Annotated in this window: 49 protein-coding genes (1 of these 49 running past the window's edge); 38 read left to right on the forward strand and 11 right to left on the reverse strand. The window is 59.3% G+C overall.

Annotated features, from left to right (window positions below; translation table 11 throughout):
- Nucleotides 1–114 precede the first annotated feature (114 nt).
- Both MKZ87_RS19900 and MKZ87_RS19905 read right to left on the reverse strand, forming a co-directional pair.
- Nucleotides 115–1,014: a D-hexose-6-phosphate mutarotase gene (locus MKZ87_RS19900; protein ID WP_085702295.1), complete on the reverse strand. Its 900-nt coding sequence runs from the start codon at nt 1,012–1,014 to the stop codon at nt 115–117.
- A 57-nt stretch (nt 1,015–1,071) separates the two neighbouring features.
- On the reverse strand, nt 1,072–1,476 hold the full coding sequence (locus MKZ87_RS19905; RefSeq protein WP_085696748.1) for an acyl-CoA thioesterase: 405 nt from the start codon (nt 1,474–1,476) through the stop codon (nt 1,072–1,074).
- Between the two features lie 378 nt (nt 1,477–1,854).
- Between MKZ87_RS19905 and MKZ87_RS19910 the strand changes: the two genes are divergently transcribed.
- The 8 genes from MKZ87_RS19910 to MKZ87_RS19945 all read left to right on the forward strand — a co-directional run bounded on the left by MKZ87_RS19910 (nt 1,855) and on the right by MKZ87_RS19945 (nt 12,568).
- Nucleotides 1,855–3,153 carry an MFS transporter gene (locus MKZ87_RS19910; protein WP_085702296.1) on the forward strand — a complete coding sequence of 433 codons (1,299 nt, stop codon included), beginning with the start codon at nt 1,855–1,857 and terminating at the stop codon, nt 3,151–3,153.
- A 238-nt stretch (nt 3,154–3,391) separates the two neighbouring features.
- Nucleotides 3,392–4,393: a phosphate ABC transporter substrate-binding protein PstS gene (locus MKZ87_RS19915; RefSeq protein ID WP_085696751.1), complete on the forward strand. Its 1,002-nt coding sequence runs from the start codon at nt 3,392–3,394 to the stop codon at nt 4,391–4,393.
- Between the two features lie 424 nt (nt 4,394–4,817).
- Nucleotides 4,818–6,851 carry an ABC transporter permease subunit gene (locus MKZ87_RS19920; RefSeq protein ID WP_170929696.1) on the forward strand — a complete coding sequence of 678 codons (2,034 nt, stop codon included), beginning with the start codon at nt 4,818–4,820 and terminating at the stop codon, nt 6,849–6,851.
- A 15-nt stretch (nt 6,852–6,866) separates the two neighbouring features.
- Nucleotides 6,867–8,537: a phosphate ABC transporter permease PstA gene (gene pstA, locus MKZ87_RS19925; RefSeq protein ID WP_085696755.1), complete on the forward strand. Its 1,671-nt coding sequence runs from the start codon at nt 6,867–6,869 to the stop codon at nt 8,535–8,537.
- Between the two features lie 143 nt (nt 8,538–8,680).
- Nucleotides 8,681–9,514, forward strand: coding sequence for a phosphate ABC transporter ATP-binding protein PstB (gene pstB, locus MKZ87_RS19930; RefSeq protein WP_085696757.1), 834 nt, complete (start codon nt 8,681–8,683; stop codon nt 9,512–9,514).
- Nucleotides 9,515–9,579: 65 nt separating this feature from the next.
- Complete coding sequence (gene phoU / locus MKZ87_RS19935) at nt 9,580–10,341, forward strand: phosphate signaling complex protein PhoU (RefSeq protein ID WP_085696759.1); 762 nt, start codon at nt 9,580–9,582, stop codon at nt 10,339–10,341.
- Between the two features lie 189 nt (nt 10,342–10,530).
- Complete coding sequence (locus MKZ87_RS19940; protein ID WP_085702297.1) at nt 10,531–11,487, forward strand: response regulator; 957 nt, start codon at nt 10,531–10,533, stop codon at nt 11,485–11,487.
- A 184-nt stretch (nt 11,488–11,671) separates the two neighbouring features.
- Nucleotides 11,672–12,568: a peptidoglycan DD-metalloendopeptidase family protein gene (locus MKZ87_RS19945; protein ID WP_085696763.1), complete on the forward strand. Its 897-nt coding sequence runs from the start codon at nt 11,672–11,674 to the stop codon at nt 12,566–12,568.
- 6 nt (nt 12,569–12,574) lie between these two features.
- Here the strand turns inward: MKZ87_RS19945 and MKZ87_RS19950 are convergent, their stop codons facing one another.
- The 3 genes from MKZ87_RS19950 to phoB all read right to left on the reverse strand — a co-directional run bounded on the left by MKZ87_RS19950 (nt 12,575) and on the right by phoB (nt 16,077).
- Nucleotides 12,575–13,915, reverse strand: a complete 1,341-nt coding sequence (locus MKZ87_RS19950) for a hemolysin family protein (RefSeq protein ID WP_007954342.1) — start codon at nt 13,913–13,915, stop codon at nt 12,575–12,577.
- 111 nt (nt 13,916–14,026) lie between these two features.
- On the reverse strand, nt 14,027–15,313 hold the full coding sequence (gene phoR / locus MKZ87_RS19955; protein ID WP_234206561.1) for a phosphate regulon sensor histidine kinase PhoR: 1,287 nt from the start codon (nt 15,311–15,313) through the stop codon (nt 14,027–14,029).
- A gap of 74 nt (nt 15,314–15,387) precedes the next feature.
- The gene (phoB, locus tag MKZ87_RS19960; protein WP_003229608.1) at nt 15,388–16,077 is read right to left on the reverse strand and encodes a phosphate regulon transcriptional regulator PhoB; all 690 of its coding nucleotides are present in this window, start codon (nt 16,075–16,077) and stop codon (nt 15,388–15,390) included.
- Nucleotides 16,078–16,228: 151 nt separating this feature from the next.
- Here phoB and MKZ87_RS19965 point away from each other — a divergent pair, with 151 nt between their 5' ends.
- Complete coding sequence (locus tag MKZ87_RS19965; protein WP_085702298.1) at nt 16,229–16,612, forward strand: hypothetical protein; 384 nt, start codon at nt 16,229–16,231, stop codon at nt 16,610–16,612.
- Nucleotides 16,613–16,659: 47 nt separating this feature from the next.
- On the opposite strand, the gene ubiA is transcribed toward MKZ87_RS19965, so the two are convergent.
- Nucleotides 16,660–17,550, reverse strand: a complete 891-nt coding sequence (gene ubiA, locus MKZ87_RS19970; protein WP_085702299.1) for a 4-hydroxybenzoate octaprenyltransferase — start codon at nt 17,548–17,550, stop codon at nt 16,660–16,662.
- Nucleotides 17,550–18,101 carry a chorismate--pyruvate lyase family protein gene (locus tag MKZ87_RS19975; RefSeq protein ID WP_085696773.1) on the reverse strand — a complete coding sequence of 184 codons (552 nt, stop codon included), beginning with the start codon at nt 18,099–18,101 and terminating at the stop codon, nt 17,550–17,552. The genes ubiA and MKZ87_RS19975 overlap by 1 nt, the downstream gene beginning before the upstream one ends.
- Nucleotides 18,102–18,300: 199 nt before the next feature.
- Between MKZ87_RS19975 and MKZ87_RS19980 the strand changes: the two genes are divergently transcribed.
- From MKZ87_RS19980 to MKZ87_RS19990, 3 genes are all read left to right on the forward strand, one after another.
- The gene (locus MKZ87_RS19980) at nt 18,301–18,468 is read left to right on the forward strand and encodes a rubredoxin (protein ID WP_085696775.1); all 168 of its coding nucleotides are present in this window, start codon (nt 18,301–18,303) and stop codon (nt 18,466–18,468) included.
- Between the two features lie 21 nt (nt 18,469–18,489).
- Complete coding sequence (locus MKZ87_RS19985; RefSeq protein ID WP_085702300.1) at nt 18,490–19,638, forward strand: NAD(P)/FAD-dependent oxidoreductase; 1,149 nt, start codon at nt 18,490–18,492, stop codon at nt 19,636–19,638.
- 190 nt (nt 19,639–19,828) lie between these two features.
- Nucleotides 19,829–20,104, forward strand: coding sequence for an HU family DNA-binding protein (locus MKZ87_RS19990; protein ID WP_003213368.1), 276 nt, complete (start codon nt 19,829–19,831; stop codon nt 20,102–20,104).
- 130 nt (nt 20,105–20,234) lie between these two features.
- Here MKZ87_RS19990 and MKZ87_RS19995 read toward each other — a convergent pair whose 3' ends face one another.
- The 3 genes from MKZ87_RS19995 to tssI all read right to left on the reverse strand — a co-directional run bounded on the left by MKZ87_RS19995 (nt 20,235) and on the right by tssI (nt 24,738).
- The gene (locus MKZ87_RS19995; RefSeq protein ID WP_227233940.1) at nt 20,235–20,483 is read right to left on the reverse strand and encodes a hypothetical protein; all 249 of its coding nucleotides are present in this window, start codon (nt 20,481–20,483) and stop codon (nt 20,235–20,237) included.
- A gap of 234 nt (nt 20,484–20,717) precedes the next feature.
- Nucleotides 20,718–21,386 carry a DUF2931 family protein gene (locus MKZ87_RS20000; protein ID WP_085702301.1) on the reverse strand — a complete coding sequence of 223 codons (669 nt, stop codon included), beginning with the start codon at nt 21,384–21,386 and terminating at the stop codon, nt 20,718–20,720.
- On the reverse strand, nt 21,379–24,738 hold the full coding sequence (tssI, locus tag MKZ87_RS20005) for a type VI secretion system tip protein TssI/VgrG (protein ID WP_085702302.1): 3,360 nt from the start codon (nt 24,736–24,738) through the stop codon (nt 21,379–21,381). The genes MKZ87_RS20000 and tssI overlap by 8 nt, the downstream gene beginning before the upstream one ends.
- Before the next feature lie 715 nt (nt 24,739–25,453).
- On the opposite strand from tssI, the gene tssA reads away from it, so the two are divergent.
- The 25 genes from tssA (at nt 25,454) to MKZ87_RS20130 (ending at nt 55,866) form a co-directional block, all read left to right on the forward strand.
- Complete coding sequence (tssA, locus tag MKZ87_RS20010; protein WP_085696782.1) at nt 25,454–27,016, forward strand: type VI secretion system protein TssA; 1,563 nt, start codon at nt 25,454–25,456, stop codon at nt 27,014–27,016.
- Nucleotides 27,017–27,048: 32 nt separating this feature from the next.
- Nucleotides 27,049–27,552 (forward strand): type VI secretion system contractile sheath small subunit, encoded by a 504-nt coding sequence (gene tssB, locus MKZ87_RS20015; protein WP_003229587.1) that lies wholly within the window; start codon nt 27,049–27,051, stop codon nt 27,550–27,552.
- 28 nt (nt 27,553–27,580) lie between these two features.
- Nucleotides 27,581–29,056 carry a type VI secretion system contractile sheath large subunit gene (gene tssC, locus MKZ87_RS20020; RefSeq protein WP_065258217.1) on the forward strand — a complete coding sequence of 492 codons (1,476 nt, stop codon included), beginning with the start codon at nt 27,581–27,583 and terminating at the stop codon, nt 29,054–29,056.
- A 9-nt stretch (nt 29,057–29,065) separates the two neighbouring features.
- Entirely contained in the window at nt 29,066–29,473 is a 408-nt protein-coding gene (gene tssE, locus MKZ87_RS20025) for a type VI secretion system baseplate subunit TssE (protein ID WP_065258216.1), read from the forward strand.
- A gap of 11 nt (nt 29,474–29,484) precedes the next feature.
- Complete coding sequence (locus MKZ87_RS20030) at nt 29,485–29,991, forward strand: PAAR domain-containing protein (RefSeq protein WP_085702303.1); 507 nt, start codon at nt 29,485–29,487, stop codon at nt 29,989–29,991.
- Nucleotides 29,992–29,995: 4 nt separating this feature from the next.
- Nucleotides 29,996–30,847, forward strand: a complete 852-nt coding sequence (locus MKZ87_RS20035; RefSeq protein WP_085702304.1) for a hypothetical protein — start codon at nt 29,996–29,998, stop codon at nt 30,845–30,847.
- Complete coding sequence (locus tag MKZ87_RS20040) at nt 30,844–31,221, forward strand: hypothetical protein (protein WP_085702305.1); 378 nt, start codon at nt 30,844–30,846, stop codon at nt 31,219–31,221. The genes MKZ87_RS20035 and MKZ87_RS20040 overlap by 4 nt, the downstream gene beginning before the upstream one ends.
- An 80-nt stretch (nt 31,222–31,301) precedes the next feature.
- Nucleotides 31,302–33,089 (forward strand): type VI secretion system baseplate subunit TssF, encoded by a 1,788-nt coding sequence (tssF, locus tag MKZ87_RS20045; RefSeq protein WP_085702306.1) that lies wholly within the window; start codon nt 31,302–31,304, stop codon nt 33,087–33,089.
- Nucleotides 33,053–34,060: a type VI secretion system baseplate subunit TssG gene (tssG, locus tag MKZ87_RS20050; RefSeq protein ID WP_085696794.1), complete on the forward strand. Its 1,008-nt coding sequence runs from the start codon at nt 33,053–33,055 to the stop codon at nt 34,058–34,060. The genes tssF and tssG overlap by 37 nt, the downstream gene beginning before the upstream one ends.
- Nucleotides 34,061–34,071: 11 nt before the next feature.
- The gene (gene tssH / locus MKZ87_RS20055; protein WP_085702307.1) at nt 34,072–36,729 is read left to right on the forward strand and encodes a type VI secretion system ATPase TssH; all 2,658 of its coding nucleotides are present in this window, start codon (nt 34,072–34,074) and stop codon (nt 36,727–36,729) included.
- Between the two features lie 10 nt (nt 36,730–36,739).
- Nucleotides 36,740–38,266 carry a sigma-54 interaction domain-containing protein gene (locus MKZ87_RS20060; RefSeq protein ID WP_085696798.1) on the forward strand — a complete coding sequence of 509 codons (1,527 nt, stop codon included), beginning with the start codon at nt 36,740–36,742 and terminating at the stop codon, nt 38,264–38,266.
- Between the two features lie 93 nt (nt 38,267–38,359).
- The gene (locus MKZ87_RS20065) at nt 38,360–38,500 is read left to right on the forward strand and encodes a hypothetical protein (protein ID WP_003229566.1); all 141 of its coding nucleotides are present in this window, start codon (nt 38,360–38,362) and stop codon (nt 38,498–38,500) included.
- Between the two features lie 18 nt (nt 38,501–38,518).
- Nucleotides 38,519–39,712, forward strand: coding sequence for a type VI secretion system-associated FHA domain protein TagH (gene tagH / locus MKZ87_RS20070; RefSeq protein ID WP_085702308.1), 1,194 nt, complete (start codon nt 38,519–38,521; stop codon nt 39,710–39,712).
- 5 nt (nt 39,713–39,717) lie between these two features.
- Nucleotides 39,718–40,218 carry a type VI secretion system lipoprotein TssJ gene (gene tssJ / locus MKZ87_RS20075; protein ID WP_007954386.1) on the forward strand — a complete coding sequence of 167 codons (501 nt, stop codon included), beginning with the start codon at nt 39,718–39,720 and terminating at the stop codon, nt 40,216–40,218.
- A gap of 2 nt (nt 40,219–40,220) precedes the next feature.
- A complete protein-coding gene (gene tssK, locus MKZ87_RS20080; protein WP_085696800.1) occupies nt 40,221–41,552 on the forward strand; it encodes a type VI secretion system baseplate subunit TssK in 1,332 nt (443 codons plus the stop codon).
- A gap of 5 nt (nt 41,553–41,557) precedes the next feature.
- Nucleotides 41,558–42,433 (forward strand): type IVB secretion system protein IcmH/DotU, encoded by an 876-nt coding sequence (gene icmH, locus MKZ87_RS20085; RefSeq protein ID WP_085696801.1) that lies wholly within the window; start codon nt 41,558–41,560, stop codon nt 42,431–42,433.
- 13 nt (nt 42,434–42,446) lie between these two features.
- Nucleotides 42,447–45,986: a type VI secretion system membrane subunit TssM gene (gene tssM / locus MKZ87_RS20090; protein ID WP_085702309.1), complete on the forward strand. Its 3,540-nt coding sequence runs from the start codon at nt 42,447–42,449 to the stop codon at nt 45,984–45,986.
- Nucleotides 45,986–46,714 (forward strand): PP2C family protein-serine/threonine phosphatase, encoded by a 729-nt coding sequence (locus MKZ87_RS20095; protein ID WP_085696803.1) that lies wholly within the window; start codon nt 45,986–45,988, stop codon nt 46,712–46,714. Before tssM ends, MKZ87_RS20095 begins: the two co-directional genes overlap by 1 nt.
- Nucleotides 46,711–47,712, forward strand: coding sequence for a serine/threonine-protein kinase (locus MKZ87_RS20100; protein ID WP_085702310.1), 1,002 nt, complete (start codon nt 46,711–46,713; stop codon nt 47,710–47,712). The genes MKZ87_RS20095 and MKZ87_RS20100 overlap by 4 nt, the downstream gene beginning before the upstream one ends.
- A 28-nt stretch (nt 47,713–47,740) precedes the next feature.
- Nucleotides 47,741–49,777 carry a type VI secretion system tip protein VgrG gene (locus tag MKZ87_RS20105; protein WP_085702311.1) on the forward strand — a complete coding sequence of 679 codons (2,037 nt, stop codon included), beginning with the start codon at nt 47,741–47,743 and terminating at the stop codon, nt 49,775–49,777.
- A 5-nt stretch (nt 49,778–49,782) separates the two neighbouring features.
- The gene (locus tag MKZ87_RS20110) at nt 49,783–50,802 is read left to right on the forward strand and encodes a tetratricopeptide repeat protein (protein ID WP_266201891.1); all 1,020 of its coding nucleotides are present in this window, start codon (nt 49,783–49,785) and stop codon (nt 50,800–50,802) included.
- Between the two features lie 18 nt (nt 50,803–50,820).
- Nucleotides 50,821–53,958: an EF-hand domain-containing protein gene (locus tag MKZ87_RS20115; RefSeq protein WP_266201892.1), complete on the forward strand. Its 3,138-nt coding sequence runs from the start codon at nt 50,821–50,823 to the stop codon at nt 53,956–53,958.
- Nucleotides 53,948–54,856 carry a tetratricopeptide repeat protein gene (locus tag MKZ87_RS20120; protein ID WP_085702388.1) on the forward strand — a complete coding sequence of 303 codons (909 nt, stop codon included), beginning with the start codon at nt 53,948–53,950 and terminating at the stop codon, nt 54,854–54,856. The genes MKZ87_RS20115 and MKZ87_RS20120 overlap by 11 nt, the downstream gene beginning before the upstream one ends.
- 53 nt (nt 54,857–54,909) lie before the next feature.
- Complete coding sequence (locus MKZ87_RS20125; RefSeq protein WP_139834818.1) at nt 54,910–55,155, forward strand: hypothetical protein; 246 nt, start codon at nt 54,910–54,912, stop codon at nt 55,153–55,155.
- A gap of 111 nt (nt 55,156–55,266) precedes the next feature.
- Nucleotides 55,267–55,866, forward strand: a complete 600-nt coding sequence (locus MKZ87_RS20130) for a lysozyme inhibitor LprI family protein (RefSeq protein ID WP_085702313.1) — start codon at nt 55,267–55,269, stop codon at nt 55,864–55,866.
- Nucleotides 55,867–56,366: 500 nt separating this feature from the next.
- On the opposite strand, the gene MKZ87_RS20135 is transcribed toward MKZ87_RS20130, so the two are convergent.
- Complete coding sequence (locus MKZ87_RS20135) at nt 56,367–56,744, reverse strand: DUF6124 family protein (protein ID WP_085702314.1); 378 nt, start codon at nt 56,742–56,744, stop codon at nt 56,367–56,369.
- A gap of 587 nt (nt 56,745–57,331) precedes the next feature.
- Here MKZ87_RS20135 and MKZ87_RS20140 point away from each other — a divergent pair.
- Nucleotides 57,332–57,671 carry the 5' portion of an SCP2 sterol-binding domain-containing protein gene (locus tag MKZ87_RS20140; protein ID WP_085696809.1) on the forward strand. The gene runs 47 nt beyond the window's last position, so 340 of the gene's 387 nt are visible here — the first part of the coding sequence; its start codon is at nt 57,332–57,334; its stop codon lies off the right edge, out of view.

A 57,671-nucleotide genomic window follows, 5' to 3' on the forward strand; every position in this document is an offset into this window, starting at 1 on the left:
ATGTGTTTGCTCGCACGAACATCATCAATCAAATCGGCGTTCTTGTTTGTGTGTTTCCCGAGATTCCGTGAAGAACCAAAAAAAATCGCAGCCCCAGGGCTGCGATTTTTGTTTTCAGAGGGGCTGGCTGCCGACGCTCACACCCAGGGTGTGGCTGGCATCCGGCGCCAGGTTCATCACATCGTTCATCACGTTCGCCGTCTCGATGCACAGCATGCGTTGCCAGCCGTCGTTATCCATGTCGCTGAGCGCGGCGGCGCGGTCGATCCACGGGTTCCAGATCACCGCCGTGCGTGAGCCGGTGGTGTTCAGCACGATGCGTCGTTCCCAGGCTGGGTCGATGATGCTCAATTGCGGTGGGGCGTCGAGGTAGATGCGGTCGGTTTCTGCGGCGAAACGCAGATCGCCTTGCTGGGTGTGAGTCTTCCAGTCATCCAGGGTCTCGATGTAGTCCAGGCCATCCACGCCTTCGACGCGCACGTTGCGCACATCGCTGACCGCAAAATAGCTGTGCAGCGCCTGACTGATGCTGACGGTGTCGGTGCCACGGTTGTGGCTGGTCAGGCTGATGTGCAACTGATCGTCGAGGCGCAGGGTCAGGGTCAGGTCGACCTGATGCGGCCATTCCGCAAAACCGCCCTCGGGGTAAGGCAGCTTGAATTCCACTTTCAGGCTTTCGCCTTCGGCTTCGATGCCGCCCAGTTCCCAATCCATCGCCCGGACAAATCCGTGGGCCCCGGCCGGTTCTTCGCTCGTGCGCATCGCCTGCACGCTCTGCGGGTTGCGGGCGAAGATGCCGAACCACGGCCAGCACACCGGCACGCCGGCGCGGATGCTCTTGCCGGTCTTGAACACGGCCTTGTCGTTCAGCCAGATCAGTGGCGGCTGGCCGTCTACCTGATAACTGAGGATGTGCGCGCCTTGCTGGGCCACCAGCACTTCGGCCTGACCGTGGCGGATGCGCCAGCAGTTCAGTTCATCCAGTTTCACGGCTTCAACGTTGGGCGTGTTCATGGGGCAACTCTCGATCAGCAACTTGGACGACTATCGACCGTGAAACGGCCGCGAGGTTTAACAGGCGCGCGGCGGAACCGAACGGGTGCGACCGCTGCCATCGATGGCAACGAACACGAACACGGCTTCGGTCACTTTACGCCACTCGCTGGACAGCGGGTCGTCGCTCCACACCTCGACCATCATCTGGATCGAGCTGCGGCCGATTTCCAGGGTCTGGGTATAAAAGGACAATTGCGCGCCGACAGCCACCGGCACCAGAAAAGCCATGCGGTCGATGGCGACGGTTGCGACACGGCCACCGGCGACGCGGCTGGCCATGGCAGTGCCTGCCAGGTCCATCTGCGCCACCAGCCAGCCGCCGAAAATATCGCCGAAGCCGTTGGTTTCGCGGGGAAGTGCGGTGATTTGCAGGGCCAGGTCGCCTTGCGGGATCGGATCTTCTTGTTCGAGCTCTATCATGCCTGGGGTGCCTCTGACCCGTGACTCTTCGTTGGGTATTGCTGGTGGTAGCCGTCTTCGGGAAAAACGATTCAGCACCGAACATACTACGTTCGTCACGTTTTCCATCAGGCGCCTAAGGAGAAACTCTGCGAAACCGGCTAATCCCGAGCAAGGGTCGGGCCAACGGCGTTTTCGCACAGCAACCCCTTACAAACCGGAGCAAGGTTGCGAGTATATCGGTCGGTAGACTCCGCGACGACCGTCCGGTTCTCATTTCGACCGGCAAATACGCGTCTCTATGTGCTTTTTCGAACAATTTGCTATGGTGCCGAACCTGCCCGAGCCACAGCCAGCGTTGTTGTGGCGGCAGATCCGACTATAAGAGAAGACCTTGCCATGACCACAGCGCCCTCGAGCCTCGCGCAGCCCGACCAACCCGCACGACCGTTGACCCGCAATGACTACAAGACTCTGTCGCTATCGGCCCTGGGGGGCGCGCTGGAGTTTTACGATTTCATCATCTTTGTGTTCTTTGCCACCGTGGTCGGCAAATTGTTCTTCCCGGCCGACATGCCCGAGTGGCTGCGCCTGATGCAGACCTTCGGCATCTTCGCCGCCGGTTACCTCGCGCGGCCGCTGGGCGGGATCGTGATGGCGCACTTCGGCGACCTGCTGGGGCGCAAGAAGATGTTCACCCTGAGCATTTTCATGATGGCCGTGCCGACCCTGATCATGGGCCTGCTGCCGACCTACGCGCAGATCGGCCTGTGGGCGCCGATCCTGTTGCTGTTGATGCGGGTGATCCAGGGCGCTGCGATTGGCGGTGAGGTTCCGGGGGCGTGGGTCTTCGTTTCCGAACACGTACCCGGCAAGCACATCGGCTATGCCTGCGGCACCCTGACCAGCGGCCTGACCGCTGGCATCCTGCTCGGCTCGCTGGTCGCCACTGCGATCAACGGCATCTATACGCCAACGGAAGTTTCGGATTACGCCTGGCGGATCCCGTTCCTGTTGGGTGGCGTGTTCGGCCTGTTCTCGGTCTACCTGCGTCGCTGGCTGCATGAAACTCCGGTGTTCGCCGAACTGCAACAGCGCAAGGCGCTGGCCGAAGAAGTGCCGCTGCGTGCAGTGCTGCGTGACCATCGCGGGGCCATCGCCGTGTCGATGCTGCTGACCTGGCTGCTGTCCGCCGGGATCGTCGTGGTGATCCTGATGACCCCGACCGTGCTGCAAACGGTCTATCACTTTTCGCCGACCACCGCGCTGCAATCCAACAGCCTTGCCATCGTCTTCTTGAGCTTTGGCTGCATCATTTCCGGCGCACTGGCGGATCGCTTCGGTGCCGGACGCGTATTCGTGGTCGGTTGCACGGCGCTGCTGGCCAGCTCCTGGACCTTCTATCACAGCCTCGTCGATCACCCGGACTGGCTGTTCCCGCTGTATGCGCTGACCGGACTGCTGGTCGGCACCATCGGCGCGGTGCCGTATGTGATGGTGAAAGCGTTCCCGCCGGTCGTGCGCTTCAGTGGTCTGTCCTTTTCTTATAACGTCGCTTACGCGATCTTCGGCGGCCTGACCCCGATGGTCGTCAGCCTGCTGCTGAAAGAAAGCGCGATGGGGCCTGCCTACTATGTAGCGGTGCTGTGCGGGATGGGGATCCTGGTCGGCGCGTGGTTGTGGAGCAAAGGTCGCTAAATTCCCCTCACGCTGATCGTTCCCACGCTCTGCGTGGGAATGCATCCCGTGACGCTCCGCGTCACGTCTTGAAGCGGACGCGGAGCGTCCATGGCGGCGTTCCCACGCAGAGCGTGGGAACGATCTGTCACGACATGCTGGCCTTTCATCCAATTGTCATATTTCAGCCATAGAGTGTTCACACGGCCTGCTGATACTTGGCCCCGACTTAACACACCCTATCTGCTAGGAGTAAGGCATGAAACTGAAGCGTTTGATGGCGGCAATGACTTTTGTCGCTGCTGGCGTTGCGACTGCCAACGCGGTTGCCGCTGTTGACCCTGCTATCCCGAGCTACACCAAGACCACTGGTGTGTCGGGCAACCTGTCCAGCGTCGGCTCCGATACCCTGGCCAACCTCATGACCCTCTGGGCTGAGAACTACAAAAAAGAATACCCGAACGTAAACATCCAGATTCAGGCCGCAGGCTCCGCCACTGCGCCACCTGCGCTGACTGAAGGCACCTCCAACCTGGGCCCGATGAGCCGCAAGATGAAGGACACCGAACTGGCGGCCTTCGAGCAGAAATACGGCTACAAGCCAACCGCTATCCCGGTTGCCGTGGACGCCCTGGCTGTATTCGTGCACAAGGACAACCCGATCCAGCACCTGACCATGGAACAGGTTGACGCGATCTTCTCGTCCACCCGTCTGTGCGGCGCCAAGACCGACGTGAAAACCTGGGGTGACCTGGGCGTGACCGGCGACCTGGCCAACAAGCCGGTTCAACTGTTCGGTCGCAACTCGGTATCCGGCACTTACGGCTACTTCAAGGAAGAAGCCCTGTGCAAAGGCGACTACAAGCCTAACGTCAACGAACAGCCAGGCTCGGCTTCGGTTGTGCAGTCGATCAGCTCCTCGCTGAACGGCATCGGTTACTCGGGCATCGGCTACAAGACCGCCAGCGTGAAAACCGTTGCTCTGTCGAAGAAAGGCAGCACTGACTTCATCGAAGACAGCGAAGAAAACGCCCTGAACGGCAAGTACCCGCTGTCGCGTTTCCTGTACGTATACGTCAACAAAGCCCCGAACAAGCCTCTGGCCCCGCTGGAAGCCGAGTTCGTGAAACTGGTTCTGTCGAAACAGGGTCAGGAAGTGGTCGTGAAAGACGGCTACATCCCACTGCCAGCCAAAGTTGCTGCAAAAGCACTGGCTGACCTGGGTCTGAAGGAAGGCGGCGCTGAAGTCGCAAAAAAGTAACAAACTGAGTCAGGGGTGAACCCCGCCTGACTCATGTGTGGGGCCCGGCCCGCAAGCGGCCCGGCCCCCACACTCCCCGAATTCTTCTATCCACTGCCAGTGCCCTGCTGGCGGCGGATTTGGTGCGTCACTGCATTGTCATCTTTCTGTCATACAGGATCGCTAGGGTGTGCGCATGAATGATCTGGCCAATTCCAAAATGACTACGAACCCTCCCAAGCGCATTGACTTCAATACGCCTGAGTTGCAACGCAAGCGCCGCATTCGCGCGCTCAAGGATCGCTTCACTCGCTGGTACGTCCTCGTCGGCGGTCTGGCGGTGCTGGCAGCCATCACCCTGATCTTCTTCTTCCTCGCCTATGTGGTTGCGCCGTTGTTCAAAGGTGCTGACCTGACCGCGAAAGATGCAATCACCCCGGCCTGGATGCAGGACGCCGGCAAGCCGCTGATGATTTCGCTCGAAGAGCAGAATCAGGTGGCCATGCGCGTTTCCGACAAGGGCCAGGCGCTGTTCTTCGACATCGACAGTGGCGCTGAATTGAAGCGCGTCGATCTGCCTTTGCCGGCAGGCACCAGTGTGACCTCCATCGGCGAAGACCAGCCGGGCCATCCGCTGGTGGCCGTGGGCCTGTCCAACGGTCAGGCGCTGGTGTTCCGTCACACCTATAAAGTCAGCTACCCGGAAGGCAAGAAAACCATCACCCCGGCGATCGAGTTCCCGTACGGCGAAGCGCCGATTGCGCTGAACGAGAGCGGCGGTGCACTGGAGCACGTCAGCCTCAACGCCACCGACTCGACCCTGATGCTGGTCGGCTCCACCGGTTCGCAACTCAATGTGTTGTCGCTGACCAGCGAAGAAAACATGATGACCGGCGAAGTCACCAACGAGCAGAAGCGTATCGATCTGCCGCAGATGACCGAGCCTGTGAAAAACATCTTCGTCGACCCGCGCCAGCAGTGGCTGTACGTGGTCAACGGGCGTGCCCAGGCCGACGTGTTCAGCCTGCGCGACAAGAGCCTCAACGGTCGCTACAAATTGCTGGAAAACGGCGAAGCCGAAGTCACTGCCGCCACCCAGCTGGTGGGTGGCATCTCGCTGATCGTCGGCGATTCCAAGGGTGGCCTGGCCCAGTGGTTCATGGCTCGCGACACCGATGGCGAGCTGCGCCTGAAGCAGATCCGCACCTTCCAGATGGGCACCACGCCGATCGTTGAAATTACCGCTGAGGAGCGTCGCAAAGGCTTCCTGGCCCTGGACGCCAGCGGCAAGCTCGGCGTGTTCCACAGCACCGCGCATCGCACCCTGCTGGTCGATCAGGTGGTCGAAGGCCAGGGCCTGTTCGGTCTGTCGCCACGGGCCAACCGCGTGATCGTCGAAGCCGGCGGCAAGCTGCAACCGCTGCTGCTCGACAACCCGCACCCGGAAGTGTCGTGGAGCGCGCTGTGGAGCAAGGTCTGGTACGAGAACTACGACGAGCCTAAATACGTCTGGCAATCGACTGCGGCCAACACCGATTTCGAGCCGAAACTGAGCCTGTCGCCACTGACTTTCGGCACCCTGAAAGCCGCGTTCTACGCGATGCTGCTGGCTGCTCCGCTGGCCGTCGCCGCTGCGATCTACACCGCGTACTTCATGGCCCCGGGCATGCGCCGCAAGGTCAAGCCGGTGATTGAGCTGATGGAAGCGATGCCGACGGTGATCCTCGGCTTCTTCGCCGGTCTGTTCCTCGCACCGTATGTGGAAGGGCACCTGCCGGGCATCTTCAGCCTGCTGATGCTGCTGCCGATCGGCATTCTGCTCGCCGGGTTCACCTTCAGCCGCCTGCCTGAATCGATCCGCCTGAAAGTCCCGGACGGCTGGGAAAGTGCGCTGCTGATCCCGGTGATCCTGTTCGTGGGCTGGCTGTCGCTGTACATGAGCCCGTTCATGGAGAACTGGTTCTTCGGCGGTGACATGCGCCTGTGGATCTCCCACGACCTGGGCATCACCTACGACCAGCGCAACGCACTGGTGGTCGGTCTGGCCATGGGTTTCGCGGTGATCCCGAACATCTACTCGATCGCCGAAGACGCCGTGTTCAGCGTCCCGCGCGGCTTGACCCTGGGCTCGCTCGCCCTCGGTGCCACGCCGTGGCAGACCATGACTCGCGTGGTGATCCTGACCGCCAGCCCGGGCATCTTCTCGGCGCTGATGATCGGCATGGGCCGTGCGGTCGGCGAAACCATGATCGTGCTGATGGCCACCGGCAACACCCCGGTCATGGAAATGAACCTGTTCGAAGGCCTGCGCACCCTGGCCGCCAACGTGGCGGTGGAAATGCCGGAGTCGGAAGTCGGCGGCAGCCACTACCGCGTGCTGTTCCTCTCGGCGCTGGTGCTGCTGCTGTTCACCTTCATCATGAACACCCTCGCGGAACTGATTCGTCAGCGTCTGCGCAAGAAATACTCGTCGCTTTAAGAAAGGTAGAAGTCTGTGAAACAGAACTCCCTGAAAGGATGGTTCAAGAGCGGCGCCCCCGGCGTCTGGATCAGCGGTGGCGCGGTGTCCATCGCGGTCATCATGACCATTGGCCTGCTGGCGGTGATCGCCGTGCGCGGTCTGGGTCACTTCTGGCCGGCGGATCTGATCCACGCCAGCTATGACGTACCCGGCCAGGGCCAGCATCTGGTCGTGGGCGAAGTGGTGCAGAAAGAAGAAGTGCCGCGCGCCCGTCTGAAGAGCGCCGGCCTGCCGGTGCCTGACGAAGGTCCGGAATTCATGACCCGCGAGTTGATCAAGGTTGGCAACCGTGACCTGAACGGCAACGACTTCACCTGGATCGTCGGCGAGTGGCTGACCAACCAGACGAACCCGCCGGAGCTGATGGCGCTGGAGCGCCGTGAGTGGGGCAACTTCTACGGCTACCTGGTCAACGTCAAGCAGGACGGCAAGGTGATCGCCGAAGGTGAAGCGGCCTGGCCTGAGCTGCAAGCGCGGATCAACCGCGTGAATGGCCTCGCCGCGCAGCTCAAGTCGCTGGAAAAAACCGACATCGGCGCGATCAACGCCGGCCTCGAGCGCATCCGTCTGCACGGTCGCAAACTGGAACTGGAAGGTAAACTCGACGCCACCGCGCAAGCGGACATGGACGCCGAACGTGCCGAGCTGAACGCCCGCTATCAGGACGTCGAAGCCCGTCTGACCGATCTGCACGCACAGTTCAACCGCGACGCTTTGACCGCTCGCGATGCCAACGGCAAGGAAGTCGAAATCGGCCTGGGCAAAGTGGTTCACGCCTACCAGCCGAACGCCATGGGCACGATGACCAAGATCGGTTTCTACTTCAACAAGGTCTGGGAATTCCTCTCCGACGACCCCCGTGAAGCGAATACCGAAGGCGGGATTTTCCCGGCGATCTTCGGCACCGTGATGATGACTTTGATCATGGCGATGATCGTGACCCCGTTCGGCGTGCTGGCGGCGGTTTACCTGCGTGAATACGCCAAGCAGAACACCCTGACCCGGGTTATCCGGATTGCGGTGAACAACCTGGCGGGTGTTCCGGCGATTGTTTACGGCGTATTCGGTCTGGGCTTCTTCGTCTACGTGCTGGGCGGTTCGCTCGACCGTCTGTTCTTCCCGGAAGCGCTGCCGGCACCGACCTTCGGTACGCCGGGCCTGCTCTGGGCGTCGCTGACCCTGGCACTGCTGGCGGTGCCGGTGGTGATCGTGGCCACTGAAGAAGGTCTGGCGCGGATCCCGCGGACCGTGCGCGAGGGCTCGCTGGCTCTCGGCGCGACCAAGGCTGAAACCCTGTGGAAGATCGTTCTGCCAATGGCCAGCCCGGCCATGATGACCGGCATGATCCTCGCCGTGGCCCGTGCCGCGGGTGAAGTGGCGCCGCTGATGCTGGTGGGTGTGGTGAAACTGGCGCCGTCGCTGCCGGTGGACGGCAACTACCCGTACCTGCACCTGGACCAGAAGATCATGCACCTGGGCTTCCACATCTACGACGTCGGCTTCCAGAGCCCGAACGTCGAAGCCGCACGACCGCTGGTGTACGCCACCGCGTTGCTGCTGGTGCTGGTGATTGCCGTGCTCAACCTGTCGGCAGTGTGGATTCGTAACCACCTGCGCGAGAAGTACAAGGCGCTGGACAGCTGATTTGCAGCACTGATTTCTATGTGGGAGCGAGCTTGCTCGCGAAGGCATCACCGCGGATTCACAGAGACACCGCGTTGCCTGAATCGCCAGCAGGCTGGCTCCCACAAAAAACGAACCGAATTTGTTAGCACAGGGGATCTCCCATGCAGCACGAAACACATACCCACGGCATCAACATGTCTGCCCTGGGCCGCGACAAGCAGAGCCTGAACCTCGAGCAGGAAACCGTGGCCATCGAAGTGCCGGGCCTGAGCCTGTTCTACGGCGACAAACAAGCGCTGTATGACGTCAGCATGAACATCCCGAAACAGCGCGTGACCGCCTTCATCGGCCCGTCCGGCTGCGGCAAGTCCACGCTGCTGCGTACCTTCAACCGCATGAACGACCTGGTGGACGGCTGCCGCGTCGAAGGCGCGATCAACCTGTACGGCAACAACATTTACCGCAAGGGCGAAGACGTGGCCGAGCTGCGTCGCCGGGTCGGCATGGTGTTCCAGAAGCCGAACCCGTTCCCCAAGACCATCTACGAAAACGTGGTCTACGGTCTGCGCATCCAGGGCATCAACAAGAAGCGCATCCTCGATGAAGCCGTCGAGTGGGCACTCAAGGGCGCGGCCCTGTGGGACGAAGTGAAAGACCGTCTGCATGACTCGGCCCTCGGCCTGTCCGGTGGTCAGCAACAGCGTCTGGTGATCGCCCGTACCATCGCGGTGGAACCGGAAGTGCTGCTGCTCGACGAACCGTGCTCGGCACTCGACCCTATCTCGACCCTGAAAGTCGAAGAGCTGATCTACGAGCTCAAATCCAAGTTCACCATCGTCATCGTGACCCACAACATGCAACAGGCAGCGCGGGTGTCCGACTACACGGCATTCATGTACATGGGCAAACTGGTGGAATTCGGCGACACCGATACCCTGTTCACCAATCCGGCCAAGAAGCAGACCGAAGACTACATCACCGGTCGTTACGGCTAGCAGACACTGGTTGTCGCTCACTGAATTGACGCTCGCACCTTACCGGACGCTCCAAGGACGCCAACATGATTAGTAAAGAAGGCCTTACCCATCACATTTCCGCGCAGTTCAACGCCGAACTGGAAGAAGTGCGCAGCCACCTGCTGGCCATGGGCGGGCTGGTCGAGAAGCAGGTCAACGACGCGGTCACCGCGCTGATCGAGGCTGACTCGGGCCTGGCCCAGCAAGTGCGCGAGATCGACGACCAGATCAACCAGATGGAACGCAACATCGACGAAGAATGCCTGCGCATCCTGGCCCGTCGTCAGCCGGCGGCGTCCGACCTGCGTCTGATCATCAGCATCTCCAAGTCGGTGATCGACCTGGAGCGCATCGGCGACGAAGCGACCAAGATCGCCCGCCGCGCGATTCAGCTGTGCGAAGAGGGTGAAGCGCCACGCGGTTACGTCGAGGTGCGCCACATCGGCGACCAGGTGCGCAACATGGTGCGTGATGCGCTGGACGCCTTTGCCCGTTTCGACGCCGACTTGGCGTTGTCGGTGGCGCAGTACGACAAGATCATCGACCGCGAATACAAGACCGCCCTGCGCGAACTGGCGACCTACATGATGGAAGACCCGCGCTCTATCTCGCGGGTCTTGAGCATTATCTGGGTACTGCGTTCGCTGGAGCGGATCGGCGACCATGCGCGCAACATCTCGGAGCTGGTGATTTACCTGGTGCGCGGCACCGACGTGCGCCACATGGGCCTCAAGCGCATGAAGGAAGAAGTTGAAGGGACAAGTGGCGAAACCGCTAATGTTCCGGACGATGCTGACGATAAGTAAGATTGCCTGAGAAAAGCGCCCGGCCCTTTGGCCGGGCGTTTTTGTTTCTGCTTTCAGAAAGCGGATCCGAGTTGAAGAGCGAATTAAAAAGCAGCACCCGCGAACGAAAAGTCCCGGCGTGACTGAAGAGTTTTGGCAATGTGCCATCAGCCAGCGTTATGCTTGCCGGGATTTTAATAGGGGTGTTGGATGAGCAAGATCAGTGTGTTGGTCGTGGACGATGCATCGTTCATTCGTGACCTGGTGAAAAAGTGCCTGCGTAATTACTTCCCGGGGATCCGCGCCGAGGACGCCATCAACGGCAAGAAGGCTCAGGCCATGCTGGCCAAGGAAGCCTTCGACCTGGTGCTGTGCGACTGGGAAATGCCGGAAATGTCCGGCCTCGAACTGCTGACCTGGTGCCGTGAGCAGGACAACCTCAAGACCATGCCGTTCATCATGGTCACCAGCCGGGGCGACAAGGAAAACGTTGTGCAGGCGATCCAGGCCGGCGTCACCGGATACGTCAGCAAGCCGTTCACCAACGAGCAACTGCTGACCAAGGTCAAGCAGGCCCTGAACAAGGTCGGCAAGCTTGACACCCTGATGAACAGCGCTCCGACCAAGATGAACTCGGCATTCGGCAACGACTCCCTGAGCGCCTTGACCGGCGGCAAGGCTGCCGTAGCCGGTTCCGCACCGACTGCTGCTGCGGCCAACCCGTTTGCCAAGCCTGCCGCTGCGGCCCCGGCACCTGCCGCCGCGCCACAGCGCGGTCTGCTCAACAGCCCGCCAGTGAAAGCCCCGGCAGCCTCCAGCGCTCCGGCCGGTGGTCGCGGTCAGGGCCAACTGCGCCTGCCGAGCGGCACCCAGCAATGCGTGATCAAGGCCCTGAGCATCAAGGAAGCGCTGCTGGTGGTGAAACGCACCGACAACCTGCCTCAGGTCCTCGACAGCGCCGTGCTGGACCTTGAGCAGGGCGACAACGCCGAAATCGCCCGCCTCAACGGCTACCTGCACGCCGTCGTCGCCCACGAGCCGAAACCCGACAGCGACTGGTTGCAACTGACCTTCCGCTTCGTCGACCAGGACGCGCAGAAGCTCGACTACATCTCCCGCCTGATCGCCCGCGGCACGGCGCAGAAGCACTTCGTTCCAGGCGCGTAATCTTCGTCGCCTGACATTGATCGTTCCCACGCTCCGCGTGGGAATGCCTCAAGGGATGCTCCGCGTCCCCCCACGCAAAGCGTGGGGACGATCATTCACGCCAATTTGAAACATCTGTCGACTAGCCTGGTCTGCTTCAGCTGCTAGGCTCATTCCCAGGCCTTACTCGACAGAACTTTTGCCCATGCCCCTGCGCCTGCTGTTTTTCTGTGGTCTGTTCATGGCCTCCACCTCGACTGTGGCCATGACGATCTACAAGTCCACCGATGCCAACGGAGTGGTTTCGTACAGCGACCGTCCGAGCAAAGGCTCCCAGGTGTTCGTGTTTCAGGACCGGATGGTCGAGCGCCTTGAGCGCCAGGTCTATCTCGACATCAAGAAGCAGAAGGGCGCGGACGTGGTGTTCGTGCGCAACGACCTGTATGCGCCGGTCGAGGTTGCGCTGGCGTTTACCGGGTTGAGCAACGTGCGTGGCGCGCCGGCGCAAACGATCCGCCGGGTGCTGCCGGCGCGCAGCAATACGCGGCTGGCGCTGCTGACGGCGGTGTCCGGTGGCAAGCCGCTGGTGTACACGCCGATGTTCCAGTATTCCCTCGGTGACCCCGCTGGCGCGGCTCAGGGCTATCGCTATCCGTTTCCGTGGCGGGGCGGGCCGTTTCGTCTGAGTCAGGGCGCCAATGGCGACTACAGCCATTTCGGGCCGAAGAACAAATACGCGATGGACATCGCTATGCCGGTCGGCACGCCGATCATCGCCGCGCGAGCCGGGGTGGTGGTGAAGACCGAGAATTCCCAGAACGGGCGCGGCACCGATCCGTCCGGCAACTTCGTGCGGATATTGCACGACGACGGCACGATGGGCGTGTACCTGCATCTCAAGCAAGGATCGGTGAGTGTGCGGGAAGGTCAGCGGGTGACGGTGGGCAGTCCGCTGGCGCTGTCCGGCAACACCGGCAACAGCAGCGGTCCGCACCTGCACTTTGTGGTGCAGCGCAATACCGGGATGGGGCTGGTGTCGATTCCGTATCAGTTCAACCAGCCGCTGGGGGCGTTGCCCAACTTTGCGTTGGGCAAGCAGTAAACCCCGTCAGTCGAGCATCAGTACCTTGGCCAGAATGATCTTCGGACCTTTCATCTTCTTGATGATGATCCGCAGGCCTTCGACTTCCAGCACTTCTTCCTCTTCCGGCACCCGTTTCAGGGTTTCGTAGATCAGCCCGGCGAGGGTTTCGGCTTCGATGTGGTCCAGGTCGATCCCCAGCAGGCGCTCGACCTTGAACAACGGCGTATCGCCTCGTACCAGCAACTTGCCCGGCTGGTAGGCGAGGATGCCGCGCTCGGCCTTGCGGTGTTCGTCCTGAATGTCGCCGACCAGCACTTCCAGCACGTCTTCCATGGTCAGGTAGCCGATGATGTTGCCGTCGGCTTCTTCCACCACGGCGAAGTGCGAGCCGCCCTTGCGGAACTGCTCCAGCAGCTGCGACAGCGGCATGTGCCGCGACACGCGCTCCAGCGGGCGGGTCAGCTCGGCGAGGTTGAACGACTCGGGAATGTGATCCAGCGCCGCCAGTTCCAGCAGCAGGTCCTTGATGTGCAGCAGGCCGACGAATTCCTTGCGCTCGCTGTCGTACACCGGGTAACGACTGAACTTGTGGCGACGGAACATCGCCAGGATTTCTTTCAGCGGCGCGTTGAATTCGAGCGTAATCAGGTCTTCCCGGGAGTTGGCCCAGTCGACCACTTCCAGTTCGCCCATTTCCACCGCCGAGGCCAGTACGCGCATGCCCTGGTCGCTCGGGTCCTGGCCACGGCTGGAGTGCAGGATCAGTTTCAGTTCTTCACGGCTGTAATGGTGCTCGTGGTGCGGGCCGGGCTCACCTTGCCCCGCGATGCGCAGGATGGTGTTGGCGCTGGCGTTGAGCAGGTAGATCGCCGGGTACATGGCCCAGTAGAACAGGTACAGCGGCACCGCAGTCCACAGCGACAGCAGCTCGGGTTTGCGGATCGCCCAGGATTTGGGTGCGAGCTCGCCGACCACGATGTGCAGGTAGGAAATGATGAAGAACGCGGTGAAGAACGAGATGCCTTTGACGACTTCGGCCGACTGCACGCCGACCGCGCTCAGCAGCGGCTCGAGAATGTGCGCAAACGCCGGCTCACCGACCCAGCCCAGGCCGAGGGAGGCGAGGGTGATACCGAGCTGGCACGCCGAGAGGTAAGCATCGAGCTGACTGTGCACCGTGCGCAGGATGTGCCCGCGCCAGCCGTGCTGCTCGGCGATCGCTTCGACCCGGGTCGAGCGCAGTTTGACCATGGCGAATTCCGCCGCAACGAAGAAGCCGTTGAGCAGAACCAGGATCAGAGCGAAAAGAATCATGCCGAAATCGGCGAATATTGTTGCGAGGGACAAGCCAGGGGAAGGGTCCATGATGGAGTTTTGCGGGTTCCGTGTGATTCGAAGAAAGAAAAATCCGCACCTGAAAAGGCAGGCGCAAGTCAGCCAATGTAGCGGCTGACCTGGCGATTGCCTAGTCCGGCATTACTCAGCGGCGCTGATGACCCGTGCCTGAGCGATCTGGGCCGGAGCGAAATGGCAGGTAAACGTGCTCCCGTGACCGGGCACGCTGCTGATCTCCATCCGTGCGCGATGGCGCAGCAGTACGTGTTTGACGATGGCCAGACCCAGGCCCGTGCCGCCGGTGTTGGAGTTGCGGCTGGAGTCGACGCGGTAAAAGCGTTCGGTCAGGCGCGGCAGGTGTTTGCTGTCGATGCCGATCCCGGAATCCTGCACGCTGAGGTGTGCGCCTTGATCGTCGCCCCACCAGCGAATGCGGATATTGCCTTCGGCCGGCGTGTATTTGACGGCGTTGAACACCAGGTTGGAGAACGCACTGCGCAGTTCCGCCTCGCTGCCCTTGAGCAGAATGCGGGTGTCGGCTTCCAGGGTGATGTGCTGATTCTTTGAGCCGGACAACTGCTGCGCGTCGCTCTTGATCGACTGCAGCAAAGTGTCGATGTGCACCGGCTGATTGTCCGACGGGTAATCGGTGGCTTCCAGCTTGGCCAGCAGCAGCAGGTCGTTGAGCAGGGTTTGCATGCGGCCGCCCTGTTGTTGCATCTGCTGCAGCGCGCGGCTCCAGCGCGGGTTCACTTCCTCGACGTTGTCGAGCAGGGTTTCCAGGTAGCCGCAGATCACCGTCAGCGGCGTGCGCAGCTCATGGGAGACGTTGGCGATGAAGTCCTTGCGCATCTGTTCCAGCTGATGGATGCGTGTGACGTCGCGCACCAGCATCAGGTGTTCGTTGTTGCCGTAGCGCGTGAGGTACATCTGAATGCGCACGCGATCATTGGTCGGCGAGGGGATTTCCAGCGGCTCGGCGTAGCTTTCCTGCTCGAAGTATTCCTTGAAGCGCGGATGACGAACCAGGTTGGTCACGGGTTGACCGCTGTCTTGTGGGGTCTTGAGGCCGAGCAAGGTCTCGGCGGCGCGGTTCCACCATTCCAGATTGCCGTCGCTGTCGAGCATGATCACCGCGTCTTTCAGCGCGGCGGTGGACTCCTGAACGCGGTCGATCACCGCTTGCAGGCGTCCGCGTACCCGTTGGTCGCGGCGTTGCAGATGGTAGATGCTGTCGAACACCTCGCCCCACAGGCCGTAACCGTCGGGCGGTGCTTCATCGGGTTGGTGCAGGCGCAGCCATTCGTGCAGGCGCAGCAGTTGTTTGAGCGTCCAGGCCAGGTACAGGCCCAGGCCCGCTGCCAGACTCCAGCCGTAGTAGCCGGTGATCAGGCCGATTACCAGGCAGCCGGTGACCAGCAACAGCATGTGGCGAATCAGGGTGCCATGCCAGTTTTGGTTCACGGAAAATGCGGTCCTTGTCTGCGGGGCTGGCGCTCGGCTCAGGCTTTGGTGGAGAACCGGTAGCCGGTGCCGCGCACGGTTTGTACCAGGTTTTCGTAGGCGTCGCCGAGGGCCTTGCGCAGGCGCCGGATGTGCACGTCGACGGTGCGCTCTTCAACATAGACGTTGCCGCCCCAGACCTGGTCCAGCAACTGGCCGCGGGTGTAGGCGCGTTCCTGATGGGTCATGAAGAATTGCAGCAGACGGTATTCGGTCGGGCCCATCTCGGCCGGACGGCCGTCGATGGTCACGCGGTGGCTGATCGGATCGAGCAGCAGGCCGCCGACCTCGATTGGCGCTTCGCCATCGGTCGGGCCGGCGCGACGCAGCACGGCCTTCAGGCGCGCCACCAGTTCGCGTGGGGAAAACGGTTTGGTGATGTAGTCGTCGGCGCCGACTTCCAGGCCCTGGATCTTGTTGTCCTCTTCACCTTTGGCGGTGAGCATGATGATCGGAATGTCACCGGTCAGCTCGTCACGCTTGAGGCGGCGGGCCAGCTCGATGCCGGAGGTGCCCGGCAGCATCCAGTCGAGCAGAATCAGGTCCGGCTTGCGATCGACGATGATGGCGTGCGCCTGCTGCGAGTTCTCTGCCTCGAGGCAGTCATAGCCGGCCATTTCCAACGCAACGGCGATCATTTCGCGAATGGGCGCTTCGTCGTCGACGATCAGAATGCTCCTGCCAACCATGCCTTAATCCTCTTGTCATTTAACTGTCTTGCGCCGCATTAGATAACGGAATTATTGCAGTCGTGTGACAGTATTTTAGTCCGGCGGCGATTGTGCAAATCCTGAACTAAGCTCTAAGTCCGAATCCTGACAACCACAAAAGAAGGTTTCCATGACTCAATTGACTGCTTCCTTTAAGGCTTTGCTGATGGCTGCCGCCCTGACTCTGCCTGGACTGGCGATGGCGGCCGAGCCGGCCATGATGAAGGACGGAATGATGGTCGACCACAAGGGCATGACGCTTTACACGTTCGACAAGGACAGTGGCGGCAAGTCGATGTGCAACGGCGATTGCGCCAAGAACTGGCCGCCGATGATGGCTCCCGCAGGCGCCAAGGCCGAAGGCAAATGGACGGTGATCAAGCGCGATGACGGCATGATGCAGTACGCCTACGACGGCAAGCCGCTGTATACGTTCGTGAAGGATGAGAAGCCCGGAGAAATGAAGGGCGATGGCATGAAGGACGTGTGGCACGTGGTGCACGAGCACAAATAAACGCAACTCCCCTGTGGGAGCGGGCTTGCTCCCACAGGTTCTGTGGATCAGCGCAACGCGTAATCCAGCACGATCCCGACGAAAATCGCCAGCCCGGCCCAGTGGTTGTGCAGGAACGCCTTGAAGCAACGCATCCGGTCCCGGTCGCGGGTGTACCAGAACTCCCAGGCGTAGCACCCGGCAGCCACCAGCAGGCCGAGGTGGAACCAGATCCCCAGCTCGAACTTCGACCCCGCCAGCAGCAGACAGCCCAGTGACAATGCCTGCAAGGTCAGGATGATCACCCGGTCGGCATCGCCGAACAGGATCGCCGTGGATTTCACGCCGATCTTCAGGTCATCGTCGCGGTCGGTCATCGCGTAATAAGTGTCATAGCCCACCGTCCACAGCAGGTTGGCAATCCATAGCAGCCAGGCTGTGGCCGGCAACTCACCGGTCTCGGCGGTGAACGCCATCGGCATCCCCCAGGAGAACGCCGCGCCCAGCACCACCTGCGGGTAATAGGTGTAGCGCTTCATGAACGGATAAGTGAACGCCAACGCCAGACCACCCAGCGACAGCCAGATTGTCGCGGCGTTGGTGCACAGCACCAGCAGGAAACTCACGCCCATCAGCAGCGCGAAGAACACCAGCGCTTCTTTCGAGCTGATCTTGCCGGCAGCGATAGGTCGCTGCGCAGTGCGTTTGACGTGGCCGTCGACCTTGCGGTCGGCCCAGTCGTTGATCACGCAGCCACCGGCGCGGGTCAATACAACGCCGAGGACGAAAATCACGATATTGGCCAGCGATGGCGAGCCTTTACCGGCAATCCACAGGGCCCAGAGCGTCGGCCACAGCAGCAGATAAATGCCGATCGGCTTGTCCATCCGGGTCAGCTGGATGAAGTCCCAGGCGCGCGGGTTCAAGCGATTCAGGGATTTGAGCAGGCTTTGGTACATCAGCAGTTCTCCGGACGGGCGCGGACGGCTTCCCACAGCGCAGGCAGGAAAATCTCCGCCACCAGTACGCTCAAGGCGCCACGGTCGAAGCGCGAACGGCGGCCCCACAGGCCGGCAGCCCGGGAACCTTCGGGCAGCCAGTGTTCCGGGTAATGGCAGACTTCGATGGCGCGGCGCTGGAAGGCGTGATCGCAGAACAGCAGTTCGCCCAGCGAACGGCTGCCCAGTTCATCCATGTGCAAGCCGTCGCCCTGCAAGGCACTGCGTGACGCCACGCTGCGGGCGAACACCCAGGCCTCGCCATGCCCGCGCAGATAAACCTCGCGCACCCAGCCTTCACTGCCTTCGGCCAGATCCAGCGCCGCGCATTCGTCGTCACGCAGGGTCTGCCAGCCCTCGAACAGCGGCGTTATGCTGAAGCCGTCATCGGACAGGCGCGTCAGCCGGCGGGTCAGGGAACCTTCGTCGAACAGCCAGTCGAGCGTGGATGTGTCGGGGAGGGGTGTCAGTTCGCTTTGCGGGCGCCACAGCGGGTCGTTTGTGTGTTGCACAATGAGTCATTATTGGCAGCAAATGAGGCGGCGAGCTTACCATGGCGAGCCGCGAGTTTGAGTGATCCGGGTCGCCGCTGCGCCGAACAGGCTTGCATCTGCCCGGCCCGATCAGTACAAAACGCCCTGAGCCGGACGGCAGCGCGGCACCATCGACCGTCCGCGCCGGATAAAGCCTGAACCCTGAGGAAGTACCTGAATGAAAAAGTGGCAATGTGTGGTCTGCGGCCTGATCTATGACGAAGCCAAAGGCTGGCCGGATGACGGTATTGCGCCGGGCACCCTGTGGCAGGACGTGCCGGAAGACTGGCTGTGCCCGGACTGCGGCGTCGGCAAGATGGACTTCGAAATGATCGAAATCAACTGAGAAAACATTGAGGAGTAGGGCATGAGCGCACCTGTCGTAATCGTTGGCACCGGGCTTGCGGGTTACAACCTGGCCCGCGAGTTTCGCAAACTCGATGGCGAAACCCCGTTGCTGCTGATTACTGCCGATGACGGTCGTTCCTACTCCAAGCCGATGCTGTCCACCGGTTTTGGCAAGAACAAGGACGCCGATGGCCTGAGCATGGCCGAACCGGGCGCCATGGCCGAGCAATTGAAGGCCGAAATCCGCACCCACACCCGCATCAGCGGCATCGACCCTGGCCACAAGCGGCTGTGGATCGGCGAGGAAGCGGTGAGCTATCGCGACCTGATCCTTGCCTGGGGCGCCGAAACCGTGCGGGTGCCGATCGAAGGCGATGGCGGGGATCTGGTGTTCCCGATCAACGATCTCGAAGACTACGCACGTTTTCGCGAGGCGGCGGCAGGCAAGCGTCGGGTGTTGCTGCTCGGCGCCGGGCTGATCGGCTGCGAGTTCGCCAATGACCTGATTCTGGGCGGCTACGAGGTGCAACTGGTTGCACCGTGCGAACAGGTGATGCCGACCCTGCTGCACCCCGCTGCGGCGGCTGCGGTGCAGGCCGGGCTGGAAAGTCTCGGTGCGCGTTTTCACCTCGGCCCGGTGCTGACCCGTCTGCAAAAAGTGGCTGATGGGCTGGAAGCGCACCTGTCCGACGGCCAGGTCATCCCTTGCGATGTGGTGGTCTCGGCTATCGGCCTGCGTCCACGGATCGATCTGGCGGCGGCTGCCGGTATCCAGACCAATCGCGGCGTGGTAGTCGACCGTCATTTGCAGACCTCTCACGCCAATATTTACGCCCTGGGCGACTGCGCCGAGGTCGACGGGCTGAATCTTCTGTACGTCATGCCCCTCATGAGTTGTGCGCGAGCGCTGGCACAGACTCTGGCCGGAAACCCGACCGTGGTGAATTACGGGCCGATGCCGATCACCGTGAAAACGCCGGTTTGCCCGCTGGTGGTTTCGCCGCCACCACGGGGCCGCGAGGGTGCCTGGACGGTCGAAGGGCAGGGCGCCGACATCAAGGTGCTGTGCCACGACGCCGAAGGGCAATTGCTCGGTTATGCCCTGACCGGTGCGGCAGTGATGGAAAAACTCGCGCTGAACAAACAGCTTCCGGCCTTACTGGCGTAAATACCGGTCGTTCTGTCGGAATCACCCCGCTTTTGCCCCCACAAAGGTCGCGTGGAGACTGGCGCCGCCCTTAACCGCGTGCCATCCTCACTCCCGTCTGCCGCAGAGTAGAGCCTGCGGCGCCTTGGGCGCTGTTCCAACGAGAACAGCACGGACATAACAACAAAAAACCGTCAAAGGGGCTTCACTAATGCGTAAACCAGAACTCGCCGCTGCAATCGCTGAAAAAGCAGATCTGACCAAAGAGCAGGCCAACCGCGTTCTCAACGCCGTTCTCGAAGAAATCACCGGCGCCCTGCACCGCAAGGACAGCGTCACGCTGGTGGGCTTCGGCACCTTCCTGCAACGCCACCGCGGTGCCCGCACCGGTAAAAACCCGCAAACCGGTGAACCGGTAAAGATCAAGGCCAGCAACACCGTTGCGTTCAAGCCAGGCAAATCGTTGAAAGACAGCGTCAATCCGTAATCCACAGCCCGCGTAGCGGGGGAGCGGAATAAAAAATGGGCATCTCGATTGCGGTCGGATGCCCATTTTTGTTGGCTGTTGACCAGCCGAACCGGACTTGGCAGATCGTAATGGCATTTGTCTTGGCCGGTTACCCGTAGGTGGCCAGCACCATTCTGGCGAACTCGTTCTTGCTTGGCTGGTGTCCATAAGATTTCAGGTATTTACGCCACTCGGACTCGAGTATGGGGCTTTCGTATTCGCCCTCCGTCGCCAGATGTGTGGCTGCATCGTCTATCAGGGCCTGGGTGTAATGTTTCGAGGATTTGTTTGCACTGGCCTCCGAAGTTGAAATGAACGGTCCCGCCACTGTGAGAAGCAAGCCGATACCCGTCAGCATTGAGAACTCCAGGGGGCCACCGTTCACCAGGCATCCAATACCAACGCAGCCTTCCGCTCGAACAGAGGTGCTGGTTGTGAGCGTCAGCATGACAACCAGAGCGCATCCAATCCCCGATATTGATTGTTTATTGTGTCTACCGCTCATGATGCTTTTAACGCTCCCTTTATTGATTACGGAATCCTTCGTGCAGCGATTGCACATGACAAGTGACTGGAGGGTGTTTGTGATGCCTTACCAGCTCCCGAAGGGGATGCCGTATTTTTCGATGTAGGTTTTGGATACGTCTTTGAGAGGTCGATGTTTACCTCCGGATTTACCGTCATAGGGACCTTTGGGATTGATAGTTCCTTCGACTCGGGTAATTTCGACTGACCTCAAGCACGGTCCCCTCAGCCACACCTTGGCAATTCCCCCGGGCGCCAAGCCAATAGTTACGCGGTCGCGGTAATCCGTGATCCATTTACCATCCAGTCTGCAGTACGCCTTTTCCGGCTTGCGCATGATTTCCTGCGCAGATTCGGGAATCACAATGTAGGCCTCATAGGTTTGAGGCTCAGCCAGTGATTGCCATCGCACATAGATCAAGCGGGGAAGATCGGCACCGGTGACGTCACGTCCGGCGCCGCTGCCGGGGCTGTCAGGCCAGCCTGCGGGCTTGCCCTTGTTGTCGGCGGGGGTGTTCACCGAGGCAATCCCGGCTCCGGCGCGTTTGAACACACGTTCACGGATATCCACCACGTCGGCCGTTTCAATCCAGACCTCCATGTAGGCGGGTGCTCCGAAGCCGAGGTACCAGGGCCGTTTGGTGATCGGTTGTGCATGACTTTGAGTGCAAAGCACCAACAGCAATCCGAAGACGAACCCCGTGTGTTTTTTGACGGGCCGAGTGAATTTATTCATGGGGGTGCACCACTCGTTGTTTGTTCTTTGTTGGGCGGTTGATAAAAACAACGCTCCAGTCGCTGTTGTTGAAATCTTTGGCTGCGTTCCAGTGCGCAGATAGGTGGATATAGCGGCTGCGTAACAAAGCCCGTTCTTGGATGGTCAGTCCCTCAACGGATGAATTTCCAAGCGCATAAGCCTCAAGCTTGGTGTGGATCGGGATCAGTTCCTCAGGTAGCGAAAGTTTTGAATCGTTTTCGTCAATCGCTTCAAATGGCACACCATGTCTGACCCCCAGCTCACGCATGATGCGTAAATACACCAACGACAACTCACCGTGTACCGGGCGCTCAATCATGGCCGCAGCATAAACCCGCTTCTGGGGATCCGGTGTGGATCGGCCCCTTTCCAATCGTTGAATTACAGGGGTTTCCCAGAGTGCAACCCGCAGTTGATTGCCTGGAGCGTCATCTTCGATGACGCCTTTCGTATACCAGGCAAACGCCTCCTTTTCGGCAGCGACATAGGCTGCGCTACGAGTCGCTTCGTGGCTTCGGCTGATGGTGCTGGTGACCGGGCTGCTCAACAGAAGCTTCTCCCTGGCTCTGGGCAGATAACCACCTCCCAGATCCGAATGGACGCCGGGCAAAACCAGATCAATCTCACCCAGGCTGTTAAGGGCAAAGTTCTCGCGATGTTCATCACGGGCCACCAGGTGCACCACTTTGCTGGCGCAACCATCCGGCAACTTTAAGTTCAGCCCCGGATTTCTGCTGTTTGCACCTGTGAAATCGAGCAACCATGGATTGGCGATTGCCGCGACGGTATCAAACAGACCAATGAAATTGATGCCGATACTGGATTGTGAATCCCAGTCAAAGCTACTGACTAAGAAAGGAGAGCCCGCTGGCAACGCCTTTGCGAGAATGCTGCGTTTGCCTTTGAGCACTTCGTTTGCGAAGTGCCGTGCAGCGGCGGCGCCTCGACTGAAACCGAAAATATCGAACTCGATTTTTTCTATTAGCGCGTTGGGGTTGCTATCAATCAGTGATCGAATTTGCTCCATGATTTTTTCAGGGCTCTGCTCCACACGAGCCAGGACACCCGTTTCGCCTCGTCCGGTTGCCTGGGCGTAAAGTGAATCGCCTCCATCAGCTGTCGTACCAATGCCTTCGATGTATACGCGCAAGGACGCCTGTTTCGTTTTCTCCGGCAATACCTCGAAGGCATGGTCTGTATACAGCTCATGCAAACGCACAATGTTGCTCACATCATTGCCATAACTGTTATCCGGCGAGTTGCCATTTCCGTCATAGCCATAAGTGGCGCAGTGCTTCTGAATCTCTTCGGCCGCCTCCGCCAGATTGGCATCTGGCGCATAGCAAGCCGCGACCGTTTCGCTGTTGGCCTTGTTGTTTCCCGTTCCATCGAAAAACACGCCAATCCGCAACGTAATCCCGGCAGGCGTTTCATCCTCCAGCTCGACTTCTTCTTCCTCTTCTTCGAGCTCGCTTTCCTCTGGGGAGGGTCGCGAGGCTGTCGTCTGTCTTGCTGCCGGATCACCCGTGGCCTGCGACACAAAACGCTTGGCAGATCCATCCCTGGATACCTCGCCGCCCATCACAATCTCGGTACTGCTGAAGATCCCGCCCTCGTCGATCACGATGTGATGACCGCCCGCTTTCAGCGTGATGCTGGCGCCCGCATCCAGCACCACATTGGCACCGGCCTTGATCTGCACGTGCTGTCCTGCCTCGACGGCAATGACCTTGCCGACAGATGTCTGGCTGCTGCCCTGGATGCTTTCTTGTCGATCGCGTCCGACCTCCAGTCGACTGTCATGGAGGATCTGCCGCTCCATGTCGCGCTGGGCGCGCAGGTAAACCAGTTCCTGGCCGGCACGGTCTTCTAGCGTCAGTTCGTTGTAGCCGCCGGTGTCGGGTGAGCTGCGACTGCGCAGCACGGTGCGGGTCTTGTGCTCGGGCAATCTGTAAGGCGCGGGCGTGAGTTTGTTGATCACGCAACCGGTAATCAGTGGCTGATCGGGGTCGCCCTCCAGAAAGGTCACCACGACTTCCATTCCGACACGGGGAAGGGTCATTGCGCCAAAACCGTTTCCGGCCCAGTTCGACGACACTCGTACCCAACAACTGCTGCGTTCGCAGTTCAGCTCGGCCCGGTCCCAGTGGAATTCGATCTTTACGCGACCGAACTCATCGCAGTAGATCTCTTCACCTTTTGGCCCGGTTACCCGAGCCGTCTGGCTCACCAACGGTGGCCGGCGCGCAGGCAGTGGAGGGCGGAAAACCACTTCGGCAGGTATGGCGCGGAAGCTGTTGCGATACCCCTGGGTAAAACCGTCTGCAGTAGTGGTTTCGTTTGTGGCGTGTTCCTCCAGAACTTGAGGTTGTCGCCCGGTGTGCGTGACTTCGAGTAATTGCCACATCCCGTTGCATTGCTTGCGGGGATGTTCAGTCAATTCGAACAGGTGGCCACAGCGCAGGGTTGGCTGGTTGCTCTGACCCTCGGCCGTTTCATAATCGGAGCGATGGCGTTCCAGGGCCTGACGGGCAAGTTGTTTGCCGCGCTTTTCGTTCTCGATCGCCAGCGGGTAGCGATAGTCCTCAAGTTCGGGGGTGAAATCGGCGACAAAGCGGGTTTCAAGCAACAGGTGCGGGCGCTTCAGGTCGTAGTCCCGACGGGTGACGCGGCTGGTACGTGTTCGGGCATGCCAGGAAAACCGGTGGACCATCGGGTGCTCCGCCACCATCGCGCTGTCGTGCCGGTAGGTTGTTGCGTGCAATGTCGGCAGGAACACCGTGTCATCGGTGAACACCAGCAAATGCCTCTCCACAGAATGCTGGTGATGCCATGTGATGCCGTCTTCGGCGCACAGGCGCTGGATGAACTCGAAATCGCTTTCACCGTACTGGCTGCAGTACGCGCGTGGTGGCAAGGTCTGGACATGGAACCTGAACGCATCGGCAAGGATGCCGTGACGTTTGAGCACTTGGGTGATGATTTGCGGGACAGTCTGGTTCTGGAAAATCTGTTGATCGTGACTGAACTGCAAATAGTGGAGGACTGGAACCAGTGTCAGGCCATAGTGCGACAGGCGCTTTCCAGACTCGCCTGCCTGTACATCCTCGATGCACCCGTGAATACCTTCGCCATCCAGTCCGAAGCGCAGGAACGCCGGCTGACCAAGCAAAGGTTCCATGTCGAAATCCTGAACCTCGCAGACGAGTTCTACCTTGATGGCATAAAGCGTGTTGACGGCCTCGGAACCCTCGAAAGCCAACACCTTGAAGTCGTTGCGAACGGTGGGAATCTGCAGCGTAAAGCGCGCAGAACTGACAGCTCCAGACATACGCTTGTCCTTAAGCAGAGAGGGAAATTTGGCGTGATGTCGAAACCCTCCCTGGTCAGCGCACGCGAACATTGCCCGGCACGCTAACAAGGCGTGAAACAAATTTATGTAAGAAGAGTCCCTGGTTTAAGTCGGAACATTCCGCGTTGTAAAACAGCGCCAGGGTTGTGGGAAATGCCTGTGGGAAAGTGATTCAAGGTGATAAGGAAACCCTGCGATAGTCCTGTCTGTGCAGGTATTCCAACAATATTCAACATATGAATTGCCATCAATTTGATGGCACTTTTATTGTTTGCTGCTGTCGCCAGTCATTTGTTAATAGATGAGCGTGTATTTTCGGAATCGTCCTACTTCAAATTTTTTCCGTTTTTGTCATGCTTTCATCCGTATTTATGGAACGGGCGTGCTACTACTGTTGCTGGCTTTCACTGGGCGCTCTAGATCAATGCTTACGGGGCAGCAGGTCGAAAATGTGAAATATAAACCGATATCAGGGAAACCCCTGCGACATATAGGGGATCTCCTACACACCCCAATGAACACTTCGTCTTGTTGTTTAATCAGATGCTTGCTAGTGGCCATCATAGTGATTACGATGCGCCCACTTGAAAGAGCACGTACTCAATTGGATGAGTCTTCCCTCTGCTCTTCGATACTGTCCCGCGCCGCTGCAATTCCAATAGGCGCACGACCGTAATCCAAATAAAGGCCATGGATGTCCTACTCAAGCAAACTTTCCGCCCATTACCTCGAACTCGCTAAAGTCTCTGTTTCCAAAGAGAATTTTGCGGGCGAAGACGTTCGTTTCTCGAGCGAGTTCGAGGCGCTGGAAAGCGAGCTGGCCAAAGCCTCGTCGATGCACGAAAGCGGACAGATCGACTGGCTGAAAATTCGCGAAAACAGCGAAAACCTCCTGCGTACCCAATCCAAGGATTTGCGTGTCGGCGCCTGGCTGACCTGGTCGCTGTACCAGCGTGAATCCTTCCCCGGTCTGCTGGCCGGCCTCGGAATGCTGCACCACTTGTCGGAAAACAACTGGGCCGAAGTTCACCCGCTCAAACCCCGCACCCGGGCCGCCGCCATTGGCTGGCTGGTGCCGCGTCTGGAGCAGGTGATCACCGAGAACATCGCGATCAAGGAACAGCTGCCGATGTTCCGGCAGTTATCCGAGCACCTGTCCGGTCTCGACGCCGCCTGCACTGAGCATCTGGGCGATGATGCGCCGCTGCTGCTGCCGCTTTCCCGCCGCCTGAAAACCATGATCCAGCGCGCTGCCGACAATCAGCCGGCTCCCGGCGTGGTGGGCGCGGCGGTGGCACAGGTCAAACAGGCCGCCAGCCAGTTGCTGGCGCCCGGCGCGCCGATCGACAACGAGAAAGAAGCCCACAAGGCCCTGCGCGCCCAACAGGAAAGTGCCCGCCCGTTGTGCGCCTGGTGGCTCAAGCAGAAAGCCACCGACCTGCGCGCCCTGCGCCTCAACCGTACCTTGCTGTGGATGACGATCGACGCGGTGCCCGAGCGCAACGCCGAGCAGATCACCGTGCTGCGCGGGTTGCCGGTCGACAAGCTCAAGCAGTATCAGGACCGTTTCGACCAGGGCAAATACGCCGACCTGCTGGTGGAGCTGGAGGCGAGCCTGGCGAAGGCGCCGTTCTGGTTCGATGGCCAGCGAATGGTCTGGGAATGTCTCCAGAACCTCAACGCCGAGCTGGCCATGCGCGAAGTGGAAATCCACTTCGCGCTTTTGATTCAGCGCCTGCCCGGCATCATCGAGCTGCGTTTCCATGACGGCGCGCCGTTTGCCGATCCGTCCACCCGGGCGTGGATCGCCGGCAACGTCATGCCGCACCTGCAAAGCGCCAGCGCGCCGCGCAAGGTCGAGACCGAGAACGTCGAAACCCAGCCTGCCTGGGAAAAAGCGCTGGAAGAAGTCCAGCCGATCCTGCGCAAGGAAGGCCTCAAGCCAGCGGTGCAGATCCTCAAGCAGGGCCTGCAATCGGCGCACGGCGGCCGCGAACGCTTCTTCTGGCAGTTCGCTCTCGCGCGGCTGTGCTTCCTGGCCAAGAAATACGAACTCGCCAAGAACCAGCTCGAAACCCTCGATCAGACATTACAGGACTCAGGCCTGCACGCCTGGGAGCCCGATCTTGCATTGGAAGTGCTGCACCTGCTGCACAGTTGCTGCGAGTTACTGCCGCAGAACCATGCCGTACGTGAACGCAAGGAAGAGATTTATCGCAGGCTGTGCCACCTCGATCTCGAAGTGGTACTCGAATAGGCCCCAGGGCCACAACCGCAAGGAGAAAAGCCATGGCCAAAGAAGGCTCGGTAGCCCCCAAGGAACGCATCAACGTCACCTTCAAACCCGCCACCGGCGGTGCTCAGGAAGAGATTGAACTGCCGCTGAAGCTGCTGGCAATCGGTGACTACACCCACCGCAAGGACGATCGCAAGATCGAGGATCGCAAGCCGATCAGCATCGACAAGATGACCTTCGACGAAGTGCTGGCCAAGCAAGAGCTGGGTCTGACGCTGAGCGTGCCGAACCGTCTTCAGGAAGATGGCGAGGCCGACGAGCTGGCTGTGCAACTGCGCGTCAACTCCATGAAGGACTTCAACCCGGCCAGCCTGGTCGAGCAAGTGCCTGAGCTGAAAAAACTGATGGAACTGCGTGACGCGCTGGTGGCCCTCAAAGGCCCGCTGGGTAACGCACCTGCGTTCCGTAAAGCCATCGAAGGCGTGCTCGCCGACGATGAATCCCGCGGTCGCGTACTCGGTGAGCTGGGCCTGAACGCCGCAGCCCCGGACGCTTGAGACTCCAGCAGCCAAGGAAGCCAACACAATGAGCACTAGCGCAGCACAACAGAACGCCGCAGAAAACGGCGAGTACAGCATCCTCGACAGCATCATCGCCGAAACCCGCCTGACGCCGGACGACGAAGCCTACGACATCGCCAAGCGCGGTGTGTCGGCGTTCATCGAAGAGCTGCTCAAGCCGCAGAACAACGGTGAGCCGGTCAAGAAAGCCATGGTTGACCGCATGATCGCCGAGATCGATGCCAAGCTCAGCCGTCAGATGGACGAAATCCTGCACCACCCGGACTTCCAGGCGCTGGAATCGTCGTGGCGTGGCCTGCAACTGCTGGTCGACCGCACCAACTTCCGCGAAAACATCAAGATCGAAATCCTCAACGTCTCCAAGGACGACCTGCTGGACGACTTCGAAGATTCGCCGGAAGTGATGCAGTCGGGCCTGTACAAGCACATCTACACCGCTGAATACGGCCAGTTCGGTGGTCAGCCGGTTGGCGCGATCATCGCCAACTACTACCTGTCCCCAAGCTCGCCGGACGTGAAACTGATGCAGTACGTGTCCAGCGTAGCCTGCATGTCCCACGCGCCGTTCATCGCTGCTGCCGGCCCGAAATTCTTCGGTCTGGAAAGCTTCACCGGTCTGCCGGACCTGAAGGATCTGAAAGATCACTTCGAAGGCCCGCAATTCACCAAATGGCAGAGCTTCCGTACCTCGGAAGACTCCCGCTACGTTGGCCTGACCGTTCCGCGTTTCCTGCTGCGTAACCCGTACGACCCGGAAGAGAACCCGGTCAAGTCGTTCGTGTACAAGGAAAACGTTGCCAACAGCCACGAGCATTACCTGTGGGGCAACACCGCTTTCGCCTTCGGTACCAAGCTGACCGACAGCTTCGCCAAATTCCGCTGGTGCCCGAACATCATCGGCCCACAGAGCGGCGGCGCGGTCGAAGACCTGCCTCTGCACCACTTCGAAAGCATGGGCGAAATCGAAACCAAGATTCCTACCGAAGTTCTGGTTTCCGACCGTCGTGAATACGAACTGGCCGAGGAAGGCTTCATCTCCCTGACCATGCGTAAAGGCTCCGACAACGCGGCGTTCTTCTCCGCAAGCTCGGTGCAGAAGCCGAAGTTCTTCGGCATCAGCGCAGAAGGCAAGGCGGCAGAGCTGAACTACAAGCTCGGCACCCAGCTGCCGTACATGATGATCGTCAACCGCCTGGCTCACTACCTGAAAGTGCTGCAGCGCGAGCAACTCGGTTCGTGGAAAGAGCGTACCGACCTCGAACTGGAACTGAACAAGTGGATCCGCCAGTACGTGGCCGACCAGGAAAACCCGAGCGCCGAAGTCCGTGGCCGTCGTCCGCTGCGCGCTGCGCAAGTGATCGTCAGCGACGTTGAAGGCGAGCCGGGCTGGTACCGCGTCAGCCTGAACGTGCGCCCGCACTTCAAGTACATGGGTGCCGATTTCACCCTGTCGCTGGTTGGCAAGCTGGACAAAGAGTAAGAGCGACTCATGGACGGATACGGCAGCCTTTTCGAACGCCTCAACGGCGACGCGGAACTACGCAAGGGCAAGAGCCTCGAGGCTTCTGCCATGGCGTCGGTGGCTGCCCATCTGGCCAAAATGCTCAGCACCCGGGCCGGCAGCGTGCAAACGCTGTCCGACTACGGGTTGCCCGATCTCAATGACATGCGCCTGAGCCTGCACGACTCCCTGAGTCAGGCCCGCCTGGCCATCGAAAGCTTCATCGAAGCCTACGAACCGCGCCTGAGCAACGTGCGTGTCATTTCCCTGCCGCGTGATCACGACCAGCTCCGCCTGGCCTTCAGCATCGAAGGCCTGCTGGAAGTCGAGGGTTTCAAGCGTCAGGTGAGTTTCGCCGCGCGCCTGGATGGCAGCGGTCAAGTGAAGGTCAACTAAGGAGAATCCCGATGTCTGGCAAACCTGCAGCACGCGTATCCGACCCCACTGCTTGCCCGCTCCCCGGCCACGGCACCAACCCGATCGCCGCCGGTTCTGGCGACGTGTTCTTCGACGGCCTCCCGGCCGCTCGCCAGGGCGATGCCTCGGCGTGTGGTGGCGCGTTGGTCGGCGACCTTGCGACTACGGTTCTGATCAACGGCAAGCCGGCTGCCACCGTTGGTTCGGTCGGGGCCCATGGCAACAAGGTCACTGCCGGCTCCGGGACGGTGATTATCGGCAATTCGCATTCGCCGGCGCCGTTTGTGCCGCCGGAGCCATTAGTCATTCCTGGAGTTTTCAACCGCGTTTTTTCTTTCCATACAGCGGATGGACAGCCAGTAGCAAACCTGAATTACAGAATAGTTTCTGACAGTGGCTTAGAGAAAGCAGGATGTTCATCGGCGGCGGGAGGCACAGGGTGTTTCTCCACTGGAAAACAAGGCGAGATGGTTACCATCTACGTGTCGTCGGAGTAATCGCGTGGAAACTTCTATTGTCATCGACGGCGTTGCTCACATTTTCGAAACTTCCGATGGAAAAACGGAACTGAAAATCAAAGCCGAAACTACGCCGAGTGAAGATAAAAAACCGAAACAGATTCCATTGCCTCACGTCTGGCTAATAACCAGAGGGAATGGGGTACCTCTTTTTGCTCTAAAACCGAATGCTTCAGATGTTCAGTTCAGAATCATGAAAGCTGAGAAACTGTATGCGGAAGCAATTCAATGGTTTGAGCCTCTGGCTGATAATTATCGGAAGAAAATTTGGGTGAATCCCGAGTCTAAAACTGCTGGCACAGACGCTTATAATGCCTATAAGCAGTTTAACTGGTCGCAAATTATTAAATTTGCAATTGTTGATAGGATGTCAATTAGCTTTGCTCCGACAATGCCTGGTGATTGGAAAAATAGTTCTGAGGGTGGTGCCGGATTTATATTGGTCATGATCGATGGTGAGCCCTATTGGGGTGATGGGGTTGGGCAAATACCGTTTGCGACCGATACCTACCGTTTATATCTGGAAGAAACCAAATCTTTGGAAGCCGCTATTAAGAAAACCGTTGAAACCGGTATGAAATATGGTGACGGTGTTCCTATATTCCCAAAGGAGGACAAAACCAACGAATACGATAATTACATGGTGCTGCGTGGGGCTTTATGGGCTTCGGAGAACTTTGAACTACGTACTGAAACGGTAAGGGTATTTGCTGGGCGAATGGGCTATCGCGAGAAAGTGGTGACCAGCACGGTTTATCTCGGCACATCCGATCAGAAGTTAAGAAGCTCCATCACGCAAGGCTCTGTAGATAAGTATGGAGAGTGGAAAAGATGATGGCGAGGCTGGCGGCGGGCCTATCAGTGCATTTTTTTGCCTGCGTAATTTATGTCGTTGTTAATTACTATGGTGTTTCGCTATATAAGGTTTTATTTGGTGGTTTGACTTCGCGTGGCGCTTCTGTCGGGATTGCCATGTATATGGTCTTTTATCTATTTGTTTTTGTAAATTTAGTTGTTGCTTTGATTCCAGGGCGGATATTTAAATTTAGCATCGTTTTTTTAATGGTTGCATTGATATTGATTTATCTTTTGCCGCTTTACCCTGTTCGCGCGGCGGCTTATAGCGTTTTAACGGGTGGGCTGACTGCTCTGGCGATATGGGTGGCTAACAAGTTTGAAAGATTATTGTTGGCTCGGAGTACTAAATGAAATGTTTTCTTTTTTTCGTATTAACGCTTTCAGTAGTTTCAGTTTGCAAATAAAACGAATCAATAGCTAGGCAGCCAGACATGTCCTTTAACCACTACTACCAAAGCGAACTCACCGCACTGCGCCAACTGGGCCGCCGTTTCGCCGAGCGTAGTCCGGCACTGGCGCCGTTCCTGGGGCAGGCCGGGCGGGATCCGGATGTGGAGCGGTTGCTGGAAGGCTTTGCGTTTCTGACCGGGCGTCTGCGCCAGAAGCTCGATGACGAGTTGCCGGAGCTCAGCCATTCCCTGATGCAGTTGCTGTGGCCGAACTACATGCGCCCGCTGCCGGCGTTCAGCATTCTGCAGTTCGATCCGCTCAAGCGTTCCGGGCCGGCGCTGAAGGTCGAGCGTGATACGCCGGTCGAGAGCGTGCCGATCGAAGACGTGCGTTGCCGTTTCCGCACCTGCTATCCGACTGAAGTCATGGCGCTGGATCTGGCTGCGCTCAACTACTCGGTGAAGGGCGACGGTTCGCTGCTCAGCCTGCGCCTGGAGATGAGCGCCGACGGCCACCTCGGCGAGCTGGAGCTGAGCAAGCTGCGTCTGCACTTTGCCGGCGAGCGCTACATCAGCCAGATGCTCTACCTGAGCCTGCTGCGCAACCTCGACGGCATCGAACTGATCCCCCTCGACGGCGCCGGCAAGCCCATCGATGGCGTGAGCGGCAAGCCGATGGCGTTCAAGATTCCGGGTGACCGGGTCAAGCCAGTGGGTTTTGCCGAAGAAGAAGCGTTGATCCCGTATCCGCTGAACACCTTCCGCGGCTATCGCTACCTGCAGGAATACTTCGCTTTCCAGGACAAGTTCCTGTTCGTCGATGTCCACGGTCTGGACATCCTCAAGGCGCTGCCGGAAGACACCCTCAAGCAAATGCGCGGCCTGGAATTGCGCTTCGACATCCGCAAGAGCGGGATCATGCGCATGCGTCCGACGACGGATAACGTGAAGCTGTTCTGCACGCCGATCGTCAACCTGTTCAAGCACGACGCACTGCCGATCCGCCTCGACGGCAAACAGGACGAATACCTGCTGCTGCCGGCCGAATACGATCTGGAAAACTGCGGCGTGTTTTCGGTGGAAACCGTGACCGGCTGGAAGCCCGGCGGCCTCGGATATCAGGAGTACGTGCCGTTCGAATCCTTCGAGCATGACCCGAGTTTCGACGTGCCCAACAGCCGTCCGCATTACAGCATCCGCCAGCGTTCGTCGTTGCTGCACGACGGTCTCGACACCTACCTGAGCTTCGGCATCCGCCACACCGAAGCCCACGAAACCCTGTCGATCGAGCTGGTCTGCACCAACCAGAACCTGCCGCGCAAACTCAAGCTCGGGCAGATCTGCATGGCCTGCGAAGAGACCCCGGAGTTTCTGAGTTTCCGCAACATCACCCCGGCCACTTCCAGTTTCGCGCCGCCGCTGAACCGTGACTTCCTGTGGAAGCTGATCAGCAACATGTCGCTCAACTATCTGTCGCTGGCCGACGTCAATGCACTGAAGGTGATTCTCGAAACCTACGACCTGCCGCGCTACTACGACCAGCACGCGGAGAAGGTCAGCAAGCGCCTGCTCGGCGGCCTCAAGCACATCAAGCATCACCACGTGGACCGGTTGCACCGTGGTCTGCCGGTGCGCGGTCTGCGTACCGAACTGACCATCGACCCGGAAGGGTATATCGGTGAGGGCGACCTGTTCGTCTTCGCCTCGGTTCTCAACGAGTTTTTCGCGCTTTACGCCAGTCTCAATTCATTCCACGAGCTGCGGGTAAAAAGCACACAGGGAGAGGTGTACCAATGGACACCACGTATGGGCCTGCAGCCCCTGCTTTAAGCGGGCTGACGAAGGTAATACGCGAGTACTCGCTGTTTCAGGCCGTGCTGCTGGTGATCGACCGGCTGCGCGATGCGCACCCGTACCTGAGCGAAGACGACCTGTACGACCAGCTGGAATTCCAGGCCAACCCGAGCCTCGGGTTTCCGCGCAGCGATGTCGATCGCGTGGAGTTTTTCGAAGAGCACGGGCAGATGCGCGCGCGCCTGCGCTTCAACCTGATCGGCCTGGTCGGTTCCGGCTCGCCGCTGCCGGCGTTCTATGGCGAGCAAGCCCTGGGCGACAGCGAAGACGGCAACCCGACGCGCAATTTCCTCGACCTGTTCCACCATCGCCTGCAACGACTGATGCTGCCGATCTGGCGCAAGTATCGCTATCGCGCGAGCTTCCAGAGCGGCGCGGTCGACCCGTTCTCCTCGCACCTGTTTGCCCTGATCGGCCTCGGCGGCGACGAGATCCGCAAGGCCAAGGAACTGAACTGGAAACGCCTGCTGCCGTACCTCGGCCTGCTCAGTCTGCGAGCGCACTCGGCGGCGCTGATCGAAGCGGTGCTGCGTTACTACTTCAAACACGAAGACCTGGTCATCGAGCAGTGCATCGAGCGCCGCGTGGAAATTCTCGAAGAACAGCGCAACCGCCTCGGCTTCGCCAACAGCGTGCTGGGTGAAGACCTGGTGTTGGGCGAACAGGTGCGCGATCGCAGCGGCAAATTCCGCATTCACATCACCGAACTCGACTGGGAGCGATTCCACGAATTCCTGCCCATCGGTTTCGGTTACCAGCCGCTCTGCGCGCTGGTTCGGTTCACCTTGCGTGACCCGCTCGATTACGACATTCGCCTGGTGCTGCGTCCGGAAGAAATCCGCGAACTGCGCATTGGCGAGAAGAACGACTGTCGCCTGGGTTGGACCAGTTGGCTGGGCTGCGAGAAAGCAGACGGCGTGGTGACTCTGGGCAGCAAAATTCATTAAGGACGTGAGCCATGATCAACGTAGACCTGCAACAACTCATCCAGGCGCTGGACGCCGAAACCCGTCGCGATCTGGAGCGTTCGGCCGAGCGCTGTGTCGCCCGTGGCGGCAGCAAGATTCTGGTCGAGGACTTGCTGCTCGGCCTGCTGGAGCGCCCGAACGGTCTGCTCTCCCGCGCGCTGCAGGATGCCGACGTTGATGCCGGCGAACTGAGCGCCGCGCTGCAATCGCGGGTCGAGCACAGCGCTTCGCGCAACCCGGTGTTCGCCCCGGAGCTGGTGCAGTGGCTGCAGGACGCGCTGCTGGTGGCCAACCTTGAACTGGGCCAGACCTCGGTCGAAGACGCGGCGCTGATCCTCGCGCTGCTGCGCAACCCGATGCGCTACGCCGGCAGCCGTTATCAGCCGCTGCTCGCCAGACTGAACATTGATCGCCTGAAAGAATTCGCCCTGTCGCAACAGCCTCAGGCCGCGGCCAACGGCAAACCGGCCGCCCAGGGCGAATCCCTTTTGGAGCGCTTCACCCACAACCTGACCCAACAGGCCCGCGACGGCAAACTTGACCCGGTGCTGTGCCGCGATGGTGCGATCCGCCAGATGGTCGACATCCTCGCCCGTCGCCGCAAGAACAACCCGATCGTGGTCGGTGAAGCCGGTGTCGGTAAAACCGCCATCGTCGAAGGACTGGCCTCGCGCATCGCGGCCGGTGAAGTGCCGCAAGTGCTCAAGGGCGTTGAACTGCTGTCGCTGGACATGGGCCTGTTGCAGGCCGGCGCCAGCGTCAAAGGTGAATTCGAGCGTCGTCTCAAAGGCGTGATCGACGAGGTCAAAGCCTCGCCGAAACCGATCATCCTGTTCATCGACGAAGCCCACACCTTGATCGGCGCGGGCGGCAATGCCGGCGGTTCCGACGCGGCCAACCTGCTGAAACCGGCGCTGGCTCGCGGTGAGCTGCGCACCATCGCCGCCACCACTTGGGCCGAGTACAAGAAATACTTCGAGAAAGACCCGGCGCTGGCCCGTCGTTTCCAGCCGGTTCAACTGCACGAACCGACCGTGAGCGAAGCCGTCACCATCCTGCGTGGCCTGGCGCAGGTTTACGAGAAGAGCCACGGCATCTACTTGCGCGATGACGCGGTGGTCTCGGCAGCGGAACTGTCCGCCCGTTACCTTGCCGGTCGGCAACTGCCGGACAAGGCTGTCGACGTCCTCGACACCGCGTGTGCCCGCGTTCGCATCAGCCTCGCTGCTGCCCCGGAAAGCCTGGAGCGCCTGCGTGGCGAGCTGGCTGAAGGTGGCCGTCAGCGTCAGGCCCTGCGCCGCGATGCCGAAGCCGGTCTGCTGATCGACCACGAAGCGCTGGAGGCACTGGAAACGCGTCTGGACGAAGCCGAAGCCGAAATGGTCGCACTGGAAACCCTGTGGACCGAACAGAAGCAACTGGCCGAGCGCCTGCTGGAGCTGCGTCAGCAACTGGCCAAGGCTCGCGAAGCCGCCGCCGTCGAGCCGACCGTCAGTGTTGAAGAGGACGCCGAAGGCACCGTGATCGAAACTCGCGCTGCCGAAGTCGCGCAAGGCCAGAGCGTCGAAGCGCTGGAGGCCGAGCTGAACAAGACTCACAGCGAGCTGACGGCTGCGCAGGTCAAAGAGCGTCTGGTCAGCTTCGAAGTCTGCCCGCGTCTGGTGGCCGAAGTGATCAGCGCCTGGACCGGCGTGCCGCTGGCGCAACTGGCCCGTGAACACAATGCCAAGGTCGCAAGCTTCGCCACTGACTTGCGCACCCGTATCCGGGGTCAGGAACAAGCCGTGCACGCGCTGGATCGCTCGATGCGCGCCACCGCTGCCGGCCTGAACAAGCCTGACGCACCGGTTGGCGTGTTCCTGCTGGTGGGCCCGAGTGGCGTCGGCAAGACCGAAACCGCCCTGGCGCTCGCCGACCTGCTGTACGGCGGCGACCGTTTCATCACCACCATCAACATGTCCGAGTTCCAGGAGAAACACACCGTTTCCCGCCTGATCGGTGCACCGCCAGGCTACGTCGGTTACGGCGAGGGCGGCATGCTCACCGAAGCCGTGCGCCAGAAACCGTACTCGGTGGTGTTGCTCGATGAAGTCGAGAAGGCCGACCCGGACGTGCTCAACCTGTTCTACCAAATCTTCGACAAGGGCGTGGCCAACGACGGCGAAGGGCGCGAGATCGATTTCCGCAACACGCTGATCCTGATGACCTCGAACCTGGGCAGCGACAAGATCAGCGACCTCTGCGAAGACGGCGCGCGTCCGACCGCCGAAGTGCTGGAAGAAACCATTCGCCCGGTGCTCAGCAAACACTTCAAACCGGCGCTGCTGGCGCGGATGAAAGTGGTGCCGTACTACCCGGTCGGCGGCCCGGTATTGCGCGAGCTGATCGAGATCAAGCTCGGTCGTCTGGGCGAGCGTCTGAACCGTCGCCAACTGGATTTCAGCTGGTGCCAGAACCTCGTCGATCACCTGTCCGAGCGCTGCACGCAGAGCGAAAGCGGTGCGCGCCTGATCGACCATTTGCTCGACCAGCACGTGCTGCCGCTGGTGGCCGACCGCTTGCTCGATGCCATGGCCACCGGTGAAAGCCTCAAGCGCGTGCATGCGACGCTTGACGGCGAAGCCGGTGTGACCTGCGAGTTCGCCTGAGGTGAGTGTGATGTTCACTCAAGTGCCGCAGCCACTGGTCTATGCCGAAGCCTTGCTGGCGCAGTTCGCCAGCCTGTCGCGCGCGGCGGACGGTGCTGCGCTGCTGGGTGACTTCGTGCGCGGTCTGGCCGGGCTGAGCGGTTGCGAACTGACGCAGCTGTACCTGTTGGACGCCACGCACACGTCGCTGGGGATGAATGCCGAATGCCTCGACGGTGTGCTGCAACCGCGCAGCGCGGCGAGCCTGCCGGCGGACTACAACGGCGAGCAACTGTTGCAGTTCGCCCTGTGCCAGAACCGCGTGGTGTGCCTCGACGACCTGGGCGGCAGCCTGCACGAAACCAGTTTTCTGCCGGCGTCGTCCACGCCTTGGCAATCACTGTTGTGCGTGCCGCTGGTCAATCAGCAGAAGGCCGTCGAGGGTCTGTTGCTGTGCGCCAGCCGTCGGCATGTCGACCTGCAAGGCTTCGCCGATTCCCTCGGCCAGCTCGGCTCGTTCGTGCTGGGTCAGCTGCATCTGCTGCAACGCCTGCGCCAGCCAGTGGATGCGGCCGCGCCGGTCGTGCGCAGTTTGCCGAGCGCCAGCGGTTACGGCCTGATCGGCAAAAGCGCGGCGATGCGCCAGACCTATTCGCTGATCAGCAAAGTCCTGCACAGCCCGTACACCGTGCTGTTGCGTGGCGAGACCGGCACCGGCAAGGAAGTGGTCGCGCGGGCGATCCACGATTGCGGCCCGCGCCGATCCCAGGCGTTCATCGTGCAGAACTGCGCGGCATTCCCGGAAAACCTGCTGGAAAGCGAGCTGTTCGGCTACCGCAAAGGTGCGTTCACCGGGGCCGACCGTGACCGCGCGGGCCTGTTCGACGCGGCCAACGGCGGCACCCTGTTGCTCGACGAAATCGGCGACATGCCGCTGTCGCTGCAAGCCAAGTTGTTGCGTGTTCTGCAGGAAGGCGAGATCCGACCGCTGGGTTCCAACGACACCCACAAGATCGACGTGCGCATCATCGCCGCGACGCACCGCGATCTGTCTGTGCTGGTCAGCGAAGGCAAATTCCGTGAGGACCTTTACTACCGCCTCGCGCAGTTCCCGATCGAGTTGCCGGCCCTGCGTCAGCGCGAAGGCGACATCCTCGACCTGGCCAGACACTTCGCCGACAAGGCTTGCACCTTCCTGCAACGTGATCCGGTGCGCTGGTCGGACGCGGCCCTGGAACATTTGTCCGGTTACACCTTCCCCGGCAATGTGCGTGAGCTCAAAGGCCTGGTCGAGCGCGCGGTGTTGTTGTGCGAGGGCGGCGAGTTGCTGGCCGAGCATTTCTCGCTGCGCCTGGAATTGACGCCGGCGCCGGAAGACCACTGCGGCCTGAATCTGCGCGAACGACTGGAAGCGGTCGAACGCAATCTGCTGCTTGATTGCCTGCGCAAGAACGACGGCAACCAGACGCTCGCCGCACGCGAACTGGGCTTGCCACGCCGCACGCTGCTGTACCGGCTCGGCCGCTTGAACATCAATCTGGGTGATTTCGATGGGTAGGCGAAAGTCCGTCGGATTCACCTCGAAAACCTGTTTCAGCGCCGCCCGCGAGGGTCGGCGCTTTGTGCTTTGTCTACACCTGGAGACCCTCTGATGTCTGTTCGTCACTGGCACGCTGTCCTGCTGACCCTCGTCGTTCTATGCGGCCTCGGCGGTTGCAGCGGCAATTACAAATTCAACGATAACGATTACCGCCCGTTGGGTGATCCGCAGGCGGTCAATCGCGGCAAGTGACCGCAAGGAGCATCAAACATGGAATTGGTTTTCGAAATGCTGAACACCAAGCAGTTCGTGCCCACCGAGCTGTGCCAGCGGACCTTCAAACAGGCCGGCGGCGTGATCGGGCGGGGCGAGGACTGCGACTGGATCATCCCTGACCGCAAGCGTCACTTGTCCAATCATCACGCGATCGTCAGCTATCGCGAGGGCACGTTTTTCCTGACCGACACCAGCAGCAACGGTGTTCAGGACGGCGACAGCGGCGCACGCCTGCACAAGGGCGAACCGGTGCGTATCGAGCACGGCAGCACCTACGTGCTGGGCGACTTCGAGATTCGTGCGCGCCTGGTGCGCGACCCGGCGACCTTCGACGGTGAAGTCGGCCTGCCCCGCGCCGCCGGCAGCATCATTCCGGACGACGCGTTCCTCGACCTCGACCCGTTGAAATCGCTGGAGCAGCAAGAGCGCGTGTACTCGGAGTTCGAGGAAATGCTCGCACCGGTGACCGACCCTGAAGACTCCCGTCAGCGCGCCGACTACGCGCGCATCGACATGGAAAGCCTGATGGTGCCGGAGTTGATCGTCGAGCCCACGCCAGAACCTGCGCCGGCGCCGAAAGCGGTCGAGCGTCAGAGCGAAACCTTCTGGGATAGATTCGGCGCAGCCCTCGGCGTGAACGTGAAGAACCTCAGCCACGACGAGCGAGAAGCCCTCGCGCTGAACGCTGCACGTCTGCTGCGCCAGAGCATCGGCGGTCTGCAACAGAGCTTGCGCACCCGTTCGGAGCTGAAGAACGAACTGCGTCTGGCCCAGACCACCGTGCAAGGCACCAACAAGAACCCGCTGAAATTCGCCGTCGATCCGAGCGAAGCGCTGGACATCCTGTTGCAGCCGCACAAGCCGGGTCACTTGCCGGCCGAGCAGGCGATCTCCCGTGCGTTCCGCGACTTGCAGGCGCATCAGGTAGCGCTGCTGACCGCCAGCCGCGCGGCGGTGCGCGGCACTTTGGAGCACTTCTCGCCAGAGCAACTGACCTTGCGTTTCGAGCGTGACAACAAGCCGTTGCTCGCCACCGCCGGCGGGCGCTGGAGAGCGTTCAACCGTTATCACCATGCGCTGCGTCAGGACGACGACTGGAGCGAGCGTCTGCTGGCCCGCGACTTCGCCCAGGCCTACGAAGAACAGATCCGCCTGATCTCCACCCTCCACACCGACCACCAAGGATGATGCGCATGTCTCGCCGCTCGACCGCTTTTTTCAAGACGCTGACCGCGCTCACCCTGATGGTGCTGCTCGCCGGTTGCTCGTCGCTGTCGCCGTATTCGAAAGTGACCAAGATCAACCTGAAGCTGACCGGCAGCGACCAGCTGAACCCGGACCTCAACGGTCGTCCGTCGCCGATCGTGGTGCGCCTGTTCGAACTCAAGCACCCGGTGACGTTCGAGAACGCCGATTTCTTCAGCCTCTACGAGCGCGCCAAGGAATCCCTCAACCCGGATCTGGTGGCCAGCGAAGAACTCGAACTGCGCCCGGGTGAAACCGTGGAACTGAAACTCAGCGTGGAGGAGGGCAGTCGCTTCATCGGCATCCTCGCCGCGTACCGTGACCTGCCGGAAACCAAGTGGCGCCACACGTTCCCGATCACGCCGCTGGAAGTCACCGAAGCCGATCTGACTCTGGATCAGGCCGGTATCCGCAAGACCAACGAAGTGCTCGCCAAGGCGGATGACTGACCATGAATACCCATAAAGTCATCTGGCAGGAAGGCATGCTGCTGCGTCCGCAGCACTTCCAGCACAACGACCGCTACTACGATCACCAGATGAAGACCCGCACCCAGTTGCTGGGCGGCTACACCTGGGGTTTCCTGAATCTGGAGATCGACTTGCAGTTCCTCAACATGGGCAAACTGGTGATCAGTGAAGCCTCGGGGATCCTGCCGGACGGCAGCCTGTTCGAACTCGGCGGCAACACCGAACCGCTGGCCCTGGACATTCCGCCGAACACCGGCAACATGCCGGTTTACCTGGCGCTGCCGCTGGTCACCGGTAACCACATCGAGGCCCGTCGCCCGGAGCAGTCGGACGTGCTGGCGCGCTACACCGCGTATGACGCCGAAGTGGCCGACTCCAACGCCGGTGATGATTCCGCCAGCCAGGTCAGCTGCGGTCGCCCGGACTTCAAGCTGTTGCTCGGCGAGCAGCAGAGCGACCAGGCCTACGTGAAGCTGAAAATCTGCGACGTGCTCGACACCACGCCGGACGGCGTGATCAGCCTCGATCCGGATTTCGTGCCGACCTACATTCAGGCCCACGCTTCCAGCTACCTGCTGTCGTGCCTGAAAGAAGTGATCAGCATGCTCGGTCACCGGGGCGACACCATTGCCGAGCGCATCCGTTCGAACGGCAAGGTCGGTGGCGCGGAAATCGGCGACTTCATGATGCTGCAACTGATCAACCGCACCGAACTGCTGCTGCGCCACTACCTGGGTCTGGAGCAGGTTCATCCGGAAGAGTTGTACCGCACGCTGCTGACCATGCTCGGTGATCTGGCGACCTTCTCCAGCGACAGCAAACGCCCGCGCCTGGACAGCCGTTACTCCCACGCCGACCAGGGTGCGAGCTTCCGCAAACTGATGGAGTCGATCCGTCAGGTACTGTCGATGGTGCTGGAACAGCACGCTATCGAACTGATCCTGCAAGCGCGTCAGTACGGGATCATCGTGTCGCCGCTGCACGACCACAAACTGCTGGGCTCGGCGTCGTTCGTGCTGGCAGCCAGTGCCAACTGCGACTCCGAAGAACTGCGCAACCGCTTGCCTGCGCACCTCAAGGTCGGCCCGGTGGAACGCATCCGCCAACTGGTCAACCTGCACCTGCCGGGGATCAAGGTCAAACCGTTGCCGGTGGCCCCGCGGCAGATCGCGTTCCATTCGAACAAAACCTATTTCATCCTCGAACTCAGTTCCGAAGACCTGGCGCAACTCGAGCGCTCCGGCGGCTTCGCGTTCCACGTGTCCGGCGAATTCGCCGAGCTTGAACTGAAATTCTGGGCCATCAGGAACTGACCGACATGATCAAGGACATGGAACACAACCAGGACGACAAAACCGTCCTGCTCGACCGTCAGGGCCATGGCCCGGCGGCGAGTCCGCTGACCGACTTCGCTGCGCCACCGCGCTTTGAACAACTGGAAGAACGGATGATCTACGCCGCGCGCCTGCGCCCGGCGGAAGCCTTCAATATCAGCCTCAATTCGCTGGTGGCCGCCTCTTCCGAATTGCTGTCGGAAGTGGTGCGCCTCAAACACAGCGACACCCGCGAAGACCTCTACGCGCTCAACGAGCGCCTGACCGCCGGGCTCAAGCTGTTTGAAGTGCGTGCCCTGCACAACGGCGCCGAAAGCAGCCAGGTGATGGCCGCCCGTTACGTGCTCTGCACCGTGGTCGACGAAGCCGTCGTGACCACGCCGTGGGGCAACGAAAGCGAGTGGTCGCAGATGAGCCTGCTCAGTAGTTTCCACAACGAAACCTTCGGTGGTGAGAAGTTCTTCCAGCTGCTCGATCGGCTGTCGAAAAACCCGGTCAAGCACCTGCCGATGCTGGAGCTGATGTACCTGTGCCTGTCCCTCGGTTTCGAGGGCAAGTACCGCGTGCAGGCACGCGGCATGCTGGAACTCGAAGGCATCCGCGACGCCCTGTACCGGCAGATCCGCCAGTTGCGTGGCGATGTGCCGCGTGAATTGTCGCCGCAGTGGGAAGGCCTCAACGATCAGCGTCGCAACCTGGTGCGCATCGTGCCGGCGTGGATGGTGGTGCTGTTCACCTTCGTCTGTCTGGTGATGATGTATTCGGGCTTCGCCTGGGTCTTGGGCGAGCAGCGCGACACCGTTCTGCAACCTTATCAGCCGCTTGATCCGGCCGCGGCCCAGCCGCAGTCGCAGCCGTAAACAGGGACGTGTGATGAAAAAGTTTTTCAAGAAAGTCGGCGCCTTCCTGCGCCAGACCTGGGTCTGGACTCTGCTGCTGGTGCTGTTCGTGGCACTGCTGGTGTGGTTCGTCGGCCCGTTGTTGGCAGTGGATGATTACAAGTTCTGGGAGAGTTCCACCTCGCGCTTGCTGACCATCGCCGTGCTGTTCCTGATCTGGGGCCTGACCATGGTCTTCGTCAGCTGGCGCGCCGGCATCCGCAAGAAAGCCGTCGAAGAAACCGAAGACGGCCAGGACCGTATCCGCCGTGACGAACTGATCGAAGAAGAGCAGAAGGAGTTGAAGGAGCGTTTCAAGGACGCCCTGAAAACCCTCAAGACTTCGAGCCTGTATCGCGGCCGCAGCGAGCGCTGGCGCAGTGACTTGCCGTGGTACTTGCTGATCGGCCCGCAGGCCAGCGGCAAGACCAGCCTGCTGGACTTCTCCGGGCTGGAATTCCCGATCAACAAGATCGACCGCAAGCTGACCCGCGACACCCACGGCACCCGTCATTGCGACTGGTACTTCGCCGATCACGGCGTGCTGATCGACACCGCCGGCCGCTACCTGACCCAACCGGATTCGGAAGTCGACGGCAGCGCCTGGACCACTCTGCTGGAGCTGCTGCGCAAGCGTCGTCGCGGTCGTCCGCTGAACGGCGTGCTGGTGACCATTCCGGTGGAAACCCTGACCAGTGGCAGCGAGCAGGACATCGACACTCTGGCTCGCCAGGTGCGCGCGCGTCTGCAAGACGTCTATCAGAAGCTGCACGTCGACGTGCCGGTGTATCTGGTGCTGAGCAAGGCTGACAAGCTGCTGGGCTTCGACGAGTTCTTCGACCAACTGACCCGCGAAGAAAGCGATCAGGTGCTGGGGACCAGTTTCCGCAAGGATCAGGTCGGCACCGACGTGGCCGTGTTGCGCAACGAGTTCGAAGAGCTGCTGCGTCGCCTCAACAGCCAGGTGATCATGCGCATGCACTCCGAGCGCGACACCCAGCGCCGTGGCCGCATCCTCGATTTCCCGCACCAGATGGGCCAGATCGGCGAGCGCCTGTGCCTGTTCGTCGACATGGCCTTCACCGGCAACCGCTACCAGCGTGCGACGCTGCTGCGTGGTTTCTACCTGACCAGTGCTCCGCATCTGACTAAGGAAATGGATTCGACCACTGCCGGTATCGGCGCGAGTCTGGGCATGAGGGCCGGCGTGCTGCCGACATTGCGCAGCGGTCGTTCGCGTTTCATCCACCATTTGCTCAGCCGCGTGATTTTCCCCGAGTCCGACCTCGCCGGTCTGGACAAGCGCGAGCGCAGCCGCATCCATTGGGGCCAGCGTGCGTTGTACGTCGGTGCATTGGGCGCGCTGGTGCTGTTCGGCATGCTCTGGGCCGGTGGTTTCTCGGCCAACTGGGAGCGTCTGGAAAACCTGCGCAATCTGGCGCAGAACTGGACCCAGCAACGCACGGCACTGTCGCCGCGCGATGACGCCATGGGCACGCTGAAAACCCTCGACACCAGCTACGCCGCGACCCAGGTGTTCCCGAAGAAAGGCGACGCTGCGTACCACGAGCGGATGGGGCTGTATCAGGGCCAGGACGTCAATCCGGTGGTCAAGGAGGCTTACGAGCACGAGCTCGAAAAGCAACTGCTGCCGCGCGTTGCAACGATGCTTGAAGGCCAGATCCGCGCCAACATGAAGGACCGCGAAAAGCTGATCAACAGCCTGCGCGCGTACCTGATGTTGAACATGAAGGATCGTCGCGACGCGGCATGGCTCAAGGACTGGATCGCGGCGGACTGGTCGCAGCGTTACACCGGCAACACCGCAGTGCAGAACGGTCTGAACACGCACCTCGAGCGTCTGTTGCAGCAGCCGTTTATCTATCCGCTCAACGAGCAACTGGTGACCCAGGCGCGTCAGATCCTGCGCAGCGAGTCGCTGGCGACCGTGGTTTACCGCATGCTCCGCGAGCAGGCGCGCAACCTGCCGGATTACCGTTTCAGCCAGCACCTCGGGCCGCAGGGCTCGCTGTTCATCGGCACCGAATACGTGATTCCGGGCTTCTACACCCAGACCGGCTATCAGCAGTATTTCTCGGTGCAGGGCGCATCGCTGGTCACCGACATCCTGCGTGACAACTGGGTGCTGGGCGAAGGCGCGGGCATCAGCGACATGGACTTGCGTCGCCTGATGGTCGAGCTGGAACAACTGTACTTCCGCGACTACGCCAACTATTGGAGCGAAGCGGTTGGCCAGGTGGCACTGCCGCCGATCAGCGATGCCGGTGAAGGCGCCGAGCAACTGGCGGGCCTGACTTCGGCCAACTCGCCGGTGCTGGCGCTGCTGACCGAAGTGCGTGAGAACACTCGTTTCCCGGCGGCCCCTGAGCCGGTGGATGAAGCCGGTGACGCCGCCGATGCACTGGCAGGCCAGAAGGGCAAACTGGGCAAGGTCGGCAAGCTCGCTTCCGTTGTCGCCGACAAGGCTTCGGCCATGAACGTGGCGAAGAATCTGCCGGACACTGCCAAGAAGTCGCTGCAACGTCGCTTCGAGCCGCTGCATAAACTGCTCGACGACAACAACGGCCCGGCCGCTGACCTGACCCCGGCCTTCACCGCGCTCAACGACCTGCAACTGCAACTGGCGGGCCTGGCCCGTTCCAGCACGCCGGAGCAGGCCGCGTTCGAACTGGCCAAGACCCGCATGAGCGGCCAGCGTGATGCGCTGACCAACCTGCGCAATGCGTCCGGCCGTCTGCCGCGTCCGCTGAGCGTGTGGTTCAACGTGCTGGCCGAAGACTCGTGGCGTCTGGTGCTCAACGATGCCTACCAATACCTGAACGGCCGCTATCAGAACGAGCTGTACAGCGTGTATGGCAAAACCATCAGCAAGCGCTATCCGTTCAGCGCCTCCAGCACCAGCGATGTGGCGATCAGCGATTTCCGCGAGTTCTTCCGGGCGCAAGGCACCATCGACCGCTTCTTCGACAACTACATGCGTCCGTTCGTCAGCGGTGATCCGGGCAACTACCGGATGCGCAGCATCGATGGTCGCAGCCTGCCGGTGTCCAAGGTCTTCCTCGACCAGATGGCGGCTGCACTGAACATTCGCCAGAGCTTCTTCTCGATCAACCCGGCCGAACCGACTGTGCAGTTCAAGCTTGAGCCGTACACCCTCGATCCGGCGGTCAGCCGTTCGGAGTTCAAATTTGGCGACAAGACCATGGAATACCGCCACGGTCCGATTCTGCCCATGAGCTTCAAGTGGCCGACCGATGCTGAAGACGGTCGCACCAGCCTGGTCATGGACAAGATGGCAGGGCGCCCGATCGGCATCGAGAAGAACTCCGGCCCGTGGTCGCTGTTCCGTCTGTTCGACCTGATGCAGACCGAGTACCTGACCGGTCGCGACGTGCTGGTGTTGAAAGCCGACGTAGGTGGCCTGCGCGCCAACTACCTGCTGACCAGCCAGCGCACGCCGAATCCGTTCGACATGGGCGTGATGCGTACCTTCCGTATGCCGGTGCAGCTCTGATGCTGGTGGCCAGTCCCTGGCGCAGCGCGGCGCGAACCGACCCGGGCAAGGTGCGGTCGCGCAACGAAGATGCCTTCCTCGACACCCCGCAGCATGGGCTGTGGGTGGTCGCGGACGGCATGGGCGGTCATCAGGGTGGCGATATCGCCAGCCAGTTGATCGTCGCCAGCCTGGCTGAACTGCCGCAGCACGAGGACTTCGACGAACGCCTCAAAGCCATCCGCCAGTGCCTGCACTGGCTGAACCGACGCCTGGGGCAAGAGTTGACTGTCACCGCCGGGCGTCACGACAGCATCATGGGCAGCACCGTTGTGGCGCTGTTGGTGGAAGGTAATCGCGCGGCTTGCATCTGGGCCGGTGACAGCCGCTGCTACCTGTGGCGCGGGCAGCGCTTGTATCAGCTGTCGAAGGATCATTCGCTGCAGCAGCAGCTGATCGACGAGCAACAGATGAGCGTCGAGCAGGCGGCGGCGCACCCGGCCGCCCAAGCCCTGACCCGGGCCGTGGGCGCGGCGGAACAGTTGACCCTGGATGTGCTGGAACTCGAGGTGTATCCGGGCGATGTGTTCCTGCTGTGCAGTGATGGTTTGTATCAAGGCCTGAGCAGTGATGCCCTCGGCAACGCTCTCAGTCTGGCGGCGCCGCATGTGGCGCTGGAACGTCTGTTCGACGGCGCCCTGCGTGGCGCCGCTCGCGACAACCTGACGGCCGTGGTGATCCGCCAATGACTGAAATCGAATCTTCAGTCGACGACTTGCTGATGAGCGAAGAGCAGGCCAATAACCTGACCTATTTCGCTTTCGCGAAGCAGCACAACGCCGAACCCGCGCTGGCGCCGACCAAGGCCAGCGTCGGCGAACTGCCGGACGTTCTGGCAGGCCGCTATCACCTCGAGCGCCTGCTCGGGGCCGGCGGCATGGGTGCGGTTTACCGGGCCCGGGATCTGCTGCACGAACAGTTCGGCGATCCCGATCCTTACATTGCGCTGAAAATCCTCAGCGAAGAATTTGCCGAGTCGCCGGACGCCAGTGCCTTGCTCTACAGCGAGTTCGCCCTGACCCGACGCCTGCGTCACGACAACGTGCTGCGACCGCACACGTTCGAAGTGGACACCGATTGCCAGCGGGCCTTCATCACCATGGAGCTCATGCGTGGCCTGACCCTGGACAAACTGCTCTGCGAGCGGCCACTGGGCCTGCCGTGGAAAGAACTGCGCGACATCGCGCTGCCGTTGCTCGACGCGCTGGCCTACGCCCACCGTCGCGGCGTGCTGCACGGTGACATGAAACCGAGCAACGTCATGCTCAGCGAAGACGGCGTGCGCCTGTTCGACTTCGGTCTCGGGCAGGCCGAGGAGGGCATCCTGCCCGGCCTGCCGCACCTGAGCCGCGAGCGCTTCAACGCCTGGACCCCGGGCTACGCCGCCCCCGAACTGCTTGAGGGCCGACCGCTGTCGGCCAGCGCGGACGTGTACGGCGTGGCCTGCGTGATCTATGAACTGGCGGGCGGCAAACACCCGTTCCGCCGCTTGCCCTCGACCCAGGCCCGTGACGAACACCTGGATCGCGAACTGCAAGCCCCGGCAAATCTGCCGACCCACTGTTGGCCGGCGCTGCGCACCGCGCTGGCCTTTGACGCGGCAGAGCGCAACATTTCTGCCGACCAATTGCGTGACGCCTTGGGCGCCACTTCGTCCTGGTTGCAGCGTTTGCGGCTGAGGGCGTAACGGATGACATTCGAACAGGGAGCACACTATGTTCAACCCAGCTAACGAAACGCACTTCAGCCTCACGGTCGAAGACTACGTAGGCGACCTGCAAGTCCTGTCGTTCACCGGCACCGAGGGCATCAGCCAGCCGTTTCGCTTCGACCTCGAACTGGTCAGCGAAAACCCGGATCTGGACCTGGAAAAACTCCTGCACAAACAGGCGTTCCTGGCGCTCGACCCGCAAGGCTCGGGCATTCACGGCCAGATCTACCGCGTTGCCCAGGGCGATGCCGGCAAGCGCCTGACCCGCTACAAGGTTTCGCTGGTGCCGCAGCTGCAATACCTGCATCACCGCACCAACCAGCGTATCTACCAGCAGATGTCGGCGCCGAAAATCATCGCGCTGATCCTCGACGAGCACGGCATCAAGGGCAACGCCTACAGCTTCCAGCTCAGCCAGCCGTGCCCGGATCGCGATTACTGCGTGCAGTACGACGAAACCGACCTGCACTTCGTCCAGCGTCTGTGCGAAGAAGAAGGCATTCACTACCACTTCCAGCACAGCAAGAAAGGCCACCTGCTGGTGTTCGGCGATGACCAGACCGTGTTCCCCAACCTCGGCCAGCCGACCGCGTATGTGCAGGGTAGCGGCATGGTCGCCGAAGAACCGGTGATCAAAGGCTTCAAGCTGCGCCTGGAAACCCGCACCAGCCGCACCACCCGCCGCGACTACGACTTCGAAAAGCCGCGTCTGCAAATGGAAGCGGCCTACAAGCCGGACGGCGAGAGCACTGAACCGGATCTGGAAGACTACGACTACCCCGGCCGCTTCATCGACCGTGCGCGAGGCAAGTTCCTCAGCCAGCGCGCCCTCGAACGCCACCGCGCCGACTACCGTCAGGCCGAAGGCCGCAGCGACCAGACCAAACTGGTCAGCGGCCACTTCATGGAAATGTCCGACCACCCGCGCAGCGAGTGGAACGACCTGTGGCTGCTCACCGAAATATTCCACGAAGGCAAACAGCCGCAAGTCCTCGAAGAATCGGTAACCAGCGACACCACCGACAACAAGGACGACTTCCACCAGGGCTACCGCAACCGCTTCCTCGCCACCCCGTGGGACGTGTTCTACCGCCCGGCGCTGGAACACCCGAAACCCCGCGTCCTCGGCAGCCAGACCGCCATGGTCACCGGCCCCAAAGGCGAAGAAATCCACTGCGACCAGTACGGCCGCATCAAGGTGCAATTCCACTGGGACCGCGAAGGCCTGGCCGACGACAAGACCAGCTGCTGGCTGCGGGTCTCCAGCTCCTGGGCCGGCGACCGCTACGGCGCCATCTCCATCCCGCGCATCGGCATGGAAGTCCTCGTCACCTTCCTCGAAGGCGACCCCGACCAGCCACTGGTCACCGGCTGCCTGTACCACAAGGAAAACCCGGTGCCCTACGCCTTGCCGGCGAACAAGACCCGCAGCGTCTTCAAAACCCTCAGCTCCCCGGGCGGCGGTGGCTACAACGAACTGCGCATCGAAGACAAAAAAGGCGCCGAACAAATCTTCATCCACGCCCAGCGCGACTGGGACGAAAACGTCGAACACGACCAGAAGATCCGCGTCGGCAACGAACGCCACGACACCGTGGTGAAGAACACCTACACCGAACTCAAGGCCGAAGAACACCGCACCACCATCAGCGACCGCAAGATCGAAGCACGGCTGGACGACCACCTGACTATTGGTGAAAGCCAGCATGTGAAGCTCGGGACGGCGCAACTGACCAGCGTCGGGAAAGAGATACACATCAAGGCGGGAGACAAGATCGTCATCGAGGCCGGTTCCGAACTGACGATTCTCGGCGGCGGCAGTTTCATCAAGCTCGATGGCGGTGGTGTGACGGTGGTTGGGCCGGTTGTGAAGATCAATGCCGGCGGCTCGCCGGGTGCGGGCACTGGCATCGGGATCAAACCGCCGGTGCTGCCGGGGGCGGCGGATAAGGATAAGGCGGGGAGTTTGATGGATCAGGCGTTGTTGAATGCGCCGCCTGAGAAGGTTAAGCCGAAGGCTTTTTTTGTGTTTTCTGAGTGATCGACATGAATGGTTTTTTGAAGAAAAGGCACGGTTTCGCGGTAGCGGCTTTCACCGCCTCGCTGCTGAGCCTGTTTCATGGCAGCGCTTATGCTGATGATTGTCCGTCTGAGGACTTTTCCCAATTCCTGACGGCGTTCTCTGCGAATGCTGAAACTCAGCAGCGGTTGACTGCGATGACGGTGAAGTCGCTTGTTTTGAAGCCAGTGGGAGAACACGGAGTTTTTGAGCCACAAACGACGGGAGTCAAGAGCTCCAGTTTGCCATTTCCGCTCATGTCGCCTGTGGGCACAGACAAGACTGAACGCGTGGTGGTCGAAGCGATCGACGATAGCCATTTCAACGTAGTGGACAAGCGAGCAGGTAACAGCCACATCAAGATCTTCAACTTTTCTCGCCAAGCGTGTTGGGTGCTTGAGGGTGTTGAAGATTGGTCGATCAGAGAGAAAGATCTCGTAGAGGCGAGCAATGCCCACATGAGCGAGGCAGAGAACTTTTGCTTCCAGCGTGCAGAAGCCTTCAGAGGCCTGGGGGGGTTAGAGCAGTACCGACTCACAGGTGAGTTATTTGAAGCTTCTTTGGAAAACTACCTATGCGCAGCAGCTTCCGGTGATCCTCAGGCTAGTTTGAATGCTGCAAGTTTGAGCCTTTCTGGCATGGCTCCGCAGCTAGAAACTAATAAGGTTGAACAGCTATTCAAGGCAGCAGCGACCACTTTGCCTGAGGGTGCGATGAGCCTTTCGTTGTTTTATTGCGATGGAAACAATGTTTCCTCTAATGCTCCATGCCAGCATCCAGCAGAGGCTGAAGAAGCGTTGACGCAGGCGGCCCGTATGGGAGATGCCTTTGCAACAAATGCACTCGGTCGAGCTTTTGAAACTGGAGAATTGGTTACTAAGGACATGTCCAAGGCGATTGCCTGCTACCAACTCGCTGCCCAAAAAGGCAGCAAAGGGTCTATCGCACATTTGGAACGTCTGAATAAGCAGCCTGCTGGAATTGCTAAAGCCAGCTATTGCTATTGATTATTGCAGGAAGCAGAAATGACAGAGCCACTGGATTTATCTGGAAATTACACCAGCGCGAATTATAGCTATAAGGAGGGCGGGGATGGTTACGCTGTAGAGAATGGTAAAAAAATTGTCGACTGTTCTCATATGGTTAACTTGTTGCTGACGGGGGCGGGCTACGAAGTTCCTTATCAGAATACCGCCGGGCTTAATAGCCAGGAAGCGCTCAAATATTACGATGTGATAAGCCCGGCTAATGTGAAGCGGGGAGATATCGTACTCTGGATTAATGCCACGTCAAATCATCAAAACAAGACGTTAAACCATACAGGTATTGTAGAAAGTTATGACAGTACGCTGGATTCTGAGTTTGGAGAATTCTTCGGAGCACAAAGTTCTGGACCAGCCACTGCCAAATTCGGTGCCGTTGGGAAGGCTTGGTACTGGCCAGTCCCTACAAAATTTTTAAGGGTTAAGGAGTCGACTCGGACGGGGGGGGGCGCTCCCGCTCCCGCACCGGCAGCTGCGGGGGCTGCACCATTGATGAGTTTTCAATATCCATTTAGAAAACCAGATGGTAAGCAGTTCACTGGAGCAGATGAAGTATACAAAGCCCTAGAGGCTGAAACTGCTGGCCACTACCTGCTGGGCAGCAACAAGTTTTGGCACGGCGGCATTCACATCAGCAATGCCAGCGCTCCTCAATGCATTTTGAACGAACCAATTCGGTGTATGGCCGACGGTGAAGTTGTGGCCTACCGACTTAACGAAGATTATTTGGAGTCCACATTCGGCGAAAATGAGAAAAAACTTAAGTATTCCAACTCGTTTTGTTTGGTGCGACATGAGTACAAATCTGCACCAAACCCAGAAGAAGGACCGAATAAAGGCAAGCAAAACAAGCTTAATTTCTACAGCTTGTACATGCACCTTCTGCCCTTCAAGCGTTATCCGCTGACTGAGGAAGAAACTCCAAAGCCTAAAGTGACCATGAAAGTAAGTGACTTCAACGCTTACGACGATTTCCCTGAATCCAGCAGCATACAGAACGTCGGAAAGCTCGTTGCGGGGACCAAACTTGAGATATTGGATCAAAAGGACTTAGGCAACGTTACCTATGCGAAAGGGAAAATCCTGTCAGGTAGCGTTAAAAAAAGTGGCCACAAAGTTCGCGAAGCTGGCAAAGAGGTCTGGTTCGCGTACTTGAAAGATGGAGAGCCCTACAAAAACTCCAAACCCGCACGTATATGGCTGGCAGACCCGATCCCGGAGCGTTTAAAGCCCAAATATTGGCAAGGCAAGGTGAAGGGAACCGCATTGAAGAGATTGGAACTTTATCAAGATCCGGTCTCGCCCCAAAATGGACAGGCCGCCGGTGCCAAGATGGGCTCGCTGCAACTTACCCCTCATAGTACGGTGGAGTTTGAAAGCAAAGAGGTTCTGAATCTCAATGTTTCCGGGACAATTCGCCGAATGGCGAAGTGTACCAGCAGTGGTAGTTTGGCAGGGGCGGGAAGCCTTCCTCCCAGCTTTTGGGCGATTGTGGAAAACGACCACGTTGCCTGGGATGTAATCCCGAGTAGCTTCAATTCTGTAGAATCTGCCAGTACCGGTATCAAGGCGGGAGATCCGATTGGCTATCTGGGATTGACTGAAAATCTGACCGGCGAAGATGGCGGTGTAGCGAGTAAGTATCAAGTACACGTCGAGATATTTACTGCCGAAGCCGACATAAAATACTTCCTCAAGAATACGGCTGGGCTGAAGATCGGCAAGCAATATCTGTATTTGCCGGCCGGAGGTGAGTTGAAGAAAAAAGCACCTGCGACGGATAGTACGGTGCTGAAAACGGAACATGCGGTTGATTTGAACAAGGCCCCGGTCATTAAAGTGGGTACCGACGATTACTACGATGTGACCGTCACTGACAATGCTCAGGCGGTCAACGGCCTGGTCAAGAAAGCCGGTGCACAAATCATCACTCAGCATGATTGGGAAAAGCTGGGGTTTCAGATCGTCGAAGAAACCAATGCGACAGCGGACGGATTTCTCGATCCGAAAGACATGCCTGCGTTCTTTCAGGATCTGTTTGCGAAGATCGATAAAGACAAGAGCGGGGACGTCGATCCGACCGAGTTGGCCGAGGCTTTGAAAAACCCAGACACGCGCTCGCAATGGTCCAGGCTGGTGGCCCATCATCCGACCGAGTGGAAAGCGAAAGCAGATGCTCCCAAATGGAGCCGGCTCGATACAGAGCTTGAGCATGCTCCGAAGACACTGAAGCATGAAAAAGAAAGGATCAGCAGCTATGTATTTTGGGATGATCTGAAAGAAAAGGCTGCCATCAGTACCGATTTGATATGGCATTTTCATTCGATTGCATTTGTAGCGAACGCGCTGTCAGCTGCTTGTATCCCACTCAGCAAGGCGAAAGAAATTGCCCTATTGGTTTCCTCCGGATACGAAGGAAAGAGCAAGCTGGATTATGAGGCACTGGCGGGTAACTTCGACGGTCAAGGAATGTCTTTCGGTGTTATTCAGTGGAACTTTGGGCAGGGTACTTTGGGGCCGGTTTTGTTGGAGATGCGGGGAGCGGATCAAGCTACTTTTGATGGATGCTTTGGCGCCAACATGAATTTCCAGGCATTGATAACTTCGCTGAACTCTGCGGATACGACTGCCCAAATGAGTTGGGCGTCGGGAGTGATCGCCAACAACAACGCGGGGTGGAAGTCGGCCTTTAAAAAAATTGGCGAAGTCGAGGCGTTTCAGAAGATTCAGCTGAATCATGCGGCGAAATACAATGACAATGTGACGTCTTGCATCAAATTGATGCGCGAATTGGCACCGAATTTGATGGTGAAGATTCAGCTACGGACGTACTGTGCGCTATACGATTTGTGTGTTCAGCAGAACAACCTTTCGAAGGCGGAACAGCTTATTAGAACTGAGTTCCCAAGCGCCAATATTACAACTCAGAAAGAACTACTGATTTTTGTATGTAAAAAACGAGCAGAAAAAGCGGCGACGGCCTACAGGGCTGATGCATTCAGTCGTCGGATGGGGATCATTCAAGGACAAAAATATACCGCTACAATGAGTGGCAATACGGCCACGCGAGAAAACGGTAATTACGGAATAATCGTTGAGGGTGATATTTGTGAGCTTTAAATTCCGCTGGTTTATTACTTTGATTTTGTTTTCTTCACCGGCGTGGAGCGAAAGCAAAAAATTAGTATGCGATCCTGATACCAATATTTGTTCTGTGGCTATTTCGGAGAACTTCTGTGGTTCTGATGGCGTTCCGAAGGCGAAATTTGATATCAGGAGCCAAAGTTATATATTGAGTTGCGAATGTGACTGTAGCTCTCAGGAAAACAGCTTCTGGATACTTAGTTCTAACGGAAAGGTGCAAACACTTGATGCGAGCAAGATCGTAAGTAGTGTAGATATTGGTAAAAACAGGTCCGGAGTACCTGATATTTTTGGTGTGGTTCCTTATTGTCAATCAATCAATACAAATGATGATGGCCTTATATATCTGCAGAAAGGTCCTGGCTCTGCGGGGCAGCCGCAACCATATTGCTATTCGGTACTTGAGCATGACGAAACGCAGAAATGTGAAAGTTCTGATTGCTTGAGTAAGTTACAATTGGTTTCCGGCGTGGAAAAAAAAATAAAAGAAGAGCTGTTGATTGAGTTCAAAAATGCTACATCGCGCCTTTATAAGGATGAGTCCAGGTTTGCTGATTTTCCGAAGCGTAGTTTTATTGAACGCTACATTGGTGAGTATGGTTATTCTTCTGCCAGCCAGCAAGTGTTCAATGACGTAGCATTTTTTTGGCAGCAGGCAGGCTTCAACAACGACGCAATTTGGCTCTTGAAAAAAGTTATTTCAGAAAGTCCTAGGCGGACAGTCGCCTATCTTAATCTGGCAGATGCCTATTGGGCGGAAGGTGATCAAGCATCCGCAGAAAAAAACTACAAGGTGTACATCGAACTCATGAACGAAGATGGCAAGCAAGCCAAGGTTCCTGATCGGGCGAGGCAGCGCGCTACGGCGCAGTAATAGAAGAAGTTGCAGATTACTCTTTATTAAGGCTCACCAGTCATGGCTGGGCCTTGGCAGCGCTGTCGTTTGATGGGGTTTCTGCCAAGGGACTTCAAATTGAATTGTCCGGTTGGTTCTTCCGTTTTTTTTTGCGGGGTATTGGATTGCAATTCATCAATGAAGGGATGCGAAGTGAAACGACTGTTGTCGGTGAGTTAAAGGGGGCGGATTTATTTGTTGCGCTCGATTTTGCGAAAACAAATTCGTCCCGTTTTTGCTTGAAACCGCTTCGGACAGTAATGGGCTATGAACGATAAAGAGCGCGCGGTGCCGGCGTACAAGCAATATGCATCGAGCATGTCGGAAGCAGGAAAGGCTTCGAAGATTCCTGCTCGGGTTGCTGAGCGCAGCTCTGGAGTATCCGGATCATGATCAAACTCAAGACGTTCCTTGAACTGGTCGCGGGTGTTTCTTTGGCTGCTTTGCTGGTTCCTGCGCATGCTCAGGAAACCTGCAATCCCGACAGCTTTTCCAATCCCGATTTGATCATTTGCGGTCAGCAGTCTTTCGAGAAAGTCGATGCAGTGCTGAATGAGCAATACAAGAAAGCGCTGGTCGGTTTGGCGCCGACCGACAAGAAGAAACTGACTGATGTGCAAAAGAAGTGGGTGCGCTTCAAAGAGGCGTATTGCGAGGATGTCTATCAGTCGGCCTTGCCCGGTGCAGAGGCGCCCATCGAAAGGCTTGGGTGCCTGGTGCAAACAAGCAATGCCCGGTTGGGGGAATTGGTTGCTCTGCAGACTGGGTTACCCCTGGACGGTTTTTATAAAGCTGCATCGGCCATGGCGGGGCAGGATCGAGAAAAAGGTCTGACGGCTTCGATGGAACGATTGGGGGGTGACAACTTCGACGATCCGTTGTGGCGGCAATACGTCGATGGACACTGCGAAATGAGTGAGCGTGTGTTCCGGGAGGACATCGCTAACTGCGCAGTGCGCATGCGCTTTCAATTACCTCTTAATCGTTGAAGGAATGAACGGTTTGAAAACTGCCTCAATGTTCTTTGTTGCGTTGCTGTGTCTTTCTCCGCTTGCCGCCCATAGCGAAGTCTCAACGCGGGTTTCTGCTTTCGCTCACTTGATGGAAAAAACATCAACTTTGAATTCAGAACCTATTTCGACACTGTCACCAAATGGGGCGGCGCAGGTGTCAGGTATAGCAAGTCGAAGAAAGCTATCCCCCTTGTCTATCGGAACACCGAGGACGAGGTCATGACTGAGGAGGGCCCTCATCAGTTCACGACGACGTGGGTAGAAGTTTCTGACGGTGTGGTGACTGGAGAATATGAGATGGCAACTCAGGGTGCGAGGGTGAATTCGATGCACTACAGGAATTACAAATCGGGCAAGCAATACTCGTTCGATCAAGACATCACCATGGAGGCGACACCTGAGACCGGTTGCCAATGGTAAGAACGGATAGTTTCGAAAGGGGACTCAACGTCCCCTTTTTTCCGCCCGCAATTCAGCTACGGCTTGGCCTGATACTCCCGAAACTCAATGTGATCGAGCGTGCCTTCCACCATTAACCGCACGCCGTCCGCCATTCTGCTCAGGCCGAGCGCCATTGAGCGGCGGGGGCCGTCGAGGTCGTCGGCCAGGTTGGCGGCGAAGGCGCTGATGGACAGGAGGTCTTCGGAGGCATTGGCCATGAGCGCTTCGGCGTCGGCGTTGGGGCAGAGGGCGAACAGGCCTCCCAGGCGTTTGGGGCGTGTGGCTCTGGGTTTGAAGTGGTGGTCGAGGGCGCGTTCGGCGGCTTCGTGGAGTTTCTTTGAATCGAGGGATTCGTAAGGGGAGGTTTCCGGGTTTTCTGGAATTTCGGGGGGATTGGGTGTTGGTTTGATCATTGCGCAGCTTCCTGGAATTGTGAGGCCGACACCCATTCGCTTTGCACTTCGAAATAGGTGGCAGCTGTGCGTTGGTGTGCAAGACCGGTCCAGGTGGCCGGCAGACTCAAGAGTCTCCGACGCACAGCCGCCATAACGATCCGCGAGCATAGGAAAACGCTCGGCGAAATGCCATTGCGATTGTGCACCTGAACCGGACTTGCACGTCCGAGTCACCGATTTTGCGGTGACACACAGAGGCTATCGGTGATGTCCCAGCCTGCCTAGTTCATAGGTATCCCGGCGCTTCGCAGGAAATTTCCCATAGGTTTGCGGGGCAGCAGACCGAAAGATCGCAGCCTTCGGCAGCTCCTACAGGAATGTGTTTCTTCAGGTGTAGGACGGGGGGATGGTGTGACGCGGAGCGTCACGGGAGACATTCCCACGCGGAGCGTGGGAACGATCAGGTTGTGGGGCGGAAATCGTGACTTGGTAGTCATCATGCGAGAAAAGCCCTGCATCGTCTTCTATCAATCCAGGATAGTGGCGAATCCGTCCGAATCCCTTACACTCCCCCGGCCGTTCATTTTCCTTTTGAGGCTGTGCGCATGAAATTTCGTTTTCTTCTGTGGATGCTGGGTCTGTTGATGGGTAAGGCCAGTCGGACAAATCCTGCGTTCCAGCAGCAGTTGGGTGACAAGGATCTGGTGTTTCAGCTGCAGACTCTGGACGGGAAGGTGGCGCGGCATTTCGTGGTGAAGGACCAGCGCATTACCAGCAAGTCCGGGGTGGTGGCGGAGCCGGCGTTTGCGATTGCCTTTAAAGACGCGGCGTTCGGGTTTGCCACGATGCAGGCCAAAAACAAGCAGCTGGCGTTCATGCAGGGGATTCAGGACAAGACCATCCAGCTCAAGGGCAATCCGGCGCTGGTGATGTGGTTTCAGGGGT

The organism is Pseudomonas sp. MCal1 (assembly GCF_026341415.1).
Taxonomy (GTDB): domain Bacteria; phylum Pseudomonadota; class Gammaproteobacteria; order Pseudomonadales; family Pseudomonadaceae; genus Aquipseudomonas.

Coding starts and splice junctions, on each gene's coding strand:
- tssJ (WP_007954386.1), top strand. CDS start 39,718: ATGTCTCGCCGCTCGACCGCTTTTTTCAAGACGCTGACCGCGCTCACC.
- tssC (WP_065258217.1), top strand. CDS start 27,581: ATGAGCACTAGCGCAGCACAACAGAACGCCGCAGAAAACGGCGAGTAC.
- MKZ87_RS20110 (WP_266201891.1), top strand. CDS start 49,783: ATGAATGGTTTTTTGAAGAAAAGGCACGGTTTCGCGGTAGCGGCTTTC.
- MKZ87_RS19915 (WP_085696751.1), top strand. CDS start 3,392: ATGAAACTGAAGCGTTTGATGGCGGCAATGACTTTTGTCGCTGCTGGC.
- MKZ87_RS19990 (WP_003213368.1), top strand. CDS start 19,829: ATGCGTAAACCAGAACTCGCCGCTGCAATCGCTGAAAAAGCAGATCTG.
- MKZ87_RS20095 (WP_085696803.1), top strand. CDS start 45,986: ATGCTGGTGGCCAGTCCCTGGCGCAGCGCGGCGCGAACCGACCCGGGC.
- MKZ87_RS19910 (WP_085702296.1), top strand. CDS start 1,855: ATGACCACAGCGCCCTCGAGCCTCGCGCAGCCCGACCAACCCGCACGA.
- MKZ87_RS20130 (WP_085702313.1), top strand. CDS start 55,267: ATGATCAAACTCAAGACGTTCCTTGAACTGGTCGCGGGTGTTTCTTTG.
- MKZ87_RS19950 (WP_007954342.1), bottom strand. CDS start 13,915: ATGGACCCTTCCCCTGGCTTGTCCCTCGCAACAATATTCGCCGATTTC.
- MKZ87_RS19985 (WP_085702300.1), top strand. CDS start 18,490: ATGAGCGCACCTGTCGTAATCGTTGGCACCGGGCTTGCGGGTTACAAC.
- phoB (WP_003229608.1), bottom strand. CDS start 16,077: ATGGTTGGCAGGAGCATTCTGATCGTCGACGACGAAGCGCCCATTCGC.
- tssM (WP_085702309.1), top strand. CDS start 42,447: ATGAAAAAGTTTTTCAAGAAAGTCGGCGCCTTCCTGCGCCAGACCTGG.
- MKZ87_RS19920 (WP_170929696.1), top strand. CDS start 4,818: ATGCAGGACGCCGGCAAGCCGCTGATGATTTCGCTCGAAGAGCAGAAT.
- MKZ87_RS20100 (WP_085702310.1), top strand. CDS start 46,711: ATGACTGAAATCGAATCTTCAGTCGACGACTTGCTGATGAGCGAAGAG.
- phoU (WP_085696759.1), top strand. CDS start 9,580: ATGATTAGTAAAGAAGGCCTTACCCATCACATTTCCGCGCAGTTCAAC.
- MKZ87_RS20030 (WP_085702303.1), top strand. CDS start 29,485: ATGTCTGGCAAACCTGCAGCACGCGTATCCGACCCCACTGCTTGCCCG.
- MKZ87_RS20105 (WP_085702311.1), top strand. CDS start 47,741: ATGTTCAACCCAGCTAACGAAACGCACTTCAGCCTCACGGTCGAAGAC.
- MKZ87_RS19905 (WP_085696748.1), bottom strand. CDS start 1,476: ATGATAGAGCTCGAACAAGAAGATCCGATCCCGCAAGGCGACCTGGCC.
- MKZ87_RS20040 (WP_085702305.1), top strand. CDS start 30,844: ATGATGGCGAGGCTGGCGGCGGGCCTATCAGTGCATTTTTTTGCCTGC.
- MKZ87_RS19940 (WP_085702297.1), top strand. CDS start 10,531: ATGAGCAAGATCAGTGTGTTGGTCGTGGACGATGCATCGTTCATTCGT.
- MKZ87_RS19945 (WP_085696763.1), top strand. CDS start 11,672: ATGCCCCTGCGCCTGCTGTTTTTCTGTGGTCTGTTCATGGCCTCCACC.
- tssB (WP_003229587.1), top strand. CDS start 27,049: ATGGCCAAAGAAGGCTCGGTAGCCCCCAAGGAACGCATCAACGTCACC.
- ubiA (WP_085702299.1), bottom strand. CDS start 17,550: ATGTACCAAAGCCTGCTCAAATCCCTGAATCGCTTGAACCCGCGCGCC.
- tagH (WP_085702308.1), top strand. CDS start 38,519: ATGGAATTGGTTTTCGAAATGCTGAACACCAAGCAGTTCGTGCCCACC.
- tssE (WP_065258216.1), top strand. CDS start 29,066: ATGGACGGATACGGCAGCCTTTTCGAACGCCTCAACGGCGACGCGGAA.
- tssG (WP_085696794.1), top strand. CDS start 33,053: ATGGACACCACGTATGGGCCTGCAGCCCCTGCTTTAAGCGGGCTGACG.
- pstB (WP_085696757.1), top strand. CDS start 8,681: ATGCAGCACGAAACACATACCCACGGCATCAACATGTCTGCCCTGGGC.
- tssF (WP_085702306.1), top strand. CDS start 31,302: ATGTCCTTTAACCACTACTACCAAAGCGAACTCACCGCACTGCGCCAA.
- MKZ87_RS20065 (WP_003229566.1), top strand. CDS start 38,360: ATGTCTGTTCGTCACTGGCACGCTGTCCTGCTGACCCTCGTCGTTCTA.
- MKZ87_RS20135 (WP_085702314.1), bottom strand. CDS start 56,744: ATGATCAAACCAACACCCAATCCCCCCGAAATTCCAGAAAACCCGGAA.
- MKZ87_RS19995 (WP_227233940.1), bottom strand. CDS start 20,483: ATGCTGACGGGTATCGGCTTGCTTCTCACAGTGGCGGGACCGTTCATT.
- tssH (WP_085702307.1), top strand. CDS start 34,072: ATGATCAACGTAGACCTGCAACAACTCATCCAGGCGCTGGACGCCGAA.
- MKZ87_RS20000 (WP_085702301.1), bottom strand. CDS start 21,386: ATGAATAAATTCACTCGGCCCGTCAAAAAACACACGGGGTTCGTCTTC.
- tssI (WP_085702302.1), bottom strand. CDS start 24,738: ATGTCTGGAGCTGTCAGTTCTGCGCGCTTTACGCTGCAGATTCCCACC.
- icmH (WP_085696801.1), top strand. CDS start 41,558: ATGATCAAGGACATGGAACACAACCAGGACGACAAAACCGTCCTGCTC.
- phoR (WP_234206561.1), bottom strand. CDS start 15,313: ATGCTGTTGCTGGTCACCGGCTGCCTGGTAATCGGCCTGATCACCGGC.
- tssK (WP_085696800.1), top strand. CDS start 40,221: ATGAATACCCATAAAGTCATCTGGCAGGAAGGCATGCTGCTGCGTCCG.
- MKZ87_RS19965 (WP_085702298.1), top strand. CDS start 16,229: ATGACTCAATTGACTGCTTCCTTTAAGGCTTTGCTGATGGCTGCCGCC.
- MKZ87_RS19980 (WP_085696775.1), top strand. CDS start 18,301: ATGAAAAAGTGGCAATGTGTGGTCTGCGGCCTGATCTATGACGAAGCC.
- MKZ87_RS20115 (WP_266201892.1), top strand. CDS start 50,821: ATGACAGAGCCACTGGATTTATCTGGAAATTACACCAGCGCGAATTAT.
- tssA (WP_085696782.1), top strand. CDS start 25,454: ATGTCCTACTCAAGCAAACTTTCCGCCCATTACCTCGAACTCGCTAAA.
- MKZ87_RS19900 (WP_085702295.1), bottom strand. CDS start 1,014: ATGAACACGCCCAACGTTGAAGCCGTGAAACTGGATGAACTGAACTGC.
- MKZ87_RS20060 (WP_085696798.1), top strand. CDS start 36,740: ATGTTCACTCAAGTGCCGCAGCCACTGGTCTATGCCGAAGCCTTGCTG.